The sequence below is a fragment of the Algoriphagus chordae genome, assembly GCF_003254055.1.
Lineage (GTDB): Bacteria > Bacteroidota > Bacteroidia > Cytophagales > Cyclobacteriaceae > Algoriphagus > Algoriphagus chordae.
Window position 1 is genome coordinate 326,424 of the sequence record NZ_QKZT01000003.1, and the last position, 57,671, is coordinate 384,094.

56 protein-coding genes (2 of these 56 cut by a window edge) are annotated in these 57,671 nt (G+C 40.5%); 19 read left to right on the top strand and 37 right to left on the bottom strand.

Annotation, left to right across the window (positions count from 1 at the left end; genetic code table 11):
• Nucleotides 1-661 carry the 3' portion of a glucose-1-phosphate thymidylyltransferase RfbA gene (rfbA, locus tag LV85_RS05070; RefSeq protein WP_111317095.1) on the top strand. The gene continues 200 nt to the left of window position 1, outside the view, so the window shows 661 of its 861 coding nt (coding positions 201-861); the start codon falls outside the window, past its left edge; its stop codon occupies nt 659-661.
• 130 nt (nt 662-791) lie between these two features.
• Here the strand turns inward: rfbA and LV85_RS05075 are convergent, their stop codons facing one another.
• The 7 genes from LV85_RS05075 to LV85_RS05105 form a co-directional block, all read right to left on the bottom strand.
• Nucleotides 792-1,079 (bottom strand): helix-turn-helix domain-containing protein, encoded by a 288-nt coding sequence (locus tag LV85_RS05075; RefSeq protein ID WP_111317096.1) that lies wholly within the window; start codon nt 1,077-1,079, stop codon nt 792-794.
• 2 nt (nt 1,080-1,081) lie between these two features.
• Complete coding sequence (locus LV85_RS05080) at nt 1,082-1,414, bottom strand: type II toxin-antitoxin system RelE/ParE family toxin (protein ID WP_111317097.1); 333 nt, start codon at nt 1,412-1,414, stop codon at nt 1,082-1,084.
• 274 nt (nt 1,415-1,688) lie between these two features.
• A complete protein-coding gene (locus tag LV85_RS05085) occupies nt 1,689-2,711 on the bottom strand; it encodes a hypothetical protein (RefSeq protein ID WP_111317098.1) in 1,023 nt (340 codons plus the stop codon).
• Nucleotides 2,712-2,714: 3 nt separating this feature from the next.
• Entirely contained in the window at nt 2,715-3,032 is a 318-nt protein-coding gene (locus LV85_RS05090) for a DUF3817 domain-containing protein (RefSeq protein WP_111317099.1), read from the bottom strand.
• The gene (locus LV85_RS05095; protein ID WP_146260433.1) at nt 3,032-3,598 is read right to left on the bottom strand and encodes a hypothetical protein; all 567 of its coding nucleotides are present in this window, start codon (nt 3,596-3,598) and stop codon (nt 3,032-3,034) included. The genes LV85_RS05090 and LV85_RS05095 overlap by 1 nt, the downstream gene beginning before the upstream one ends.
• Before the next feature lie 99 nt (nt 3,599-3,697).
• The gene (locus tag LV85_RS05100) at nt 3,698-4,216 is read right to left on the bottom strand and encodes an acyl-CoA thioesterase (RefSeq protein WP_111317101.1); all 519 of its coding nucleotides are present in this window, start codon (nt 4,214-4,216) and stop codon (nt 3,698-3,700) included.
• Between the two features lie 134 nt (nt 4,217-4,350).
• Nucleotides 4,351-5,013 carry a protein-L-isoaspartate(D-aspartate) O-methyltransferase gene (locus tag LV85_RS05105; RefSeq protein WP_111317102.1) on the bottom strand — a complete coding sequence of 221 codons (663 nt, stop codon included), beginning with the start codon at nt 5,011-5,013 and terminating at the stop codon, nt 4,351-4,353.
• 111 nt (nt 5,014-5,124) lie between these two features.
• Here LV85_RS05105 and LV85_RS05110 point away from each other — a divergent pair, with 111 nt between their 5' ends.
• Complete coding sequence (locus LV85_RS05110; RefSeq protein ID WP_111317103.1) at nt 5,125-5,721, top strand: riboflavin synthase; 597 nt, start codon at nt 5,125-5,127, stop codon at nt 5,719-5,721.
• Between the two features lie 201 nt (nt 5,722-5,922).
• On the opposite strand, the gene LV85_RS05115 is transcribed toward LV85_RS05110, so the two are convergent.
• From LV85_RS05115 to LV85_RS05130, 4 genes are all read right to left on the bottom strand, one after another.
• Nucleotides 5,923-7,020, bottom strand: a complete 1,098-nt coding sequence (locus LV85_RS05115) for a formylglycine-generating enzyme family protein (protein WP_111317104.1) — start codon at nt 7,018-7,020, stop codon at nt 5,923-5,925.
• 73 nt (nt 7,021-7,093) lie between these two features.
• Nucleotides 7,094-8,104, bottom strand: coding sequence for a hypothetical protein (locus LV85_RS05120; RefSeq protein WP_111317105.1), 1,011 nt, complete (start codon nt 8,102-8,104; stop codon nt 7,094-7,096).
• Nucleotides 8,105-8,304: 200 nt separating this feature from the next.
• Nucleotides 8,305-8,847: a ferritin gene (locus LV85_RS05125; protein WP_111317106.1), complete on the bottom strand. Its 543-nt coding sequence runs from the start codon at nt 8,845-8,847 to the stop codon at nt 8,305-8,307.
• A 99-nt stretch (nt 8,848-8,946) separates the two neighbouring features.
• On the bottom strand, nt 8,947-10,293 hold the full coding sequence (locus LV85_RS05130; RefSeq protein WP_111317107.1) for a M28 family metallopeptidase: 1,347 nt from the start codon (nt 10,291-10,293) through the stop codon (nt 8,947-8,949).
• A gap of 68 nt (nt 10,294-10,361) precedes the next feature.
• On the opposite strand from LV85_RS05130, the gene LV85_RS05135 reads away from it, so the two are divergent.
• The 4 genes from LV85_RS05135 to LV85_RS05150 all read left to right on the top strand — a co-directional run bounded on the left by LV85_RS05135 (nt 10,362) and on the right by LV85_RS05150 (nt 13,944).
• Entirely contained in the window at nt 10,362-10,877 is a 516-nt protein-coding gene (locus LV85_RS05135) for a DinB family protein (RefSeq protein WP_111317108.1), read from the top strand.
• A 2-nt stretch (nt 10,878-10,879) separates the two neighbouring features.
• Nucleotides 10,880-11,674 carry a PhzF family phenazine biosynthesis protein gene (locus LV85_RS05140; RefSeq protein ID WP_111317109.1) on the top strand — a complete coding sequence of 265 codons (795 nt, stop codon included), beginning with the start codon at nt 10,880-10,882 and terminating at the stop codon, nt 11,672-11,674.
• Nucleotides 11,675-12,376 carry a potassium channel family protein gene (locus LV85_RS05145; protein WP_111317110.1) on the top strand — a complete coding sequence of 234 codons (702 nt, stop codon included), beginning with the start codon at nt 11,675-11,677 and terminating at the stop codon, nt 12,374-12,376.
• A gap of 86 nt (nt 12,377-12,462) precedes the next feature.
• Nucleotides 12,463-13,944: a S10 family peptidase gene (locus LV85_RS05150; RefSeq protein ID WP_111317111.1), complete on the top strand. Its 1,482-nt coding sequence runs from the start codon at nt 12,463-12,465 to the stop codon at nt 13,942-13,944.
• A gap of 196 nt (nt 13,945-14,140) precedes the next feature.
• On the opposite strand, the gene LV85_RS05155 is transcribed toward LV85_RS05150, so the two are convergent.
• Nucleotides 14,141-15,019, bottom strand: coding sequence for a glutamate--tRNA ligase family protein (locus LV85_RS05155; protein WP_111317112.1), 879 nt, complete (start codon nt 15,017-15,019; stop codon nt 14,141-14,143).
• Nucleotides 15,020-15,055: 36 nt separating this feature from the next.
• On the opposite strand from LV85_RS05155, the gene LV85_RS05160 reads away from it, so the two are divergent.
• Together LV85_RS05160 and LV85_RS05165 are read left to right on the top strand one after the other, a co-directional pair.
• Nucleotides 15,056-15,733 (top strand): DUF6503 family protein, encoded by a 678-nt coding sequence (locus tag LV85_RS05160; protein WP_111317113.1) that lies wholly within the window; start codon nt 15,056-15,058, stop codon nt 15,731-15,733.
• 79 nt (nt 15,734-15,812) lie between these two features.
• Nucleotides 15,813-16,550, top strand: coding sequence for a carboxypeptidase-like regulatory domain-containing protein (locus LV85_RS05165; protein ID WP_111317114.1), 738 nt, complete (start codon nt 15,813-15,815; stop codon nt 16,548-16,550).
• Here the strand turns inward: LV85_RS05165 and LV85_RS05170 are convergent.
• Nucleotides 16,547-17,053 carry a DUF4442 domain-containing protein gene (locus LV85_RS05170; protein ID WP_111317115.1) on the bottom strand — a complete coding sequence of 169 codons (507 nt, stop codon included), beginning with the start codon at nt 17,051-17,053 and terminating at the stop codon, nt 16,547-16,549. The two genes, LV85_RS05165 and LV85_RS05170, sit on opposite strands and share 4 nt — an antisense overlap.
• Nucleotides 17,054-17,134: 81 nt before the next feature.
• On the opposite strand from LV85_RS05170, the gene LV85_RS05175 reads away from it, so the two are divergent.
• Complete coding sequence (locus LV85_RS05175; protein WP_111317116.1) at nt 17,135-17,929, top strand: M48 family metallopeptidase; 795 nt, start codon at nt 17,135-17,137, stop codon at nt 17,927-17,929.
• A gap of 122 nt (nt 17,930-18,051) precedes the next feature.
• On the opposite strand, the gene LV85_RS05180 is transcribed toward LV85_RS05175, so the two are convergent.
• On the bottom strand, nt 18,052-19,374 hold the full coding sequence (locus LV85_RS05180) for a purple acid phosphatase family protein (RefSeq protein ID WP_245942153.1): 1,323 nt from the start codon (nt 19,372-19,374) through the stop codon (nt 18,052-18,054).
• 126 nt (nt 19,375-19,500) lie between these two features.
• Here LV85_RS05180 and LV85_RS05185 point away from each other — a divergent pair, with 126 nt between their 5' ends.
• The gene (locus tag LV85_RS05185; protein WP_111317118.1) at nt 19,501-20,844 is read left to right on the top strand and encodes a PhoPQ-activated pathogenicity-related family protein; all 1,344 of its coding nucleotides are present in this window, start codon (nt 19,501-19,503) and stop codon (nt 20,842-20,844) included.
• Nucleotides 20,845-20,957: 113 nt separating this feature from the next.
• Here LV85_RS05185 and LV85_RS05190 read toward each other — a convergent pair whose 3' ends face one another.
• Both LV85_RS05190 and LV85_RS05195 read right to left on the bottom strand, forming a co-directional pair.
• A complete protein-coding gene (locus tag LV85_RS05190) occupies nt 20,958-21,761 on the bottom strand; it encodes a 3'-5' exonuclease (protein WP_111317119.1) in 804 nt (267 codons plus the stop codon).
• A 2-nt stretch (nt 21,762-21,763) separates the two neighbouring features.
• On the bottom strand, nt 21,764-23,119 hold the full coding sequence (locus tag LV85_RS05195; protein WP_111317120.1) for a UDP-N-acetylmuramate--L-alanine ligase: 1,356 nt from the start codon (nt 23,117-23,119) through the stop codon (nt 21,764-21,766).
• A 337-nt stretch (nt 23,120-23,456) separates the two neighbouring features.
• Between LV85_RS05195 and dnaB the strand changes: the two genes are divergently transcribed.
• Nucleotides 23,457-25,037 carry a replicative DNA helicase gene (gene dnaB / locus LV85_RS05200; RefSeq protein WP_111317121.1) on the top strand — a complete coding sequence of 527 codons (1,581 nt, stop codon included), beginning with the start codon at nt 23,457-23,459 and terminating at the stop codon, nt 25,035-25,037.
• A gap of 9 nt (nt 25,038-25,046) precedes the next feature.
• On the top strand, nt 25,047-26,045 hold the full coding sequence (locus LV85_RS05205; RefSeq protein WP_111317122.1) for a quinone oxidoreductase family protein: 999 nt from the start codon (nt 25,047-25,049) through the stop codon (nt 26,043-26,045).
• A gap of 6 nt (nt 26,046-26,051) precedes the next feature.
• On the opposite strand, the gene LV85_RS05210 is transcribed toward LV85_RS05205, so the two are convergent.
• The 3 genes from LV85_RS05210 to LV85_RS05220 form a co-directional block, all read right to left on the bottom strand.
• A complete protein-coding gene (locus LV85_RS05210; protein WP_111317123.1) occupies nt 26,052-26,537 on the bottom strand; it encodes a hypothetical protein in 486 nt (161 codons plus the stop codon).
• 132 nt (nt 26,538-26,669) lie between these two features.
• On the bottom strand, nt 26,670-27,806 hold the full coding sequence (locus LV85_RS05215) for a glycoside hydrolase family protein (RefSeq protein WP_111317124.1): 1,137 nt from the start codon (nt 27,804-27,806) through the stop codon (nt 26,670-26,672).
• A gap of 80 nt (nt 27,807-27,886) precedes the next feature.
• A complete protein-coding gene (locus tag LV85_RS05220; RefSeq protein ID WP_111317125.1) occupies nt 27,887-28,219 on the bottom strand; it encodes a tetratricopeptide repeat protein in 333 nt (110 codons plus the stop codon).
• Nucleotides 28,220-28,293: 74 nt separating this feature from the next.
• Here LV85_RS05220 and LV85_RS05225 point away from each other — a divergent pair, with 74 nt between their 5' ends.
• The 4 genes from LV85_RS05225 (at nt 28,294) to LV85_RS05240 (ending at nt 32,228) form a co-directional block, all read left to right on the top strand.
• Nucleotides 28,294-29,031 (top strand): electron transfer flavoprotein subunit beta/FixA family protein, encoded by a 738-nt coding sequence (locus tag LV85_RS05225; protein WP_111317126.1) that lies wholly within the window; start codon nt 28,294-28,296, stop codon nt 29,029-29,031.
• Between the two features lie 35 nt (nt 29,032-29,066).
• Nucleotides 29,067-30,035: an electron transfer flavoprotein subunit alpha/FixB family protein gene (locus tag LV85_RS05230; protein WP_111317127.1), complete on the top strand. Its 969-nt coding sequence runs from the start codon at nt 29,067-29,069 to the stop codon at nt 30,033-30,035.
• A 6-nt stretch (nt 30,036-30,041) separates the two neighbouring features.
• Nucleotides 30,042-30,638, top strand: a complete 597-nt coding sequence (locus LV85_RS05235) for a bifunctional nuclease family protein (protein ID WP_111317128.1) — start codon at nt 30,042-30,044, stop codon at nt 30,636-30,638.
• Nucleotides 30,639-30,941: 303 nt separating this feature from the next.
• Nucleotides 30,942-32,228: a NupC/NupG family nucleoside CNT transporter gene (locus LV85_RS05240; RefSeq protein WP_111317129.1), complete on the top strand. Its 1,287-nt coding sequence runs from the start codon at nt 30,942-30,944 to the stop codon at nt 32,226-32,228.
• 111 nt (nt 32,229-32,339) lie between these two features.
• On the opposite strand, the gene LV85_RS05245 is transcribed toward LV85_RS05240, so the two are convergent.
• Nucleotides 32,340-32,918 (bottom strand): hypothetical protein, encoded by a 579-nt coding sequence (locus LV85_RS05245; protein ID WP_111317130.1) that lies wholly within the window; start codon nt 32,916-32,918, stop codon nt 32,340-32,342.
• Between the two features lie 293 nt (nt 32,919-33,211).
• Between LV85_RS05245 and LV85_RS05250 the strand changes: the two genes are divergently transcribed.
• Nucleotides 33,212-38,563: a CHAT domain-containing protein gene (locus tag LV85_RS05250; RefSeq protein WP_111317131.1), complete on the top strand. Its 5,352-nt coding sequence runs from the start codon at nt 33,212-33,214 to the stop codon at nt 38,561-38,563.
• A 4-nt stretch (nt 38,564-38,567) separates the two neighbouring features.
• On the opposite strand, the gene LV85_RS05255 is transcribed toward LV85_RS05250, so the two are convergent.
• From LV85_RS05255 to LV85_RS05335, 17 genes are all read right to left on the bottom strand, one after another.
• On the bottom strand, nt 38,568-40,127 hold the full coding sequence (locus LV85_RS05255; RefSeq protein WP_111317132.1) for a glycoside hydrolase family 99-like domain-containing protein: 1,560 nt from the start codon (nt 40,125-40,127) through the stop codon (nt 38,568-38,570).
• A gap of 73 nt (nt 40,128-40,200) precedes the next feature.
• Entirely contained in the window at nt 40,201-40,740 is a 540-nt protein-coding gene (locus LV85_RS05260) for a GNAT family N-acetyltransferase (protein WP_111317133.1), read from the bottom strand.
• A gap of 172 nt (nt 40,741-40,912) precedes the next feature.
• The gene (locus tag LV85_RS05265; RefSeq protein WP_111317134.1) at nt 40,913-41,848 is read right to left on the bottom strand and encodes a hypothetical protein; all 936 of its coding nucleotides are present in this window, start codon (nt 41,846-41,848) and stop codon (nt 40,913-40,915) included.
• A gap of 2 nt (nt 41,849-41,850) precedes the next feature.
• Complete coding sequence (locus LV85_RS05270; protein ID WP_111317135.1) at nt 41,851-43,257, bottom strand: vWA domain-containing protein; 1,407 nt, start codon at nt 43,255-43,257, stop codon at nt 41,851-41,853.
• A 290-nt stretch (nt 43,258-43,547) separates the two neighbouring features.
• A complete protein-coding gene (locus tag LV85_RS05275) occupies nt 43,548-44,516 on the bottom strand; it encodes a transketolase family protein (protein ID WP_111317136.1) in 969 nt (322 codons plus the stop codon).
• A 37-nt stretch (nt 44,517-44,553) separates the two neighbouring features.
• The gene (locus LV85_RS05280) at nt 44,554-45,405 is read right to left on the bottom strand and encodes a transketolase (RefSeq protein WP_111317137.1); all 852 of its coding nucleotides are present in this window, start codon (nt 45,403-45,405) and stop codon (nt 44,554-44,556) included.
• 11 nt (nt 45,406-45,416) lie between these two features.
• Nucleotides 45,417-45,866, bottom strand: a complete 450-nt coding sequence (gene bcp, locus LV85_RS05285) for a thioredoxin-dependent thiol peroxidase (protein ID WP_111317138.1) — start codon at nt 45,864-45,866, stop codon at nt 45,417-45,419.
• A 24-nt stretch (nt 45,867-45,890) separates the two neighbouring features.
• Nucleotides 45,891-47,765 carry a M23 family metallopeptidase gene (locus tag LV85_RS05290; RefSeq protein WP_245942154.1) on the bottom strand — a complete coding sequence of 625 codons (1,875 nt, stop codon included), beginning with the start codon at nt 47,763-47,765 and terminating at the stop codon, nt 45,891-45,893.
• Nucleotides 47,752-48,363 carry a fumarylacetoacetate hydrolase family protein gene (locus LV85_RS05295; RefSeq protein ID WP_111317140.1) on the bottom strand — a complete coding sequence of 204 codons (612 nt, stop codon included), beginning with the start codon at nt 48,361-48,363 and terminating at the stop codon, nt 47,752-47,754. The genes LV85_RS05290 and LV85_RS05295 overlap by 14 nt, the downstream gene beginning before the upstream one ends.
• 9 nt (nt 48,364-48,372) lie before the next feature.
• On the bottom strand, nt 48,373-49,056 hold the full coding sequence (locus LV85_RS05300) for a DUF4377 domain-containing protein (RefSeq protein WP_111317141.1): 684 nt from the start codon (nt 49,054-49,056) through the stop codon (nt 48,373-48,375).
• A gap of 53 nt (nt 49,057-49,109) precedes the next feature.
• Nucleotides 49,110-49,829 (bottom strand): SGNH/GDSL hydrolase family protein, encoded by a 720-nt coding sequence (locus tag LV85_RS05305; protein WP_245942155.1) that lies wholly within the window; start codon nt 49,827-49,829, stop codon nt 49,110-49,112.
• Nucleotides 49,830-49,840: 11 nt separating this feature from the next.
• Entirely contained in the window at nt 49,841-50,881 is a 1,041-nt protein-coding gene (locus tag LV85_RS05310) for a S66 peptidase family protein (RefSeq protein WP_111317142.1), read from the bottom strand.
• Nucleotides 50,882-51,558: 677 nt separating this feature from the next.
• On the bottom strand, nt 51,559-51,864 hold the full coding sequence (locus LV85_RS05315; RefSeq protein WP_111317143.1) for a type II toxin-antitoxin system RelE/ParE family toxin: 306 nt from the start codon (nt 51,862-51,864) through the stop codon (nt 51,559-51,561).
• The gene (locus LV85_RS05320) at nt 51,849-52,085 is read right to left on the bottom strand and encodes a hypothetical protein (RefSeq protein ID WP_111317144.1); all 237 of its coding nucleotides are present in this window, start codon (nt 52,083-52,085) and stop codon (nt 51,849-51,851) included. Before LV85_RS05320 ends, LV85_RS05315 begins: the two co-directional genes overlap by 16 nt.
• A 245-nt stretch (nt 52,086-52,330) precedes the next feature.
• On the bottom strand, nt 52,331-53,623 hold the full coding sequence (locus LV85_RS05325) for a D-alanyl-D-alanine carboxypeptidase (RefSeq protein ID WP_245942157.1): 1,293 nt from the start codon (nt 53,621-53,623) through the stop codon (nt 52,331-52,333).
• A gap of 2 nt (nt 53,624-53,625) precedes the next feature.
• Complete coding sequence (locus LV85_RS05330; RefSeq protein WP_111317146.1) at nt 53,626-54,003, bottom strand: DUF423 domain-containing protein; 378 nt, start codon at nt 54,001-54,003, stop codon at nt 53,626-53,628.
• A 315-nt stretch (nt 54,004-54,318) separates the two neighbouring features.
• Entirely contained in the window at nt 54,319-55,257 is a 939-nt protein-coding gene (locus tag LV85_RS05335; RefSeq protein ID WP_111317147.1) for a GNAT family N-acetyltransferase, read from the bottom strand.
• Between the two features lie 198 nt (nt 55,258-55,455).
• Here LV85_RS05335 and LV85_RS05340 point away from each other — a divergent pair, with 198 nt between their 5' ends.
• Complete coding sequence (locus tag LV85_RS05340) at nt 55,456-56,271, top strand: polysaccharide biosynthesis/export family protein (RefSeq protein ID WP_111317148.1); 816 nt, start codon at nt 55,456-55,458, stop codon at nt 56,269-56,271.
• Nucleotides 56,272-56,276: 5 nt separating this feature from the next.
• Nucleotides 56,277-57,671: the 5' portion of a GumC family protein gene (locus tag LV85_RS05345; protein WP_111317149.1), read on the top strand. It continues 1,065 nt past the right edge of the window; 1,395 of the gene's 2,460 nt are visible here — the first part of the coding sequence; the start codon lies at nt 56,277-56,279; its stop codon lies beyond the right edge, outside the window.

A 57,671-nucleotide genomic window follows, 5' to 3' on the forward strand; every position in this document is an offset into this window, starting at 1 on the left:
TGGCACTCAAGTAGGCTGTTCTTTTGAATATGCGGTGCAGCCAAGTCCTGATGGTTTGGCGCAGGCTTTTATTATAGGGGAAAAATTCATCGGAAATGATAAAGTAGCCCTGATTCTTGGAGACAATATTTTCTATGGATCGGGATTGCATAAGACCTTACAGGCCTATACTGAAACCGATGGCGGAGTGGTATTTGCCTATCATGTGAAGGATCCTGAGCGATATGGTGTAGTGGAATTTGATGAGTCGAATAAGGCAATCAGTATTGAGGAGAAGCCAGAAAATCCTAAGTCAGATTTTGCTGTTCCGGGTTTGTACTTTTATGACAATAGGGTCGTTGAGATAGCTAAAAAAATAAAGCCTAGCCCAAGGGGAGAGCTGGAAATCACGGATATCAATAACGAATATTTGAAGCTAGGTGAATTGCAAGTAGCGATTCTGAATAGAGGTACTGCTTGGTTGGATACGGGTACTCACCAGTCCCTATTGCAAGCGGCACAGTTCGTGGAAGTAATCGAAGAGCGTCAAGGTTTGAAGATTGGCTGTATCGAAGAAATCGCCTATAGAGCTGGCTTCATCGGTGAAGAGAAATTGCTTGAAGCTGCTGATAAACTAGGTAAAAGTGGATATGGAGTCTATCTGAGGAGGTTGATTAAATAGATCTGAATTGCTCCTTTGTAATAGTAATAAAAAGTCATGAAAAAGGACTTCATTGATCAAAATGAAGTCCTTTTTTCTGCAATGCGCCTGGAATATTTTATTTTTTGGGAGTTAATTTGGGTCTCGAGATTTAACCAATAGAGACATTTAAGCGTCTACCTAGTCCTATTTCAATAAGCTTGTAATAAGTCGAAAATTGTATGTCACTTAATCCACGTTCAATACGTGAAATATAGCTTTTTTTTGTACCAGTTCGTACAGCCAGTTCTTCTTGCGTTAAATTTGCTTCTTTACGAGCCTCTTTCAACATTACTCCAAGTCTAAATGCAAGTGAGTCAGCATCATACTTATTTCTATTGGGAGTGCCCTTTGCACCATATTGCTGCTCTAATAAATCTTCAAATGTTATTGTTGTCATTTTTATTTATTTTCTAAGTATTCGGTCTTTAGTTTTTCAGCCAGTTTTATTTCATTCCTAGGCGTTTTTTGAGTTTTTTTTATGAAACCGTTGGTAAGCACTACTAGGTTTCCTTCATCTTGAAAGCATAAAATTCTCAAACTCTTTTGGGAGGTAATGATTCGGACTTCATAGATTCCGTCAGTATTCTCCAATTTCTTAAAGAATTTAATGGGTACACGTTGCTCAAAACGGATCAAATCAAAGACATAGTTTATTTTAAGCTTGGTCTTGTCGTCTTGTGACAAATAAAACTTTGAGATCTTATCACCAAAAAATATGATTTCCCTAATCATCTCCTAAAGTTGACTAATTAGTTTACTTTTTCCAAATGTTCAGTAGTGAATTCTTAGATTTTTTCATTATAGGCCTGATCTATCGACTGGGTGAAAAGTGGTAAAATTGATACCATATAAGATAGCAAACTAGCAAAGAGTTTTGATTTCATAAACGCAGAATTTGGTTCGTGGCTAGGTAAACTTCTGGTATAGAAGACACTATGTTTTGTGCAAACCTCTTTTATTCAGCTGACAAAAACTCAGGGTAACTTAGGAATGGCTTAGGCAGCGCTTACTTTTTAACCAACTCTTCAAGACTAGTTTTCATGATGTGTCCCATGTTCTTGCATTCCAGGAACTTATCATTCCTGTAATGCCTTGCTAATTCGGCCTTAAGCGAGGCAATATTTTCGGGAAGTGAGATCGTATCATGCTCCATGGATCGGAGAATATCAAGGATTCCCTGCCGTGAAGATTTGAGTCGGGTAGCGATTAGCGCCCGCTCTTCTTTCTGGTATTGCACCATAGATTCGGGAGTAATGTACTTCATCCCCAATTGAATCAGGACGTTGTTTTCTTTGAAGTATTGGGGTAAGTAAATTGACTTTTTACCCTCATAAGATTGCTGATCAAAGTCGATCGCTCTGATTCTATAATGCGTCTCCTCAAAGTCAGGAGTCACATCTATCACAAAATTGGAAGAGTGCATATCTCCCAGTAATCTCACGAAGCATCGCTCATTGAACTTGACAAATTCCTTTGCCAAGCGTATAGGATTCAGATGCGGATCCTGCATATGGGCACGCATAAATTTGTCACCTGGAATTCCTGCGATATGTTCCTCTATCAGTGTGTTTTGATGGACTAAGTAGGAGATTCTATTGGGAGAAAGTAAATGTTCGAATTCTAAGCCATATACGCGTGAAGCATCAGCATTTTTGACGTAGAAATAATCAAAGTTATCATTGATTCTATTTACAATTCTCACTCGGAAGGGCTGTGTATTTCCATAGACACAGAGATCAATTCGGTCCACGTAAAGATGTTCCATTACTGACATGTCGCCTCCAGCTTTGAGTAAAGCATAGATTTTTTTGACATTCAGATGGATTTCTTCACGATCGGATTGATTGTAGAAAACAGTCTCCCACAGCGTGTCTTGGTCTTTGGAATCGTAAAGTGCTATCGAACTTGAATAGCGTAGCAACTCATGGTAGTGAATAGGAATATCCACCTCACGAGAATATTTAATCAGGTAGCGCCTCAGTCCATGACTGATAGGATAAATGCGCTTCTTTTTACTGATTAATGCCATAGGTTATAATTCCACGTGCTGACTTTTCTTCAGATTCCTATCGAAAATAAATGGGCCAAATGGTATCACAGCAGCTATTAATGCAAAGAATGTTCTACTGAAAGTCCATTTTAACTTACGCGCAGTCGGAAAGACAGTAGCAATGTAAAGTAGGAAAAGACCTCCGTGTATCGAGCCTACATAAGTGACAGCCAGTGGATAGTCCCACATATACTTCAGAGGCATAGCAATAAAGAATAAAACCAAGGTGGAAATACCTTCGATAAGGGAAATCCAGCGAAAACGCTTTGCCCAGGAATGTTGTTGTGGAGTAAGGCTCATTATTTTTTTGCGATGTTAAATAGTATTTTAAGGGTGTTCCAAAGCTTGCCTTTAAGAACTTTATCTTCAGATATTGTCGTCAGTGCATCTGCAAATAGGTACTCTGTTTCCTTTTCCATGTGTATCTGATAGTCAGAAGCAGGAAGTGCGTTGATTGGATGTTTTAGACGGCCAAATTTGAGAACGATATGTGCATTCAAGTCGTAAAGATCTGCTAATGTCCTTCCTTCTAGTTCTTTGGAAGAAAGTAAACCAACTTCGTTCATAGAATGACCTACAGCATTGATCATTTTCACAAGCATGTCCATGACTTCTGGTTTTAGCTCCGGTTCTTCGTGCAGTACCAAAATCCCCTTTTCGAAGTTGCCACGAACAGACAGTGGCTCTGGTTTTATTTCTTCCTTTGGAGGTGTTGCAGCCTCAATATGAACAGTTTTTGGAAGAGAACGCGGTTTTTCTGATACTGTAGAGGCATTTACAGCCTCTTTTTCCACTTCCTTCTTCGGATCTTTTTCAAAGAAAAAAAGTTCTTCGGTGATGATATGCTGGAGCTCCTGAATGCTCATATTTTCCATGTCGGGAAATTGCTCATAATTCGCCTGAACACAAAAAAAGAGGGGCAATATCTCTAATGCCCCAGCCATTTTTAATGTCTTTTAATTCTATTAATCCAGATTGAATATTGATTTCAGTTCTACGGCGTCCTCTGGTTTCATTCTTTTGGCAAGCACTAAGCGCAACTGTCTTCTTCGAAGTGCTCCTTCGAAGTTTTCGATTTCCTCAGGAGTTTCAGGAATTAGTTCAGGAATTCTTGATGGTTTGTTGTTCTCATCCACCGCTACAAAGGTGAAAAATGCACGATGGGTCATGACTTTCTTCATAGCTGGAATGTCCTCTGCAGTTACCTCTATGAACACCTCCATAGAAGAATTGAATGCACGAGTCACTTGAGCTTTTAAAGTCACCACATTGCCTAGAGCGATAGGCTCCTGAAAAGATATATTATCCGCAGATGCCGTTACGACGATGCTATTGGAATGCTTCTGTGCAGCTATGGCAGCTACTACATCCATCCAGTGCATCAGTTTACCTCCCATGAGATTGTTTAGGGTGTTGGTATCATTGGGAAGGACCATTTCAGTCATGATCACGGCGGACTCTTTTGCGAATTTTTTACTGCTCATAAAATCTAAATTTTAACAAAAATAGAAATAAAATTCTGTACAAAAATTCTAAACAGAAATAGATCAGAATTTAATTTCGAAAACGAATGGATTTCAGAGGATTTAAAATTTTAAGTCTGAGATTTCAATTTATTTCATCCCCAACCATCTTTTCCCAAAAGTGGCACAAAGGCAAAACCTTCATATTCTTCTTGGACAGTCTTCGTATTTGTCTTTTTAGTGATTTTAAGCATGGCTTGTTTTCTCTTATCTCCTACGGGAATCACTAGAATACCACCAATTTTCAATTGCTGTATCAATGCTTCTGGCACCACCGGAGCCCCGGCAGTGACAATAATTTTATCATAAGGCGCATAAGCAGGAAGTCCACCTGTTCCATCACCATAAAAAAGATGCATGTTTATTCCCAGTCTAGTGAGGAATCTTTTAGTCCCTTCAAATAATTTCTTTTGATATTCAATAGTAAACACCTCTGCACCAAGTAGATGTAAGATGCTTCCTTGATATCCTGATCCTGTGCCGATTTCTAATACCCTATCACCTTCTTTAATGTCCAAAAGTTCAGTTTGAAAGGCAACAGTGTAAGGTTGTGAGATAGTCTGACCTTCGCCAATCGGGAAAGCCTTGTCTTCATAAGCATGAGAAATCAAAGCCGAATCAAAGAAATAATGCCTAGGTAAAGTATTGATAGCCTGAAGGACGCGTTCATTTTTTATTCCTTTTTCCCGAAGCAGGGTCACTAGTACTCTTCGTTTTCCTTTATGTAAATATGTGTCTTCGAGTTTGAGTAGGGGCATAGTTATTTTATGATTCTGCGGTCGAAGATAAAAGAATATTTGGCTTAATTTGAACTTGATTAGGGCATTTGTTGCTTAATCATTGAATCTTTGAAAGTTAAATTTACCTCCATGTTCACAGGAATTATAGAAGCATTTGGCACGATCCACAAAATCACTCAGGATGGTACCAATGTCCATTTTGATATTGACTCGACGCTTTCTTCTGAATTGAAGATCGATCAGTCCTTGGCTCATGATGGTGTTTGTCTGACTGTAGTGCAAACTACTCCTGATTCATATCGTGTGACAGCAATCGCCGAAACTATACAGAAAACGAACCTATCTCAATGGAAGGTAGCTAAGAAAGTGAATTTGGAACGCTGTATGCCTGCTAATGGCCGCTTTGATGGGCATATCGTACAGGGTCATGTAGATCAGGTCGGGACGGTCAAAAACATCAGAGATCAGGATGGCTCTTGGGTCTTTGATCTAGAGTTTGAGCATAATCTAGGAAATGTAACCGTGGAGAAAGGGTCAATTACAATCAACGGTACCAGTCTCACCTGCTTCAATTCTGGACCGGGGAGATTCTCGGTGGCTATTATTCCTTATACTTTTGAGCATACCAATTTTCATCAGTTGGTGCCCGGTGATCTGGTAAATCTCGAGTTTGATATTTTGGGTAAATACATTCAGAGAATTACAAAAGGCTACGATTTGCCATAGTTTTTTACCTTCAAAGTCTGGAGGGTTAGTAGCCTGTTATCCTGCTTCTCCATAAGCTGGACTTTTAAGTCAAGGCTTTGAGGCTTGTGAGATCCTAAGACAATTTATTCTATGGCCGTAAAGAAATAGAAGAGAAATTTGGTAATAAAAAAGGACGTTTCTAATTTAAGAAACGTCCTTTTTATATGCTCAACTGATTTTTTACTTCAAGCTGATTGTCTTGTCTTCGACATCTTTTACCAGTCTGAAACCTACATTGGAAGTACCACTATCGAAAGCCTGTCCTTGACGAGCAGATGGTCTGTAATTCACACAGTAATTATCAGCACATAGATAAGAACCTCCTTTGATCACTCGCTCCATGGCATAAGGATTGTCAGGGTTGTAGCAAGGGTTCATGCCTGCATCTAACTTAGGAGCTTCGCCAGCTATTCTTGCATATTTCAGGGCATCATACCAATCGTCTGTCAATTCCCAAACGTTTCCGATCATATCATATAGACCGAAGGTATTTGGAGCAAAAGACTTAACTGGGGAAGTACCATTGAAGCCATCTAGACTTTGGTTATCGTTAGGGAAATTTCCTTGAAAGGTATTCGCTAAATATTGACCATTTGGAGTCAGTTCATCGCCCCAAGCAAAGCGCTTTCCGTTTGCGCCGCCGCGTGCTGCGAATTCCCACTCATTTTCTGTAGGAAGCCTTTTTCCTGACCAATCTGCAAATGCTTTAGCATCTTCATAAGCGATATGAACTACCGGGTGATTTTCCCTTCCTTTCAAATCTGATTCTGGTCCTTCTGGGTTTTTCCAGCTAGCACCTTCTACCCAAATCCACCAAAGCGAGATATCTTGGGTAGGGACTGCGTATGGTGGAGGGCTGAAGACCATCGAGCCTGCAACCAACAGTGCTTCATCTGGTTTTGGAGTTCCTGGAGGTAATTGTTTCTTGAGATCTTCCCATTTCGGCTTCTTCTCTGCTACAGTTACATAGCCAGTTTCTTCCACGAATTTGGAAAACTCTGCATTGGTCACCTCATTTTTATCCATCCAAAAGCCATTCACTTTAAGGTCTACTGCAGGTTTTTCAGCAGCATAGGCATCTGCTTCGTTGGTTCCCATGACAAATTCTCCGCCGGGGATCCAGACCATGCCTTCTTGTTTGTTGGAAGGTTCAGGCAAATTGGCAACTACCATTTTTTCCTCATCGATCACTTGCTCAGTAGTTTTCTCCTGACAAGCGAATAATGAGCTGCTAACTAATACCAGGCTAGCAATACTATGTTTTATTGAATTGTTCATAATTGGTTTACTTCAGCCTTAAAATTAGCAGAATCTTTTCTTTAAGTGAAGGATTTCTACAAGTAAGGCGATATTACTCTTCTTCTACTGGAAGTGCATTGATGCGTTCTACTACCTTTTTGCGCAATTTATTAAAGAACTGCTTCCGTTCTTTTTCACCTACTAAGGAGATTTGAGTTGATTTTTTGATCAGATTTTCCAAATTACGGAACATGGCATCATTGAAGGATGGGTCCGAAGTGCCATGAAAATAAATAACGCTGTGATTTAGATAAGTGACCTTTTTCTCATCCATAGTTGCAAAAAAGGTGTTGTCCCCGATGATGAATTCATTAACAAAAAAGGTGTAATCTGCTCCTTCAACCTCAGGGTGAGAAGGAAGAATTTTTTTACCTTTTTCTGCCATTTTCTCCAAGTTATCGATGACTTCAAGCATGCAGTTGTACAGGAAAATAGTGTCTTCTGTGGAAGTCATGATGCCCATTTCATGGTACAACTCAATCTGCCGAAGGGTGATATTTACGCCTTCTATGTTCCAGATTTCTGTTGTTGGGATCTTGTGATATGCTTTGAGGATTTTCTGTGTTATTTCAGCAAACTGATCGTAAGAATTATCCTTAATAGAGTACTTAGTGTCCTTCAGGCTATCTGTGAATAGAATTGATTTTCTCCAGAAAAAGAACTTGAAAGCAGCCAGTTCCTTGTGATAGTAGTGGTGGAAAGGAGGCATGTCCTTGACCAACCAGTAAATGTGCTTTTTGGAAAAAGAGTTGACAAGATTAAGCTGCGCATACACATCTTCCATCCATTTCATGAAACTATTTTCCTGATAGTCATTTTGATTTCCTTGAAAGAGTATACTGTTGGAGTGGAGATTGAAAAAGGTATCTACGGATACATTAAAGCGATTGCATAGAATTTCCAATTCGGCGAAGTCCAGCAGTTTCTCTCCTCGGATTCGCCTATACGCACTATCAATGCTGATTTCTAAAATTTCTGCAATCTCATCAACCAATGAATTATAACTTGGTAGTGACGATTTAAGAGTTTGGAAAAATGCCGCTTGGTTCTTATTGAAGCTCATAGAATCAAGGATTTTTAGGGGATTGATTTAGTAAAATCATTATTAAGATATGGTAAAGTTGAGTAAGAAAAAATCTATCCAATAATAATAATCCTGAACTATAGTTTCCAAAATCATTATTCAATGGAAGAGAAGGTAAAAAAAACGAAATTTTAAAAGGCATTAGCATAAAAAAAGCGGCTAAAAAGCCGCTCTAAAATTTATTCCTGTGGATGGGCTGCATTATGCAGTTTTCCAAGTTCCTGATCGATTGTCCAGAGGCCAACTCCCTCTTCTCCGATAATATCGAAAAGCTCAAGTGCTCTTCTGGACATAGTTTCTTCTTCTCTTTGCTCAGTGACATACCATTGCATGAAACTGAAGGTTGCAAAGTCCTTCTTAGTGAAAGCGTGATCCACTATATTGTTGATGGATTTGGTCACGTTGATTTCATGCTCCAAGATCAGTTCAAAGATTTCTCTAAGTGAATTGAAATTGTGTCTGATATCAGTGATTTCTGGTTGAAATGCATGTCCACCAGCTTCATTGATGTATTGGAATATCTTCATCATATGCATTCTTTCTTCGTCTGCATGGGTATAGAGATATTTTGCGGCATTTTCATAGCCCATCATGTGACACCAGGAAGCCATGGACAAATAGTAGGCAGAAGAAGTACCTTCCATTTCGACCTGCTTGTTAAGTAATTTCTCTGTATCGACAAGTAATGAACGCTGTAGCGTTACGATTTCTTTAGCTTTCATAGTTATAGTGTTTGAAATAGTTAACTAAATATAATCATTGAGGTTCCATCTTACACGGCTTTTCGTTGAATTTGGAATTGATTTAATTAAGAACTGGACTTATCTAGAAAGTGGAGTAGGGAATACAGGTAGGCTTTCAGCTCCTGATTCAGATACTGCTTGCACAGCAAAGAAGTAGTTGTCCTTGGAATAAGGGATAGTAAGTGTAGTCTCTGTCGTCCAAAACTTCTTTTCCCACATTGCAGATGAAGTTTCTCTCATCATTACAAAATAGCCTTTTACTTTTCCGATCGTAGGAGCATCCCATAATAAGGTAGATTTATTACTTAGGCCACGGACATCTATTTTGACTTCCTGAGGTTGATCTGGAGAATTGGCCAAAGAGGCTAAGGAAGCAAGATTAACCGCGGATACTTTTCTCAAATATTCGAAGTCCATGAATTCTGGGAGATCACCATATTGAATGCCGTCCTCTACTCGCACATTTTCATGCTGATGGAGGAAGTTCTCATTCATTTCGGACATCCTTACAGCTGTAAAGGCATTTCTTGCAAAAGGCGTTTGATCGCCACCTCTTAAGAATCGATCTGAACGGTATATCAACTTTACTTCAAATTGATCTACATAGCGTTCCCCAAGTTCTTTGATGTAGCGTGCCAGTTGTCGAGATTTGCTATCATTATCCGCATTGGTGTATCGGCGAATACTTCCTTCACGCTCTGTTTCTGCTACTGGGATAGTTTCGGAAAATACGCGCATTTTTAGATTGTCTTTGATCAGTGTTTCAGAAGAACTGCTATTTCCCACAATATCGTTATTCAGTACTGCCGCGATATTCCATTCTTCTGTTTTGGCTTTATCAGCTAGGTATGTTGCTCCTTTCAAGCCCTGCTCTTCACCTGTAAATGCAACAAATAGAATCGTCGCCGAAAACTCATGTGAAGCCATTATTCTAGCCAGTTCAATCACTGCTGCAGTCCCACTGCCATCATCATTTGCCCCAGGTGCATAGCCTTCTGCATCCATGATATCCTTATTTCGGGAATCCATGTGAGCAGAAATAATGAAAATACGATCATCATCAGGGTTAGTACCTTTCATGCGCGCAACTACATTTGCGCCAGGAGAATCTTCGGGGATTCTACGCTGATCTCCAGCTATGGTGAATTTCTCAATTTCCGCAGTCATTCTTCCGCCAGATTGCTTGGCAAAATGATTGAACTTAGAAAGCACGTAGGTCTGTGCCGCAGGCATTCCTTTTTCTTCATCGGCGCTTAGTGTATGTCTAGAATTGAAAGAGGCCAAGGTTCGCACATGATGCTCCAAAGAATCCGCTGAAATTTCTGAAACCATTTCTGCTATTTCCGGATTTCGGATGACAGTAGTTTGTGAAATGGCTGCCTGAGAGCTAAGAGCTATGAAGAGAATGAATAAATTTTTACGCATGATATAGGGCTGGTTTATACAGATGACTTAAATTTATCTCATTAATTTTCTTGCCAAAGCATTTTTACATGAAAACCTTAGAACAACCGAAAAAAGGTGATTACTCGGCTTTTTTCTCAACCTACTTAAAGTTAGTTTCTGGAAATAACTATGAAGAACAGATTCTTAAACAAGCTGATTTGCTATTAAGCCTATTTAAAGAAAGGGGTGAAAAATGGGCTGAGACAGCTTATGCAGAAGGAAAATGGACTCCAAAAGAAGTGCTTGGACATGTGATCGATACTGAGCGAATAATGACTTTTAGGGCACTCTGCTTTGCTAGGGGAGAGAAATCGTCCTTGCCGGGATTTGATCAGGATCCCTATGTGTTGAATGCGAGATTTGGGCAGGTGCCTATTCAGTGGTTACTGGATGATTTTATTTCACAGCGTATTGCCTTGTTGTCAATGATCCGAACTTTACCTGAAGGTTCACTCGATTTGGTTGGGAGCGCCAGTGGAAATCCAATCACTCCTAGAGCTTTGTTTTGGATTATCCCTGGGCATTTCACGCATCATTTGAATATACTAACGGATCGTTACTAAGTATGAAATTAGCTATAGCCACCGTTGATGCTTTTACTGCAAAGGCATTTTCAGGAAATCCCGCTGCTGTTTGTCTGTTGGATCAGGAGCTTTCAACAGTTCAGATGCAGACTATAGCTATGGAAATGAATCTGAGTGAAACTGCCTTTGTGGAACGAACTTCAGAGCCTGATTCTTTCAGATTGCGCTGGTTTACGCCAGTACTAGAAATAGATCTTTGCGGGCATGCCACACTGGCTTCTGCATTTTGGATGGTAAAAGCGGGCTGGGTACAAGCAGGTAAAATCATTCGATTCCAGACATTAAGCGGTGAACTTCTGGTGAAAAGTGATGGCGAATGGATTGAAATGGATTTCCCCTTGATTTCCACATTAGAAGCTAAGCATCCATTTTTTGGAGATGATTTCTTTGGTTCGAAGATCACAAATTCTGCTAAATTGAAGAAGAATTGGATTTTTGAGTTGGAGAATGCTGATGCTATCATTTCCAGTAACCCAGATTTCTCAATTATCAAAAAGCATAGTGAAGAGGGAATAATCATCACTGCAGCTGGGAATGGGGCGTTTGATATTTATAGTCGTTTCTTTGGTCCCAATGTTGGGATTGATGAAGACCCAGTTACAGGATTTGCTCATTGTGCACTCATGGATTTCTGGTTTAGAAGATTAGGGAAAAGTAAGTTTAAGGCATTTCAGGCTAGCAAACGAGGGGGAGAGCTTCACTTAGAGAAAAGGGAAAATAGAGTGATTATTAGAGGTCAGGCCGTCAAAGTCCTAACTGGTGAAATAGAATTTTAGATGAATCAATTCGTAAAAAGAAGGGGCAGACAAGTAAAATACGCTTTTAATTCCTTCACTAATTATTGGCTGACGGATGCGAGTTTTGTGGTGTTATTATTGATTTTGTTGTTCACAGTATTTGTCCTTCCTATCCTAATAGAGTATGGGCATGTGCAAGCACTTTTTGTAAATACAGTCTTTCTGTTTCTATTCTTTACTGGTATCTGGTCGTCTAGGAATAGAATATTGGTGGTGTTGACCACCGTGCTTTTCATGACACAATTAGGGCTAAGAATCCTTCGTTTTTCAGATTACGATTTTGAATTTTATTTGGCTGAGCGGATCGTGGGTGTTTTGAATATGATCGTATTTATTATATTGAATATCAGGTTGTTATTTAGAAATCATGAAGTAAATATTTACAGGATTATTGGAGCTATCAATGTGTATTTACTAGTAGCGATTTTAGGCTCATTTCTATTTGAAATCATCTACTTGACTACCGGATCAGGGATAGGAGGAGAGGTAAAGCTAGAAGGTTTGGATAAGGATTTTGCACTTTATATTTACTTTAGCCTAGTCTCGCTCACGACTGTCGGTTTTGGAGATTTGTACCCTATTCAGGTGATGGCAAAGATGCTCTCGGTATTTCTTTCCACTATCGGAATTCTCTACCCAGCGGTGGTAATAGCAAGGCTTGTCTCTGCGAGTAATAGCTAAAGAATTAGCTCCATTTATGTAAAACTTCAACAGAATCACTTTACAATTAGTAGTTTCAAACTCGAATTATTATACCCCATACCTTTATGAGAAAACTAAGTTTAACATTACTCTTTGCGCTTTGTCTTTCGGCTGTAATGGCTCAAACAGAAAGACAAATTGAAGTAGAATCTGCGGTAGTAACCACACACGAAACTACCATAAAGGGCAAAAAAGTCCCTTACAAAGCAACTGCTGGAACTCAACCTGTTTGGGACGAAAAAGGAAAGCCAATTGCTTCTTTGTTTTACACCTATTATGAGCGAACTGATATCTCTGACAAGACGACCCGTCCATTGGTGATTTCGTTCAATGGTGGTCCTGGTTCGGCGTCTATCTGGATGCATATAGCCTACACTGGTCCTGTGGTACTCAATATTGATGACGAAGGCTACCCACTTCAGCCTTATGGCACCAAAGCAAATCCATACTCCATTTTGGATGTGGCTGATATCGTTTACGTAGATCCTGTGAATACTGGATTTTCTCGTATCGTGGATGAAGAAGTAGACCGTTCTACTTTCTTTGGGATCAATTCTGACATTAAATATCTGGCAGATTGGGTAAATACCTTTGTGACTCGTCAGAATCGTTGGGCTTCGCCAAAATACCTGATTGGAGAGAGCTATGGTACTACTCGAGTAGCAGGATTGGTAGCACAACTTCAAAATTCACACTGGATGTATTTCAATGGTGTGATCATGGTTTCTCCTACCGAATTGGGCATTGACCGTGGTGCTCCTATTCACACTTCAAATTATCTTCCATATTACGCAGCAACAGCTTGGTATCACAAAGCCTTGGATCCATCTCTGCAGAATCAAGATCTTGATGATTTCTTGCCAGAAGTGGAAGCTTTTACCATCAATGAATTAATTCCAGCGGTAATAAAAGGCGGAACACTAACAGCAGCTGAGCGTGATGCAATTGCCTCTAAATACGCTTTGTATTCTGGCCTAAGCAAAGATGTTATCCTTGAGCATAACCTGTTGATCCCAACCAATTTCTTCTGGAAAGAATTGCTAAGAGACAAGGGGATGACCATCGGTAGATTGGATAGTAGATACAAAGGTTTTGACAATTCAGGAACTGGTTCTAGACCTGATTTTGATCCGGCTTTATCTTCTTGGAATCATGCGTTTGCGCCATCTTTTCAGATATATGTAAGAGAGAATCTGAATTTCAAGACTGATCTTACTTACAATCTATTTGGGCCAGTACACCCATGGAATCGATCTAATGAGCGTACAGGATATGATCTAGGAGATGCAATGCGTCAAAACCCATATCTACATCTGATGGTGCAGTCTGGATACTATGATGGAGGTACAGATTTCTTCAATGCTAAGTATAACCTTTGGCAGATAGACGCGGCTGGAAGAATGGCTGATAGAATTTCTTGGAAAGGCTACAGATCAGGTCACATGATGTATTTGAGAGCTGAAGACCTAGAGACTTCCAATGAAGATATCCGTGAGTTTATCAAGAACTCCATGGTGGCTCCTGATATGCCAGCTAAGTATGATTAATAGAAAAATCAGAAGTGATTAAAAAAGCCAGAGAGAAATCTCTGGTTTTTTTCATTTATGGTATACCTACTTGATAAGAACTTCACACAGGGTTTGAGAGATTGAAAAACCAATATAATAAGCAGGATTTTTCAGTCCTTATTCAATAGGGAATAGGTGAAGTCAAAATCAATCAAGTTGATCCTTAGGTTTTCGTTTAAAGCCCAAGCTGTTTCTTAAATGAGTCAAAATCCGATATGGTTTCCTTCACCCCAAGAATTTCAGCCAAGAGCTGATAAATATCAGCAGGCTTCTTTCCTTCTTTTCTGAGATATTGAATAGAAGTAGCTCCTTCAGATTTAGATAATTTTTTGTTTTTGGGGCCTTTCAGCACTGGATGATGGTGAAAGGTTGCTTCTTGGAATGAGTGGAGGCCAAGCTCGTTTGCTACAATTTGTTGGTCCAAGGTTGATCCTAACAAATCATTACCCCTTACGATGAGATCTACCCCATATTGCACATCGTCGATCACTGAGGTCAATTGATATGCTGGTAGTTTGTCTTTTTTCCTAACAATAAAAAAGGCAGAGTCTTCAGGCAGTGTATACGATTTTTTGCCTTCTGAATAAGTATTTAGATGGATGAAGTCTGTGTCAAAAGTGTCCATACGCCAGCAAGTCTCATTTCTTTCCAAAGGAATGTTTCTGACTTGGCAATGCCCCAAATAATAACCAGAAGAGTCTAATTGCTGGATTTTCTTCCTCGTACAATCGCAAGCAAAGACTAGGTTTTTCTCACGAATTTGTTCCAAAGCTTCCAAGTATGCATTCATTCTATGAATCTGAGACCATTCTTGTTCAAATTCCTGAACTGATTTTGGGCCTTGATCATAGCTGATTTCCATAAAATCCAAGGTGTCAAAAATATCCTGCACATATTCCTGTCGGTATCGATCTCGATCCAAATCATCGATCCTGAGAAGAATCTTGGCGCCTGACTTTTCAGCCAAGGCTTTTGTAACTAAAAAAGAGTAGAGATTTCCCAAGTGTAAAAACCCACTGGGAGTAGGGGCAAATCGTGTAAGCTTGAAATCCATTGGGCGAAATTAACCAGATTCAGCTAACTTAAAGTCATGAAACTCTCAGCATTCTTCTCTATTCTACTTCTAATGATCAGTTCATGTGCCTCAGACAAGTTCTCGATGGAACTCACTGGACAGGAATTGATCGAGAAATCTATCGACTATCATGATCCAAATGGTAATTGGAACAGCCTTAAAGCTACTTTTGTACTTGAGGATAGTTTGCCTGCACCGAGATCATCTAGGAGCTATAGTTTTAGCTTGGATAATTCTCAGTCTATCATGTCTTACAAAATAGATGGTACCAGCTATGTAGTTCACCACGATTCTTTGCAGGTGCAAATGGGGGACATTACCCTAGATCGAGCACTTAGAAGTAGGAACTATTATACTTTTTTGTGGGGTTTGCCGATGAAGCTGCAGGACTCAGGCACAACTATAGAGACTCTGGCTACGATGGAAGAGCTCGATGGGAAAGACTATCATGTAGTTCGCGTTCCCTATGAAAAAGACGTTTGGTACTTTTACCTGGAGCCAGAAACTTATAGAATGGCCGCCTATAAATTCTATCAAGATGAGCCAAACCAAAAAGGCGAAATCATTTATTTGAAGGGAATGGCAGAATTTGAAGGAATGAAAATTCCAGCAAATCGAAGTTGGTACAGAACGGAAAAGCCAGAGTTTTTGGGGACTGATAAACTTATTCGGGTTGAACCTTTGAGGAATTAGACCCTTTTCGAGCTGGCTTAAGTTTCTTTAACTCAATAAATTTTAATAGCTGAGCAATGCCTTGTTATTTTTGAGCTTTATGAAATTTAGGTTACTACTCTTTATTTATTTTGCCTTTCTACCTGCACTGGTGGCTCAGAGATCCTATTCAGGAAATGTGCTGGATGCCAATGATAAGAACTATCTCGAAGGGGTGACGGTGGAGGTAGTAGGAACTGACCAGGTAAAAACGACCAATACCAGAGGATACTTTTCTGTCAAAGCAAATGTGGGCGATACCTTACGTTTGTCGTATATCGGTTTTATAGAGCAAAAGATAGTCTTGGCTGAAGAGACTTTTCTGATGCTTCAGATACAGGATAAAGCGAGATTACTTCCCACTTTTGAGGTGAAATCCGAACCCTATGCCTTTCGATTCAAAGATGGCAAGCTGACTCTAATAGACCCAGACGAAGAGAAATCCCCGTCTACTAAAGGCGGTATCAGTGCTGGATATCTTGATTCCCCTAATCAAACTGGAGGAGTTGCCATAGCTGGAGTGCTTTCCTCTCTAACTAAGAGAGCTAGGCAAGAGCGTGAATACCAGAAAAAACAAGAGTGGCTGAGAAGGAGAGCTGGGTATTATGAGATTATTGAGTCGGATTCTATTCGCCAAAATTTTATGGTGAAATACCAGCTGGAGCGCTCAGATTGGGACAAAATAATTATTCGTTTCAACGAGGGTAATAATTATCATGAATTTCTGGATTGGAGCAAAGATCGTGTTTATGCTACTTTGAGTGAGTTTGTCCAACGGGAGAGTCAGTGGATTAATTAGGCCTTCCGCTTGAATGACCAAGTCACATAAAATTTAGCTACGGCCTCACCTTGAGGATTTTTACCAGTAGAAACCATCATCAACTTTGAAGTGTCATTCGGCTGCAAAGTTCCAAGTAGTGCAAGTAATTCTTGTCCCTGATCGCAGGTAAAAGTGATTTTCTGATTGGCTTTTTTGTAATACTCTGCCCTGAAATCCACAACTAACATGGAGTGTTTTCCTAAATCAGCGATTGCCAACTGGCACAAAGCCCCTGTGCTCAATTCAGCTGCGCCAGCCATCGCTGCAAAGTATATAGACTTAAAAGGATTCTGAGTTCTCCAAGAATAGGGGATGGTGACGATGCACTTTTCAGCATCAAGTGTTTTGATTCGAAATTTCCAAAAAATAGCCGAGGGAAGCTTGATCAACATGCCAAACCAAAAATAGAGCGGATTGCTCATTTTTTTTTGATAGGCTAAAGCTCCTGATTTTAAAGCAATTCGGGTTTCTTTGGCTTCCATATTTCCTCTGATTGAAATCTTAAAGTAATGAAAAATGTATTCTGGTATCTAATTTGGAACAATTGAAGAAAAAAAACCACCATGAAAAAGATAGCATTTTTGTTTTGTACCGGGTTAATCCTCTATTCATGCGCTACAGTACCGCTTACAGGAAGAAGTCAGCTTGCATTGGTTCCATCAGAGGAGATTCAGCCGATGGTAGATCAACAATATGATGAAGTATTGAAAGAAAAAAAAGTAGTAACAAATACAGCAGATGGGCAAAAAATTCTCAATGTGGGCAATCGCATGGCAAAAGCAGTGGAGAGCTATTTGGCCTCCCAGGGCTATCAGGAACTTGCAGATTCATTTGAGTGGGAATTCAATTTGCTTCAGAGTGAGGATGTGAATGCCTGGTGTATGCCAGGAGGAAAGGTAGCGTTCTATACAGGAATTATGCCTCTCACTCAGTCAGAAACCGGCATAGCCGTAGTAATGGGACATGAGATTGCGCATGCAGTAGCTTCGCACTCAAGAGAACGAATGTCGAATGGGATGTTAGCGAATATGGGTGTAAGTGTTTTGTCTACAGCGATTGGTCAAAATCCAACACTGACCCAAGCTATTTTCTTACAATCTGTAGGAATGGGGAGTGAGTTGGGGATGTTGAGTTTCTCAAGAAAACATGAGCTTGAGGCTGATGAGATGGGATTGACCTTTATGGCTATAGCTGGCTATGATCCGCGCGAGGCGCCAATCTTCTGGAAGAGAATGCTTGATAAAGAAAATGGGCAAGCACCACCTGAGTTTCTTTCTACTCACCCAGCATCTCAAACTAGAATCGATAAGCTGAATAAACATATGCCTAAGGCTTTGACCTTTTATGAAGGGCAGTAAGTTATAGGCAGAGAGCTAAACCAAAAGAGTCTTGCAAATTTGCAGGACTCTTTTGGTTTATAGCTCAGCTCACATCTTCGCGCAATTTCTGGTACCTTTTTATTGCCTGTATTAATCTTTGTTCATTGAGTTTGAAGTCTTTCTGGGGTGTTGGGAATATGATTCAGAATTCTGTTTTGACCGCTGGGTCCTTTCCTGATTTCGAAGGAATCGTAAAGTGTCCCTAAGGCGGTGTAGGTTTTAAAGGTCAGCACATCATCTTTAACCTTGATCCACTGGTAAGTTTGCGTGCCATAGGCCTTACGGTCCATCCACTCATCAGTCTTTACCTCGTACATTTTGGGACCAGCAATAGAGACCACATACATAGTGCCTTTATCATAATCCATAATACCATTCTCTTCGAATGCCTGTCCTCTTGCATAGGCATGATCATGCCCTTGGATGGCTAGATCGACTTTGAATTCCTGAAGGATAGGTCGTATGTGATCAATCATCTTATCGTGATACCGATCTGGGTGCGTCGCATAAACGGGGTAGTGGAAGGTGATTACTGTCCATTTTCGAGGGTTATTTGTCAAAATACCCCGCAACCAATCCATCTGCGCTTGGCGATAAGTAGGGGATTCGTCTATCTGCTCCCCATCCAAAGAAATGATCTTTAGCTCTGGGTAATTTACTTCATAGGTAGTTTCTTCTAGGCCTATTGGGCCATTAGTAGGAAGGTTGAATTGGGCATTCCAATGTGGTGTAAGCGTTGCGGGATTTTTGGAAAACTCATGATTGCCTGGGGTCATCATGGAAGGGATCGTCGCATGAATCCATTGGCCAGCATCAAACCAGCCTCCCCACTCGAAGTCAGCACTTTCGTGATTGATCAAATCTCCCGCATAAACAGTGAAATCCATCTTGGGTAAGTTGATGATCGCTTCACGAAAAACTCTGCTGAACATAGCTAGTACTTCGTTTTGGGTATCTCCGAAGTAAAGGAAGTTCACTTCCTTGCTATCCTCTGGGATCGCAAATTGAAACCATTCCGACCAATTTTCACCTTCTCCCACACGGTAAATATATTGGCCTCCAGCTTTCAATCCAGACAATTTTACCTGATGATAATTGGCGTGAATAGTTGGCTCATCATCCTGCTGAGATACTAGTGTCTCTGTTTTGGCTTCAATAAATTGTGTTGATTCTCTGAACTCTGGCCCTGGTGTAGCTACAGCAAATTCTAGTTTGGACACATGTTGAGTGCTGTCTGTCCTCCAATTTACCCCAATTTCTTCTAGCGGATTCTCTGAAATATTAAGTATTATCCGATCAGGTTGTGAACTGGGAAGCTGATGGGTGCTTGCCTGGTTAGGACTAAGACCTTGTGAAAAAGCACAAATTGGCATTACTCCGGTAAAAGCTAAAATCAATTGTGCTAGCACACTTATTTTACTCATTATCATAGATTTAATGACTAGTTTATAAGTTTTCCTTAGATTAGGGAATAGATTGTTTTCCCGGTCATAGTTGAGACTTCTATACTCTGTATTCGGGCTATTATTAACGACTAACTTTATTAGAAGATGAAAAGAATCTTTCTCAATGCAGTTACGCTTTTAGCGTTTAGCTTTTTTATTAACTACCAAGTCACTGCTCAAACGACCAAAACTGCTTTAGCGGATTATTTGGCTAAGCCTAATCCTCAGTTTCAATTTACAGTAAAAGATTCTTTAAACCATGCTGGGCTGACTCAGTATGAATTGGAACTCACTTCTCAGGAATGGAAGGGAATGGTTTGGAAGCATAGGCTGGTGATTTTGAAGCCTTCGAAAATCAATTCTGATAAAGCTCTATTGTACATAGGTGGGGGGAAAAGTGAAAATGGTAGTCCAGTGTATAGAGATCGGGATGATGAGATCGTACGGAACATGGGCAAAATTGCGCTGCAAAATCAAAGCTTGGTTGCCTTGGTATTTCAAGTGCCTAATCAGCCGATTTTCGGCGGAATGACTGAGGATGAAATCATTTCTTATACACTTCATCAGTTTCAGGAAACTGGTGATCTAGAATGGCCAGCATTATTTCCAATGGTGAAATCTGCAAGTACTGCAATGGATGCGATAGTTGGATTTAGTGAGAAAAGCCTAGCTACTCCGATTCAATCATTTGTGCTCACAGGAGCATCCAAAAGAGGCTGGACAACTTGGTTGACAGGTTCGCAAGACGCAAGGGTAACTGGGATTGCTCCTATGGTGATCGATGTGCTCAATATGCCTACTAGTCTTCAGTATCAGATCGAAGCATGGGCAGATTACTCTGTGGAGATTCAGGATTACGTGGACCTAGGTATACCGCAGCAGGCGAGTTCTGAACTTGGTTTGGCGACGATGGATCTGGTGGATCCTTATTCCTATCGTGCGAAGCTGCATATGCCGAAGTTGATTTTTATCGGGACGAATGATCCGTACTGGCCAGTGGATGCTGTGAAGAATTATATCGACAGTATTCCTGGGCAGAATAACCTGATTTACATTCCCAATGTAGGCCACGACTTAGGAGATGGCAGGGTCGCTTTACAAGCTTTGGAAGCTTTTGTAGCGTATCAAAATGCCGGTGAATCTCTTCCTGAGCTGCTGACTACTATTTCTAAAGGGGATTGGGGCTTGCTCATTATTGACTTAAAAGCTTCAGGACAGGAGCCTTCGAAAATTGAACTTTGGGAAGCTGAGTCAGTGGAGGACAAGGATTTCCGTGATGAGAAATTTACGTCCAAGAAGCTTAAATATGGAGGGGCTAATGTGATTTCCTTGCCTTCTGAAGGACAAAAAGCATTTTATCTTGCTTACTATTTCAAATCCCCAACGGGCAAGGAATTCTATGTCAGCAGTCGAATGTACAGAGCTGATAAGAATGGTTTGGTGAAGTAGGATTGTTGTTCCTTAGTGTCTCTGTTTTTTGAATACCCAAAAGTTTCAATATTAAATCCTATTCAATTTATTGGTCTATTATAGAAAAACCCGAAGCTTCCTCCGGGTTTTTCTTACTGATTAAATCCTCTTAGTTTGATCTGCGTAAGTTTTCGCTTGGTGTCCAAAGGGAAATCACTCCTCATCATCCAGTCGTAATAGCCAGGTTCTTCCTTGAGTACCTGTGTGACAGGTGTACCTTTTTGCTTTCCGAAGTTGAATACCTCTACGCCTTCGTTATTGAATACAAATCTGCCAGCTAGATCCACCATTTTTTCATTGAGTAGATCATGGAGTTTCTTCATGTCATTTTCGAATATTCCGATTTTATTTCCTTGAAGATCTTCCATTTCCTCTCCTAGGTAACGCTCTACCTGCGCTTTGAAAACGTCCAGCGTAGCAAGTGTATCAGCTTCAGCAGAGTGTGCATTTTCCAGTTTTTGTCCACAGTAGAATTTATAAGCGGAGGTTAGATTTCGCTTTTCCATCATGAAAAAGATCTTCTGTGCATCCAGTAAGTTTCGTTTTTCAATATCAAATTCGATCCCTGCTCTAAGAAATTCTTCTACTAATAAGGGTATGTCATATTTCAAAATATTGAATCCCGCCAAGTCTGACTGACCGATAAACTGGAATATTTCTTTCGCTAATTCCTTAAAGGTTTTCTCTTCCTTCACGTCCTTATCGTAGATCCCATGGATAAGGGAAGATTCCAAAGGAATTGGAATAGTAGGATTGATTTTTTTGGTGTAGATCTCCTGTCCGCCATCTGGCATCACTTTTACGATGGATATCTCTACGATGCGATCTGTGGAAATATTGATTCCGGTTGCTTCCAAATCAAAAAATGAAACGGAATTCTTCAAGTTTAACTGCATGGTTATTTGAATTTAGCTTTAATCGGTTCCAGATCCATTTTGTCGTAGGATCCCGAACTCATCAAAAGTAGGTTGGAATTTGTATAGTCTTGAGCCAAAAGGAATTCCTTTAAACTCTTGCTATCCGTAAATAATTTTAAATCAGGTCTTTGGAAGCCAGTTCTCAAGGTGTCCTCATCCATCAGCTCTAGTTTCTTCAGTGCTACAGCATGAGGATCAAGATACACAATTGCTAGGTCTGCCGCTTCCATTGATTTGGCATAATTAGGCAAAAACTCCTTATTCAAAGAGGAATAGGTGTGAAGTTCCTGTACTGCTATCAATTTTCTTTCAGGAAATTGAGTTTTTACCGCAGAAACGGTCGCTTTCAATTTGGATGGAGCATGAGCAAAATCTCTGAAGAGAGATGAATTGTCAGTTTCCACCAAAAGTTCTTGACGTTTTGCAGCGCCTTTGAAGGTCTGAATGCTTTGGTAGAATTGTTCTTTGCTTAATCCTAAGGCTAGGCAAATGTCTAGCGCACCTTGTAGGTTTTGAAGATTATGCTCTCCGAAAATATAAATTGGAACAAGTCCATTTTCTGTTTCTAGAAAGGTCTTTCCCTCTTTAATAATAGCTGGATGAGCTTTATAGGCAGTTTTCTTTGCGGTAATCTTACTTTTCTCTGCAGCTTCTTTCACTAGAGGATCAGCTTCGCAATAGATCAATTCCCCTGAAGTAGGAGTCAAGTCCATCAATTTGCTAAACTGCTCTTTATATTCCTCAAAATCTGGAAAGACATTGTAGTGATCCCAGGCGATCCCACTTACCAATGCAATGTCATGCTTGTAATGGAAGAACTTTGGGGTTCTATCAAGCGGAGAAGTGAGGTATTCGTCACCCTCGATGATGATTACTGGAGCATTCGAGAGTTTCACCATCAGGTTGAAGCCTTCGATCTGAGCACCTACTAGATAGTCAAAGTCTACGTTCTGATCTTTCAGTACGTGAAGAATCACCGAAGTGATAGAAGTCTTCCCATGTGAACCTGCTACAATCACTCGTTTTTTGTGCTGACTTTGATTGAAGATGAATTCTGGAAAGGAGAAAACAGGAATCCCAAGTTCCTGGGCTTTGACTAGCTCAGGATTATCGATTCTTGCATGCATTCCCAGGATTATCCCATCCAAATCGGCTGATATTTTCTCTGGAAACCAACCATATTCTGCAGGCAAAATCCCCGCTTTTTCTAATCTTGTCCGGGATGGCTCATAGATTTCATCGTCCGAACCAGTCACCTGATAGCCTTTTTCTACAAGTGCTAAGGCTAGATTGTGCATCACGGCTCCACCGACAGCTATAAAGTGATATTTATTCATTGGGTTAAATAATGAGTGGGAATTCTATTCCAAACTTAAAAATAATTATTGGCTGCTCAGGAGTCTAGCAATTCTAATTCAAAACATTTTCTCTGAATGGTAGACGCACTGGATTTTCTACCTAAGATAAGTAAGGTTTCAAAATCCAAATTAAGAACTGTTTGAGATTTACGGATGCTTTCCCAAAATTTGCTTTTTTAGCAAAAAGCAGGTTAACAACTTAAGTATAAAGATGCCTATTTTCTCCTTCGAGGCTTGATTATTGAGGCGACACATTGTTGATAACTTTGGCAAAAAATGTTCAAAACTCTTGCCTTTTTCCCAATACATTTGTTCTATGACCGAGAAAAGTAGCAATCCCCGTATCACCCGAAATAAGCCTGTTCACCATAATACCAATATGCTTGGCAAAGTTCCTCCGCAAGCCATTGATCTTGAGGAAGCTGTGCTGGGTGCCTTGATGCTGGAGAAGGATGCGCTTACGAATGTGATTGATATTCTCAAGGTCGAGAGTTTTTACAAGGATGCTCATCAGGTTATTTTTCAGGCTATTCTTGATCTCTTTACAGAAAGTCAGCCGATTGATTTGCTCACAGTGACATCTCAGCTTCGCAAAAGTGGAGCTTTGGAGACTGCTGGTGGTGCTTTCTACGTAACCGAACTTACTTCCAAAGTAGCTTCGGCTGCTAATATTGAATATCATGCTAGGATAATCACCGAGCAATCCATCAAGCGTGAGATGATCATGATTGCTTCGGAGATCCAAAAGGATGCTTACGAGGAGACTACAGACGTTTTTGAGTTGCTGGATAAAATGGAACAGAATCTTTTTGAGATATCTGAGAAAAATATCCGAAAAAATTACTCTGACATGAAGTCGATCATGCGAGAAGCAATTATTGAACTGGAAGCCAGAAAAGGACAAAAGGATGGTTTAACTGGAGTTCCTTCTGGTTTGACCGCTTTGGATCGAGTGACTTCAGGTTGGCAAAAATCGGATTTGGTAATTATTGCGGCGCGTCCTGCGATGGGAAAAACTGCTTTCGTGCTTTCTGTGTTGAGAAATGCTGCCGTAGATCACAATCGTCCAGTGGCCATTTTCTCTCTGGAGATGTCCTCTATTCAGTTGGTAAATCGTCTGATTTCCTCTGAAGCTGAGCTTGATTCTGAGAAAATTAAAAAGGGATCCTTAGCAGAGCATGAGTGGGCGCAGCTGGTTCATAAGACTGCCAAACTCTCAAAAGCCCCACTTTTCGTAGATGATACTCCTGCACTTTCTATCCTTGAGCTTCGCGCAAAATGTAGAAAACTAAAAGCTCAACATGATATTCAGATGATTGTAGTCGATTATTTGCAGCTGATGTCTGGAGATTCCAAAAGTGGAGGTGGGGGAAATCGAGAGCAGGAAATTGCAAGTATTTCCCGAGCACTGAAAAAGATCGCGAAGGAACTTGAGGTTCCTGTAATTGCACTTTCCCAGCTTTCCAGAGCGGTGGAAACTAGGGGTGGGGATAAGCGACCACAACTTTCGGATTTGAGGGAATCAGGAGCCATTGAGCAAGATGCAGATATGGTGATGTTCCTGTATCGACCAGAGTATTATGGAATCACGGAAGATGAAGATGGGCACTCAACGCAAGGAGTAGGGGAAGTGATCATTGCCAAGCACAGAAATGGTTCTTTGGATAATGTGAAACTTCGCTTTATTGGTAGATATACTAAGTTTCAGGATTTGGATGGTTTCGGAGAAATGCAGGATCCGCAAGGAGGAAATGCTGTATATAGACCGACTTTCGCAGCTCAGTCGAGCGGAGTTTCTGAGTTTGACTCTGGAAATACGATCAAACTTCAAAGTAAGGCCAACAGTGACGATGGAGATGATCTATTGAATAGAAATAATTCTGAAGACGCATTTTAAATTTTTGACATGAAGGCAATCACCTTAGCCAGCCAACAGGAGTCCAAATTGCTATTTACAGATGTCAAGTCTCGAGAATTGCTGCCTGGAGAAGTTAGAGTAAATATAAAAGCAGCAGCACTCAATCATCGTGATGAATGGTGTCGCAAAGGACTATATCCAAATATTCAAGACGGGATAGTGTTGGGTTCTGATGGGGCAGGAATTGTAGCCGAAATAGGAGCGGAGGTTGATGCCGATTGGTTGCAAAAGGAAGTGATTATTAATCCTGCTTTGAACTGGGGTGAAAACCAACAAGTACAATCTGCTTCTTTCGAGATTCTAGGAATGCCTAGAAATGGAACCTTGGCAGAATCTGTGATAATTCCTGCAGATAGACTTCATGAGAAACCAGCTCATATGACTTGGGAAGAAGCTGGAGCATTACCTCTTGCAGGTTTGACGGCATTTCGAGCGCTTACTTACCATGGCGATATTCAAGCAGGTCAGAACTTATTAGTCACTGGTTTCGGTGGTGGTGTTGCGCAATTTGCGGTTCAATTCGGTTTGGCTCTTGGAGCAAATGTATCCACAAGCAGCAGTCGTCCAGAGAAATTGGAACGTGCTAAAGTATTGGGTGTTTCCAATACGTTTAACTATTTGGATGATAAGTGGCTGTCTGATGCTATTGAAGCTATAGGAGGCTTTGATTTGATCATAGATTCCGCAGTTGGAAATTCGTTGAATCAGTTGATTCAAGTGGTGAAACCGGGTGGGAAAATTGTGTTCTATGGAGCTACTCGTGGAAATCCAACTGAGTTGGATGCAAGGAAAATTTTTTGGAATCAGTTGAAAATCATGGGGACCACGATGGGTTCAGATCTGGACTTCAAAAACATGATTTCATTGGTCTGCGAAAAGAAAATACAGCCAATCATAGATCAAGTTTTCAAATTTGATCAAGCGAAAGAAGCCTTTGATAGAATGCGTGATGGGAAGCAAACAGGTAAAATCGTATTGGTTCCCTAAGCCAGTTTAAATCTCTACGTAAGTTTCGCCAAACTCCTTTTTTGCTACTCTATAGATCTCATCCTTTTCGGTTGGAACAACCAACATGTCTCCAGGTTTTACGATCATACTGTCTTTCCATGGGGCTTGAAATTCCAAAACTTTAGTGGCTCCTAACGCCTCCAGATGAGCTTCTGACACTTTTAGTCCTAAGATTTCACCTTTCGGCTGGTAAGAACCCCAGCCTTTTTCCAACGATTGCACTAGTGAGTATTTTTTCTTGAAGGTTTCTGCCTTTATTAGATAGAGTTCATTTGTACTCGTCTGGTTCTCAACCAGCCAATCTCCTGCTTCAGCCGTATTTTTCGTCTCCTCACCATCTGAAGTTTTTGTGACAACCAATAGTCCTGCTTGGGCTTTTTTAGCGCGAACCATAGATTTCTTTTTATAGCGCTTGCCACTTTTTTCTAGATATGGAAGAAAGTGAGCTAGCATTTCTTTTTGGCTGATCATTGGCAATTAAGTTGGAGAGGTGAATTGAAAGATCAAGATATGAAAATGGCTATGATTCTAATTGCCTTTGGTGGAAGTTCGTAGAAGAAATTTTGAATCTGTCGGAGCAATAATTGTTAAATGGGTTTTAACTTATTTGTCAACTTTAAGTTTATAGAAAGTGACTTTCTCTTCTTCCCCGAAGTACTCCTGATTTTTCAGGACTATGATTTCGTCTTTATTATTGTAAACTCCATTGAAAAGTAATCCTTTTGGAAGTTCAATGTCTTTTTGAATCAGAGAATCATTTTTGTCTAAAATCGCTGCATACCGTGGAATTCCATTGATGAAGTCCATCCATTCTTCCATCTTCTCAGGATTGTATTGAGCAGAAATTTCCTTTTCAACCCCTTTGGTATAAATCACTACTATATGATTAGACAAGGGATATAGCCCTTCAATTCTCCCAAAAATATTGGGTTCTTGCTGTTGATTGATGAGTTCTGGAGTTTCTATTGGTACACCGATCATGTCCACTGCATCAGAAATAGTTAGATCCACTGTTTTTGAGTAAAGCAGTTCATTTCCTTTTTCCTCATATACATAATATTTCCTTTCGGCCAAGAAATAGAGATACCATTTCCCATACCTTTTCTCGACTGTAGGAAACATCCAACGATAATAATTTCCATCCTGATAAATTGTGTTTGGAGGAAAACTCATTGTGTTGGTTTTTTCTCCTGTTTCAGGATTATAGGTCTCCAAAATAGGACTTGTATAGATTCTCTGGTAAAATGCAGTCGTATTTGAGTAGTCACTGAGATCTCTCTCTGGGCGTATGTAGGCATAAGTATCGCCTAGTGAATAGGCAGAAAAATTTAATCCATTGAGGTGTAGATATTCCAAAGGCATTTCGATTCTTCGGCTTATTTCACCGTTGTTTCCGAATTGAATCAAGCCCTTTTGGGAATCCATAATTGTGACCTTTCCTTCCAAAAAACTTTTTCCCTGAAGCCAAGAAATCGCGTTAGGCCCATCTTTTTGCAGAACATATTGATGCTGGGATTTTCCATTTTCATCAAAAAGCAAAATAGAATTCACATCGTGATCTATTCCTAAGTAGAGTCCTGATTCTGGATCGAAATCAAAAACGTTGAGGTTTCCTAAATAATCAACCCGTATGGAATCCTTGATTTCAAGGGTAATAGGCTTGGAAGAATTATCAATTGAATCACCAGACCTGCAACTGAAAAGTGCTGCCAATATAAAAATCAGATATAGTTGTTTCATGAATTCAAGAACGGATATTTTCTTAATCCTAAAAAGTTAAAAAATTCAAAATACTACCCTGGGATCAAGCACTTTATTTCTTAATCCAGATCATTTTCAAAAAGGAAATTCTGGTAGGCATTCTGGAGCTCCTGAAGCGCTTTCGTATTCTTTTCCTCCCGAGCCAGCGAAATTCCTTTTTCAAAAATCACTTTAGACTCCTCTATATCACCTATTTCGGCATATAGATGGGCGGCAGGAAAGTAGGTGGCAAGGTAAGTTGGATGTTCAGCAAGTAATTTTGCGAATAGATCCTGAGCTTGATTTTGATCAGTTTCTCGGTACTCTATAGCCAAGGCATACCAATTGAAGGGATTCTCTGGTTCTTCCTCGGTAAATTGTCTTAGTATCTGTATCCTGTCCAGATTGGTCATCAATAGTTTTTTTAATTAAGTCCTTACTGTTATTTTCACGATAAATAAATCTAAACTAATCTAATCCTAAACCAATGAAGATTCTTGTTTGTATCACCCACGTACCCGATACTACCTCCAAGATTCAGTTTACGGCCGACAATACCAAGTTTGATTCTACAGGAGTTCAATATATTATTGGCCCTTACGATGATTATGCTTTGGCTCGTGCTGTTGAATTGAGAGATCAAGCGAGTGGAAAGTTAACTGTTTTGAATGTAGGAGAAGCGGATTCCGATCCGACACTTAGAAAAGCTTTGGCAATAGGCGCTGACGATGCTGTCCGAGTGAATTCTACTCCAAAGGATTCTTATTTCGTTGCTAAGCAAATAGCACATTATGCCAAAGAAGGAGCCTACGATTTGATTTTGATGGGAAGAGAATCCATTGATTTCAATGGAGGAATGGTTCATGGCATGGTAGGAGAGTTGTTGGGAATACCTTCATTTTCGCCTGTGATGAAACTAGATGTAGAAGGGTCTACTGTGAAAATGGCTAGAGAGATCGAAGGAGGCAAGGAAATGCTAGAAGCAAATCTTCCGCTGATAGCTGGTTGCCAAGAGCCAATTGCAGAATGGAAAATTCCAAATATGCGTGGAATCATGTCCGCACGTACTAAGCCACTTACTGTAGTAGAACCTGTTTCTCAGGATACACAAGCTGAGGCGAGCAAGTATGAACTTCCTCCAGCTAAAGGAGCTGTGAAATTAGTAGATAAGGACAACGTAGCGGAGCTAGTAAGGCTTTTGAAAAACGAAGCAAAAGTACTTTAGTATAAACCCAATAACTTATTATAAATTAAGATATTATGTCAATTTTAGTATATATAGAACAAGCCGAAGGAAAGGTGAAAAAGACCAGTTTAGAGGCTGTCTCTTTTGCAAATGCTTTAGCTGGGCAAACTGGTGAGGGAGATGTGGTGGCTGTAGCACTTGGTACTATTGGTAATGATGAGTTGGCTGCAATCGGTAAGGCTGGTGCAGCGAAAGTGCTTCATGGTGCAGATAGTAAATTAGACGCAGGTCTTATCCAGGCGCATGCTTCGGCAGTAGCTCAGGCTTACAAGCAGATTGGGGCTAAGACCTTGGTGTTGGCCAAATCTTCCTTAGGAGATGCAGTTGCTGCAAGACTTGCGATCAAGCTGAATGCTGGATTGGTATCCAATGTGGTAGAATTGCCAAAAACGGATGCTGGTTATATCGTGAAGAGAAGCATTTACACAGGAAAGGCTTTTGCAGAAACTACTGTAACTACAGATGATAAAATCCTTGCGATCAAGAAGAATGCAATTGATTTGAAACTTGATGGTGCTGATGCCCAAGTGGAGAGTTTCGATGTAACTATTAAAGATGCGGATTTTGCATCCAAAATTACCTCTACCGAACGTGCTACTGGAGACGTATTGCTTCCAGAGGCCGATATAGTAGTTTCCGGTGGTAGAGGCTTGAAAGGCCCAGAAAACTGGGGGATGCTAGAAGAAATGGCAAAAATCCTTGGGGCTGCTACGGCATGTTCTAAGCCTGTTTCGGATCTAGGCTGGAGACCACATCATGAGCACGTAGGTCAAACAGGAGTGAAAGTAGCTCCAACTTTATACATTGCGATAGGAATTTCAGGCGCTATTCAACATCTTGCAGGCGTCAACTCTTCAAAGTGTATCGTTGTGATCAATAAAGATCCAGATGCTCCTTTTTTCAAAGCGGCGGATTACGGAATCGTAGGAGATGCTTTTGAGGTTGTACCCAAACTAAATGAAGCATTTAAAGCTGAATTATAAATTCTTGTGGAAAAACTCATAGAACTTGAGATTTTTGGATTATCGTCCAACCATTCGCAATCAGGGTCATTTACTTTGGCCTTAGGTGAGGTTGGTGGTGCTAGACGTTTACCGATAGTGATCGGAATGTTTGAAGCCCAAGCAATAGCTCTGGAAATTGAAAAGATTGTACCTAATCGTCCCATGACGCATGACTTGTTTAAATCGTTTGCCACTGGGTTTAATTTTGACATCGAACGGATTATTATTACAGACATGAAGGAAGGAGTCTTTTATGCCAAAATCCACTGTAAGGGTGCTAAAATCGAAACGGATATAGATGCAAGGCCATCAGATGCGATAGCGATTGCAATACGATTTGGTAGTCCTATTTATTGTACTGAAAGAGCTATGTCAGAAGGGGAAGTTCAATATGATGAGTTAGAAAAAACGGATGATAAAAAGGTGCCAAAAGCGCCAACTCAAAAATTCACTACTAAAAAAGAGCCTTCTTTAAAAGATTTCTCTTTGGACAAGCTTAATCAAATGCTTGACAAAGCGATCAATAATGAGGATTATGAGCGTGCAGCTCGGATTCGCGATGAAATAAATAAGAGAAACTGATACGATTTAAGGCCCGAGTTATCTCGGGCTTTTTTTATGATTTTTTTGAGCCGGTTCACAGAGAATAACACAGAGAATGTAGTTGTCCCGCTTCTCCAGATGCTGGACTTTAAGCCAAGTGAATTAATCATAATAAGTTGTTTTTAGAAAAAGAATGGACGGGAGGGCTTCACTGTCATTAATCATTGAACACTCATCATTTTTCAACTCCTATCTCTCATTTTTATAAGCAAGCATTTAATTCAAGATTGTTTTATGACTATGCGTTCCTTATTTTTAGGACATATCTGCAATAATTACTGAATGGATTACTTAAGAGGAGTCTTTGGTCTAGCCGTCATCGTTTTGGTGGCTTTTGTTTTTTCAAGCAATAAGAAGAGGATAGACTGGAGATTAGTTGGTATCGGGATTTTGTTACAGCTAGTATTTGGCTTTTTGATCACCCAAGTTCCTATTGTAGAATCTGGATTTGCGATGGTTAGTCGGGGATTTGTGAAATTCCTAAGTTTTAGCCGTGATGGCGCAGCGTTTATTTTTGGTGATCTGGCTGGAGACAGTTATGGTTTCATTTTCGCTTTCCAAGTGCTTCCTACGATCATCTTCTTCTCTACCGTATCGGCAGGATTATATTATTTGGGTGTTTTACAAAAAGTAGTTTTTGGAATCGCCTGGGTAATGTCTAGAACCATGAGACTTTCAGGTCCAGAGAGTTTATCCGCTGCAGGAAATATATTTTTGGGACAAACAGAAGCCCCGCTTTTAGTTCGTCCTTTCATTCCAAACATGAGTAAGTCAGAACTAATGTGCCTGATGACTGGGGGAATGGCGACCATAGCAGGAGGAGTTTTGGCTGGTTATGTGGCTTTTTTAGGAGGCGATAGCCTGGAGGAGCAAAGTCGATTTGCAGCTTATTTATTGGGGGCAAGTATTATGAATGCTCCTGCGGCGATAGTGATGTCGAAGATGTTTATTCCTGAGGTGGAAAAAGAGCGAGTCCAGGATAAGCTTGAAGTGAACGAAGAAGCGATGGGGGTGAACCTGATCGATGCCATGTCGATAGGAGCTTCTGAGGGTCTTAAACTTGCATTGAATGTAGGAGCAATGCTTTTGGCATTTATAGCTGTGATAGCAGCGGTCAATTACCTCTTGATGGGAATCTTAGGAGACGTTACCGGACTCAATGAATTTGTGGTAAGAACCACTGGAGGCCAGTTTCAGGGCTTTTCTTTGGAATATCTTTTTGGACAGATCTTCCGGGTATTTGCCTGGGTGATCGGAGTTGAGTGGGCAGATACATTGCAAGTGGGTAGTTTGCTGGGGCAGAAAACTGTCATCAATGAGTTTGTGGCGTACTTGAGCCTTTCGGAAATGAAGGAATTGGGAAGTCTAAGCCCTAAGTCAATTGTGATTGCTACCTATGCACTTTGCGGTTTTTCTAACTTCAGCTCTATAGCTATTCAGTTGGGCGGAATTGCCATAATAGCTCCTAACCAACAAGCAAATATTAGTCGCTTAGGACTTAAATCGCTGCTTGCTGCTTCGCTAGCTTGTTTGATGACTGCGACGATTGCTGGGATGTTGTTTGGGTAGTTTTTTTTAAGTAGCTAGTAACTAGATGTCATTATCAAGATAGACTTAAGACAATGATCGGATAGGATTGCGATATGAAGACTACTTGTATTTTCTACAATTGGAATAAGTCTAGCTGGTTTTCTGCTTAGTGCATTCGATTTTCCAGGTTGGGAATTTCACAGATTCATCCATACTTACCCATTGTCCAAGCCAATTGAAGCCAGCTGCTGAAATTTCTGAAAATGTGATTTTAAACATGCCATCGGTACCATTAGGGGCTTTCTGTGGTTTGTAGAGTACAATTTCATCTCCTTCCATACCACCTTTCCAGGTGCCTAGTGAAGGACTAGGAGCTGCTGATGAAAAGTAGTGGACATACCATGCACTGCTATCTGAGGAGTATTGGCGTATGCTTCCAGAGTGCTTACCATCTACTTTTAAGGTTTGATCTTGTACAGCCATTCCATTCATGATGTACTTGAATTCCCAGGTCATGGCTACGGCTTCAGCCCAGCTTCCATCTTGATTTCTGCTAAAGGATTTACAATCACATATCCCGATCAAAGGCTGATAATCTTTCAATTCTGGAGGAGCTAGAGGATTTGCCAGGCCAAAAGGATTTGCTGCCGATGGTTCGTATTCATTTTGAGCAAAAAGCAAATTGGAGCTGAGTAGAAGTAGTAGTAAAAGCGATAATATAGGTTTCATAATGATCAGGATTTTATCTTTATCAATGTCACAACTAGTGATAGTAATTTAGCTTAACTGTCAGATTATTTGGGCTTAATGACATTTTTTAAGCAATATATTTTAATTTGTAGATAGTTTTCAGATTGAATAGAGCGGCAGATTGCCACAGGCATTCAATTGATTTTAGAAAACTCAGAGATGACTTTTTTTCATCTCCTGATTTCAGATTGGGCAAAATGCTAGACTAATAGTAACTCTTGCCTTCCATTGTTGAACCGGTATTATACCATTACTCTAACTAATTTTTACCTATGGCTACTTTGAAAATTAAGCTTAAAGGACAAGATCATTCTTCTTTTCATTCAGGAGAAGATAGCGGGTTCGAACTCTATCAGTTTGATCAGGCCTACACTGTAGAAAGTCCCACCAGAGGGGATGTGCCGGAGCAGATCCTCGAACTCGGAGATGACCACATCATTGAATTTGATTTTGAAGATGATACGGTCTGGATGGGTGACAGCGATACAGTTACTACACTTTTTCCACAGGAGATCAAGCGCTCAGCAGATGGGAATGAACTCTATCTACCGGATGAAATAGAATCTGACGAGCAGGAAAGAGGCGTATTCAAAAAGATTGGTATTAAGCTGTTGAAGGTCTTTGTGAAAAAGAAAATCATCAAGCCTAAGATGAAGGAGATGGCCAGAAAGCTGGAAAATAAGCAACTGGAATTTACAGGAGAAAACTTCCAAAAAGTAGAATATGGTGTCTTGGCAGCTTGTTCATCTGAGCTAGAGCTAAGAAGTCTCAAATTCGATAAAACCAGCAAAGAGGCTGAACTGGATGTGAAAAAGGGCTTTCTACTTTTACTGCATGGCACAGGCTCATCGACTATGGGGTCCTTTGGTGAGTTGAAGGAATCTGAGGAATGGAAGGCATTGGTGAAAAGCTTCGGTGAGGATCACTTGCTATCCTTTCAGCATCGGACACTTACCGCAAGCCCTCTAGAAAACATATTGGAATTAGTCCAATCTCTTCCTTCAGAGATTGAATTGAACCTATTAAGCCATTCACGTGGTGGTTTGCTGGCAGATTTGATCGCAAGGTTTGCTACTTCAGGGAAAGGTTTCGATGATGTAGAAATGTCACTTTTAGAAAAGCATGATAGAGATGCAGATCTGAGGGCGATTATGGAGATTCGGACTCTACTTAAAACCAAAAAGATAAAGGTCAGGTCAATGGTGCGGGTAGCATGTCCTGCCAATGGTACTACACTAGCTTCCAACCGACTGAATATTTATCTAAATGTCACCTTCAATCTGATTGGCTTGGCAGTAGGTCATGTGGGAAATCCTATTTATGTGCTCTTCAAGGAGTTTATCATGGAGGCAGTCGCCAGCAAGGATGATGTAGATGTTTTACCAGGTTTGGAAGCGATGAATCCAAAGTCGCCATTTATCAAGGCGATGAATTATCAGGCTTCGGATATTGAGATCAAATTTCCACTTTTTGTAGTAGGAGGAAGTAGTGAGCTAAGTTTGAGCTTTAAGAGCCTAGCTGTGATTTTGGGTAAGTTTTTCTTTCGCAGAAAAAATGACTTGGTGGTGGATACCGAGAGCATGAAATGGGGAGCCAGACGTGCCACTGGTACCGTTGCAGTTTTTATAGAGAAAAGCGGTACGATCAATCACTTCAAATACTTTTCAAATCCCGATACGCAAATAGCCGTAATTTCTGGCCTTGCAGCTGAGGTAGGGGATGTCCCTGATAGTTTTGATTTGAAATTAACGGATGCGGATAGAGGGATAGCAGGAATTGAATCGGGTTCCTACAAGCGTGATAAAGTTTCTGGAGATCGCCCAATAGCGATTTTGATACCAGGGATCATGGGGTCCAATATCGGCGAAAGCGAAAAATTGCTATGGATAAACTATTGGCGCTTCCTTAAGGGTGAACTGAGTGGACTAGCTTACGATTCTGATAAGCCGGGGGATCTTTCGGCTCAATCCTTGATCAAAACCTCCTATGGCAAACTGGGTGATCAGCTAGAACAGACATACGATATAGTCACTTTCCAATTTGATTGGAGAATTCCATTGAAGCAAAGTGCCGCCGATTTCAAGAGCAAAGTGGAAGAATTGCTGGGCTATAATCAGCCTATCAAAATTGTTGCTCACAGTATGGGAGGAGTTTTGGTACGGGACTTTATTGTATATCATCCAGAAACTTGGCAAAAACTCAACAGTTCAATAGGATTTAGAACAGTGCTTTTGGGCTCACCACTCGGAGGTTCTTATAGGATTCCTTATGTGCTTTTTGGTAAGGATAGTGTAATCAAGCTTCTGGGTAAGATAGATATCAAGCATTCGACTAAGGAGCTTCTGGAAGTCTTCTGTAATTTTCCAGGTATTCTCAATCTTTTGCCTATGAGCAAGGATGGGAGGCATGATTTCTCTGACAGAAGTCTGTGGGAACGAATGCGCGCAGCCTCAGGGGATGATTCTTGGCCAATACCTTCAGCGAAAGTTTTAGATGAATTTGCGGAGCATCAGCAACAGGTTTTGGCAAATGTAGATAGTATAGATTACTCCAATTTCACTTATATCGCAGGGCAAAGCGGGAAAGATAGTTTTACCATTTCCAATCTTGCAATAGAAGAAGGGGAATTGGTATTCTACGCGACCAATGCCGGAGATTCGAGTGTTACCTGGGCATCAGGAATTCCTGCTGATATTCATGTTAAAAAACAACTTTATTATGCGAATGTATCCCATGGAGGGCTTTCTAAAGATAAAAATCTCTTTGCAGCTATAGAGGATTTATTGATTTTTGGAAGTACCAAAAGGCTGCAAAATAGCCTGCCAAAGTCACGTGGAGAGGAAAAGGATTTTGCTCCTACGGAAGTGGAGATTTTTGATATCAGCGAGGAGAATGTTCTGAATACCATTTTGGGAGCTGAAGAAAGAGAGGATAAATGGAAAGAAGAAAAGCCTGTTTTGGTCGCCGTAAGTCATGGAGATTTGAAATATGCTAAATACCCAGTACTTGCTGGACATTTTGAGTTTGATGCTATTCTCACCACTGAGCTGGCGATTGATCGCCAACTTGGTGGGGAATTGGCTAGGCTTCATGGATTAGGGTTGTACCCAGGTGCAATTGGTACCAATCAGATTGTGCTTAATGAAGATTATTCTAAATCCCCTTTCAAAGGAGGTGTGATTGTAGGCTTGGGAGTTCCAGGAGAATTATCGGGTTTTGCACTGATGAATTCGGTGGAAAAAGGAGTGGCTCGGTACCTGACCATCAAAAAAGAGAATAGCAATTCCCAAGAAAATGAGGCTAGTACAGCTATTAATGGTATTTCGGTGATAGCTATTGCTAATGCCTATGGTGGACTATCTACTGAGAGTTCTATACGCGCTATTATTTTGGGGATTCAGCAGGCAAATAGAAATATCCAATCTGTTTATAAAGGAAAGATAAGAGGGATAGAGGAAATTGAAATCGTGGAGATTTTCAATGATAAAGCGTTGTCTATTTTGAAAACCATCCAGCGATTGGAAGTGGATGATAGCAGGGAATTCAATGTGGTATTCAACGAGAAAGGACTGAATTACAAACTGGGACGACGTTGGAGAATTCCATATGACAATTCCAATGACTGGTGGACAAGACTGAGTGTGTCTCATGAACTGAAATTGAGAGCCACAGATGAGTTTGAAGAGGCTATAAGAATGTCCATTGCTTCCAATGGAGCTAGTGAGAAGGTGGCTTATATGCCAGCCAATGACAAAACTTTGGAGGTTTTGTTGAAACGGATGACTTTGCAAAACCAGTATTCTCCAGAAATAGCTAAAACCATGTTTGAACTGCTGATACCGTACCAGTTCAAGGAAGAGGTTAAGCGACTCAACAATGTCTCCTGGATATTAGATTTGGCATCTGCAGAATATCCTTGGGAAATGATCCAGGAGGATGTGGATGCTGTTCCGCTGTGTGTGCATACGGGGATGGTTCGTCAGTTGACTACCATGCAATTTCGAGAAAAAATCGCCCGTGTAAGGGCTAAGTCTGCTTTGGTGGTAGGTGATCCAATGCTGGATAAGTTTATGCCACAGCTGGCAGGTGCCAAAAATGAAGCAGAGGCCGTAGTAAACATTCTCAAGAAGTATGAGTACGAGGTTCAAAGTTTAATTAGTAGCACAGCAGACGTTATTATAACAAAGCTATTTTCCAGAAATCATAAAATCATCCACCTAGCGGGACATGGAGTATTCAAGCATGGACCTAATAAGGCAACAGGAATGGTGATAGGAAATGATACTTTTTTAACTCCTGGGCAGATAGCAGGTATGAGCTCTTCGGCGGAATTGGTTTTCGTAAACTGCTGCTACCTAGGTTTAATGGACAAGGAATCCGAGGAGAGAAGTCAGTATAGGAATAAATTCGCCGCAAATATTGGCACCCAATTGATCAATAATGGGGCAAGGGCAGTGATTGTCGCGGGTTGGGCAGTAGATGATGCCGCTGCGCTACAGTTTTCTAAGCAATTCTACGAGAATATGTTTTCAGGACTAGGATTTGGTGAGGCTGTCAAACGTGCTAGGAAGGATATCTATATAGAGTTTGGACGGAGGACAAATACTTGGGGAGCCTTCCAATGCTATGGTGATCCCTTTTACAAATTGACAGGCGATGGGATATGGAGCGGAAATGAAGATGAGCTATTGATCTGTGAGGAAGTGGAGATTGAATTGCAAAACACCTTTGAATCCATGGCTGCCAATGAATATGAGCATGAAGCGATCCTGAAAAGAATCGATGAGATCCTTTCGAAAATGCAAAGTAGGAATATGCTCACTGACAAAATCCAGGAGCTAGCTGCAGGGATATATGCTGGTTTGCAAGAATATGAGAAATCATGTGGATGTTTTGAGAAATTACTGAAGTCCAAAAAATCAGAATATACTATTAAGAGTTACGAGAGGCATTGTAATATCCAGACCAAACTTGCTTTGCAGAAATTTGCTACTGATCCAAATGAATTGGATGCAGCTATTAAAATCACCAACAAGGTGATAGGGGATTTGGAAGGTCTTGCTAGACATTTTGGAGAGAGTGCAGAAAGGTGGTCTCTAATAGGGTCTGCCTATAAGCGCAAAATGCATCTATTGAGTAGCGCGCCTAAAAAAGAGGTCATGGCTGCGCTTAGTTCTTCTATAAATGCCTACAAAGAAGCTAGTTTATTTTCGGAACATAGAGATGCCTATCCGCTTACCAATTGGCTTACCCTTACCCAACTTCAACTTTTACTTGAAGAGAAGAAAGGCCTCAAATTCATTGATTTGGATGCCAGAAAGGCAATGCAGAAGATTTATGATGAATTAAAGGCAAGTGATTTGAAGTCAGATGATTTTTGGAAAATGGCCCATTATGCTAATATCATGTTGACACAATTCTTGATGGGAATATCAAAGGCCAGCAAGGAAGAAATCACCACTGAGTACTTGAAGCTCTGGGGTCTTGCAGGCAACAAAGGTCAGAAAGTAGCTGAACTAGAGCATTTCGAAATAATAGGAGCCGTCCTGAAACGGATGAAAAAAGAAGAGACTTTGCTATCGGATTTTAATGAGATTATGAAGAAGCTGGAAGATGCTCTTTAATGGTTTAATTCCCGAATACAGATTTTATAGCTTCTAGATAATCGAAACCATGTGACTCAGTAGGTTCGATGAAGTTCCCTTCCAGATACTCGTTCCAGCAGCAAACCATTACCGTGTTTCCGTTGCTGGAACGGTATTTTTTTGAGGTTTGCTTCGCATCTTTGAGCATAGCGGTAAAACTGTTCTTGTCACTGTGGACACGGTCTTTCTGTGGTTCACTTGGAAAGCCTGATGGCTGAGGCCAAGTGCCTCCAGCAGGGCGCATATCCCATCCCATAGCGGTAGGGACTTGATATTCGAAGTTTGGATCGCTCTTAAACTTTTCAGACCACATATTCCAATGACCCTTATACGTTTCCCGCATATCGGCAAAGGACTTGTTATCCTTATTCATGAAGTTATGATACACATAGGCGGTCATGCCTTCGAAACCCATTCCTTTCAGCCTTGGGACATATTCCTGCAATAATTGCTTGTTTTGGTAGCTGCCTCCTTCCCAAGGTTTTTGAGGGTTATTTGCTTTCCATAATGTTGGAAGCCCATAAACTCGTTCATTTTCTAACATTGGTCCGGCAGTTACCGCGATAAATTTAATTCCGGGTAAACCTGCTTTTTTGGCGGTTTTCTGAGAAAGGTCAAGTAGGTCTTTTAGCTTCAACCCATAGAATGCTGCTCTGGACTCCGCATCCTGAGGAAAGTAAAAATAGACAATTGGACGTCCGTCTTCTCCCTTCAAATAATCTCCTCTACCAAAATACTCATCAATCCATAGTTGAGTAATTTTCTCGTGCACTTTCAGGTATAATTCCTTATCAGGTTTTTCACCTTGGTAGTTTGCTTTACGGGCAAGCTCATCTGGTGATCCTACCTTCAGCCAGAGCATCCAGCGCTCATTGCTGTCATCACACCAGTTCAAAGCCCATTTCATTTGCTTTTCCTTGGGAAGACTTTCGTTTACCTCAAGCATTACTTTGAGCTGATCACCCCATTCTACTAGGCCAGGCACCTCCACACGGCCGGCATTACTCTTATCTGTTTTCCAGCCTTTTGGATAATAGATGTTTGACTGGGGAGCAAAGTCTAGATGGTAGTAATAGTTTCTACCAAAAAACCAATCATAGGCAAAGAAGTCAATCCCAAAGCTCTTCATGTACTCGAGTTGCTTTTTGATGACTTCGGGATCATCTCGTTTATAAAATCCTTTTAGTTCTTTGATAGGCTTGTGACCTAAATATGGGCCTTCGTAAGGGTATTTTGCATTGTAAATACGTCCTTTTGGGCCCCAAATACCTGGGTTGTGTAAGCTGGAACAGTCTTCTTTTCCCATAAGACAGGACCAAAAACTATCGCGATCCACAGCTGGGTCTGGAGAAGTATTCCATGAAGGCATAAAAAAAACACCTACCATTTCATCATCCTCTGCGGTGACGAGATCACTGTTTGTGTTGAAGTTAACGAAGCTTGCTGCTTGAATGGAACTTGTTTCTTTGCTTCCTATGGAAAAGTAAAACAGAAGAGAAACGACTGCTACTGCTGAAAGAGAATAGAGTACAGATTTGAGCATAGATGCTTTTTTTTAAAATAATGAATTCAAGCCTGATTCGCTAATAGCCAAGCCTCAGTTCCTCTGAAAAATATCATTTCAAGCTTTTCCTCAAAATCTGAATACCACGATATTTTGGAAGCAATTTTTTGTAATCTAAGTGGTAAGTAAAAAGCCACTCGAAGCCCATTTTTCGATAGAAGCTTTGCGCTTGCAATTGCGTATCCATTACCTCCAGCCAGATGAAATTCATATTTCTTTCTCTTGCTATAGACTCGACTCTTTTCATTAGCTGAGCAGCAATTCCTTTGCCTTGATATTCTTTGCTGATATAAATCCTATGAAGGTGCAGTGAATTTGGGAAATCGATTAAAGCAGGAGATTCGGGGTAGCTGTACTTCAAAATGCCAATTTTCCAACCTTCAAAAAGGACAAAGAAGTAATGGCTTTTTGGGTTCTCTAGATCCTTTTTAAAAGCATCAGGATTATACATTTGTTTTAGATACCATTCCCCTGAATCAGACCAAATATGTTGGTAGGAGGGAATGTAAATTTCTCGCATCAACTCGATAAGCTCTGGTTGATCGTCCAGCGTGAGTTTTTGGATACTTAAGTCTTGCGAAAGATTAATCATTGTGGCTGGCGAGTTAGAATGAACGACAATTTTGGGTGTGTAATCTTTGTTAATTCTTATTCAAAGAAATGTATTTTGATTGTCTTGCCAAAATAAAAGTGAATAGATTTTCAATAAATAAAATGCAAGTTTTTTGCAGTGCTCTTAGCCTTTGGGTTAGTGTGTAAAATAGTTAAGAAAGTAAGGAATACTGTATTAGCAATTGGGACTCATCTCTCCATTTGATCCAGCCAGTGTCGATTTTATTCCATTGATCGTCTAGTACTTCTACTTCTACCCAGAAATCTTGAATAGATATGGCTCGCATCAAATGGGAAGAGTTTTGGATACTTGATGCATTCTCGACTGGTTTGATTCTTATAGCTTGAGTTTTTCCTTCTGGAAATTCTAACATGAATGTATTCAAGATGAATTCTGGCCATAAAATTATGTCTCCAGACCATCTGGAAACGAAATAGGTTTGCTCTGTAGTGCTGTTGCCTTCTAACTGAATATAGTCCTTTCCAATGCGGATAATCTTGAAAAAGAGAATGCCATAATCAAGCTTCAAATGTTCAGGTTGTAACCATGGTGGGGCTGTTGTAATTGTATATTTACCGAGCTCGGTTTTCGCAAATGTGATGCTATCTAGCTTTGGATTGTCTTCAATGGGTCTGTCGAAATTCTGTACCGCATAAAAATACAAAACCTCGTTTTCAAAGAAGTTTGGAGAAAATAGACCCAAACCTATTCTTTCAGCAGTAGAGTTGTTAGTGAAATTGACTGGGATTGTAACTGTTTTGGGCTGTGGTCGCTTTGGAGAAAAGGTTGCTCCCTCAGTGGATGTGGAGCGGAATCCCAAGAAGGCCAAAGTCAAAAGTACGATCAGCAGAATAACCCAGTTTGCTTTTTTGATATTGCTTGTACTAGTCTTTGAAATGAGGAATATAGCAAGGGCTAATCCTCCAAATGATGCCATTATCCCATATTCGAGAACAATAGCGCCGCCAGCTAGTCCTTGGTTCTTAGCTACTCCTGATAACCCGGCTGTTGCTGCGCCTATTATGAAAAACACTATGAAGAGCAAAATATAGCATGCTATGCTTGAAGGTTTAAGGTATTTGTTCATAGCTAGAATTTGATGGTTTTTTCGAATGTATCACCTGCTAGGATTTTCATAATGAATACTTCTTTTTTACCAGCATGTTCTTTGGGAACAGCAGTGACTGTGACTTCATATTCCCCTGGGGTAAGGATGAATTCTCGAGGATTACTGCTTTCAGAAGTGTAGGTTCTCATTCCAGATACATTTTCTTTTGTACTGGCGATTTTGATTACTACTGTAGCATCAAGTAGGTCAGAACTGTGGGATGCTCCGATTTTGGCGATACCGGTTTTATAGTCGTGTGTGAGTTCTAATTTTTCTCCAGCTTTGATTTCTATTTTTTCTTTTCGAATTGATTTTTCTCCAGAGATCACAAATGCCAATAGCTCAACATCATAGAGGCCAGGATTTAACTCGAATTCTTCTTCTTCTCCGTAGCTTCTTCCAGCTGCTACTTGTTTTTTCGTCCCAGCTTCAAATATTCTAATTAGCGTATCCCATGGTTTTCCATTGTTGGTGATAGTCCAAGCCATTTTGCCTCCGTCAAAACTTATTTCTTGATAAACTATCTCACTTGGATCAGCCGAAACCCCAGAGATTTGAATAGGCTGTAAGTCTGTGTTCTCAAGGGCTGTTATTATAAGATCATGTTTTCCTTCAGGAAGTGTGATTAGTACAGTATCTCTATAGGTTCTTTTTAGCGAGACTTTATTCTTCGTTCCCGGTTCAAGAACTTGAATTATTGCGTCTATCATTTGTCCATTCAACTTGACAGATATTCCATAATTCCCAACTGGCATGTCTACGGTGGCAGAGGTAGCTTCTGCGAGTGAGCCTAGTAAGCCGGCAGAATCTTTGGCATCAAAATATTGTCCTTCTCCAGCAGCAGCGGCACATTTAAGTTGTGCTGTTTCTTCATCTTTTAGCCCAAAACCAATAATATGAAGTTTGAAATCTACACCTGCATCTTTTGCATGTTGGATTACTTCGCAAATATTTCCATCACATGACTCTATTCCATCAGTCACCAATATGATGGTGGCTTTTTGATTGGATTTCTTCAAGTCCTCGATTGCCAAATTAGCGGAATAGGCGAGGGGAGTCATTCCCAAGGGTTTAATTTGTTGGATTTCACCAGTTACTTTTGATTTATCGGTATTGGACAGACCTACAAGGTATTCCACATCCACACAGTCTCCTTTTTTTCTATGACCATATGCTATTAGCCCAATTTTTTGCGCATCTGGTAGCTGGTTGATCGAAGTGGAAAGGACATCCCGCGCTATCTCAACTCTTGTTTTACCTTCCATCGCCGCCCACATCGAGCCACTGGCATCATAAATAAATAAGATAGGGGAAGTCTCACTCTCTTCTTGTGCAAAGCTAGAAGTGGAAATAAATAATAATAAAGTAAATGCGAGAAGAGCTTTCATAGTCTGCTGTGTTTTATAGAGAAAAAGCCTGTGATGAATCGATTCTAATTCAAAATATGGAGAATATTTTGGGCTTAAAGTGATTATTCTCTTAGCGAATCAGTTTATAAGATCGTTAAAATCAGCATATTAATGAAATTTGAATAGGTCAAATTGATCTTTTTGATTTAGTTTGAAGCAAAAATTGCTAGACTGATTTCTCTTTGAAAAAGGGTATAAACCTAAAAAAACCACAGTCTCTTTCGAAACTGTGGTTATGCTGCTTCTTCAGAAGCTGCATGGAAATTAACTTATTTTCTTGCCAATACTTTCTTAGCGGCAGCTACAATATTTGCTGCATTCAAGCCGTATTTCTCAAGCAACTGAGTAGGAGTACCTGACTCGCCAAAGCTGTCGTTTACACCTACATATTCCATTGGAGCAGGATTGTTTCTTGCAAGAGTTTGTGCTACGCTATCAGCTAAGCCACCGTTGTATTGATGTTCTTCAGCGGCTACAGCACAACCTGTTTTGGCTACAGAGTCTAGAATCGCTTCCTCGTCTAGTGGCTTGATTGTATGAATGTTGATCACTTCGGCAGAGATGCCTTCAGATCTCAAGATTGCTTCAGCTACTACTGCTTCCCATACCAGATGGCCAGTAGCGAAGATAGTTACATCTGTACCCTCGATCATTTTCCAAGCTTTTCCTATCTCAAATTTTTGAGCTGGATCAGTGAAAATAGGCCAAGATGGACGACCAAATCTTAGGTAAACAGGTCCTTCATATTCAGCGATAGCAATCGTTGCCGCTTTCGTCTGATTGTAATCGCAAGGATTGATCACTGTCATATGAGGAAGCATTTTCATCATGCCTAGGTCTTCCAAAATCTGATGCGTAGCACCGTCTTCTCCTAGTGTCAATCCTGCGTGAGATGCACAGATCTTCACATTCTTGCCTGAATAGGCGATAGATTGACGAATCTGATCATATACGCGGCCAGTAGAGAAGTTGGCAAAAGTACCTGTAAAAGGGATTTTGCCATTGATAGTCATGCCTGCAGCGATGCCCATCATGTTTGCTTCTGCGATTCCTACTTGGAAGAAGCGCTCAGGAAATTCCTTCTGGAATGCTCCCATTTTCAATGAACCGATCAAATCGGCACAAAGTCCTACCACGTTTGGGTTATTGCGACCAGCTTCTAATAAGCCATCACCAAAGCCAGAACGTGTATCTTTTTTTTCTGTATAGTTGAATTTTAAATCCAATGTCTTTTCCATGTTTTCTTTTGAGTAAATGGTCTAAAAATTTGTGGATTTAATAATCCCCGATTGTTTCTGGAAGTTGTCCCAAAGCGTCTGCAAGCTGCTCGTCGCTCGGTGCGATACCATGCCACTTGTGTGTACCAACCATAAAGTCCACGCCAAAGCCCATTTCAGTATGAAGCAAGTTCATTACTGGCTTTCCTTTGCCACTTAGGCTTTTCGCCTTTTCCAGTCCTTCTACTACAGACTTCATGTCATTTCCCTTGAGCGTGTCGATAACTTCCCATCCAAAAGACTCATATTTTGCTCTTAGGTCGATCAGATTCATGATTTTCTCTGTAGGACCATCGATTTGCTGTCTATTCAAGTCAATAGTAGCGATCAAGTTGTCCACTTTCCAGTGAGCGGCATACATAGCAGCTTCCCATACTTGACCTTCTTCTTGTTCGCCATCACCCATAAGGACATATACCGTACTGTCATCACCGTCGATTTTTTTAGCCTGAGCTGCGCCGATTGCTACGGACATGCCTTGGCCGAGAGAACCTGATGCGATCCTGATTCCAGGAAGTCCTTCCTCAGTTGCCGGGTGACCCTGCAATCTTGAATTTAGCTTTCTGAAGGTGGTCATTTCCTCAGGAGAAAAGTATCCTGATCTAGCAAGTACGGAGTACCACACTGGTGAAATATGCCCATTAGAAAGGAAAAATAGGTCTTCACCTTTTCCTTCCATTTTGAAGTTTGAGTCGTGATTCAACTGGTCAAAGTACAGTGCTACGAAGAATTCTGTACAACCTAGTGAAGCGCCAGGGTGTCCTGACTGTACCGCATGAACCATTCTAAGAATGTCCCTACGAACCTGTGATGCAACGCTTTCGAGTTGTTCGATTGATTTTTTTTCCATTTCGGATAGGTCTATTTAAGGATTTGAGAGGTATGCTCTTTTGTATTTACTTTTTCTATTATTTCAGCGATTTTGCCTTCTTCTTCGATGACAAAGGTCGTTCTGACAGTTCCCATGTAGGTTTTGCCGAAGGTGTTCTTTTCTTGCCAAGTGCCGTAAGCTTCGTGTACTTTTAGGTCTGTGTCAGCGATCAGAGAAAATGGAAGTGCCTGCTTTTCTTTGAATTTCACATGGGATTTTTCCGCATCTGAACTGATTCCAAAGACTACATAACCTGCTTTTTGTAAGGCATCGTAGTTGTCTCTTAGGTTACATGCCTGAGCAGTACATCCTGGAGTAGCGTCTTTTGGATAAAAATAGAGGACAACCTTTTTCCCTCGATAGTTAGAAAGCTTGATCGTTTCTCCTGTTTCAATTTTCGCTTCAAAATCTGGGGCCATTTGGCCTTCTTCTAGTTTCATATGCTATTGTTTAGGGCGCCTAATTTAACCAATCGTTCCTTTCCATTCAGCAGTATTGCCAGCTTTATCGGTAACTTTTAGCAAAACTTCTCCTTTGAAGGCTTCATTCGTAAGTTTTTCGGACCAAATCACCGCCTGCTTGTACTCGTATCGCATCAACACCCACTTGCCATTTACATAGGCTTCGTAGCTGTCGATACCAGACAAATCATCCCGAATCACAAAACGTAAATCAGATGAATTGACACGAATCACTTTGATCGTAGGCTTGGTGTTGTCCTGTAAAATGGAGATTTCTCCTAAATACCTAGAACCAAAATTTAAGGTGTCACCATTCCAGGTTCCGCCCAAGAATGACTTGGAATTTCCCGAAGTATAATAGGCATGTGAGCGATCCTTGTTTCCAGTATAACTTGGTACGGTCCAGAGTATGTTTATCGCATTCCAAAGATAGTCTTGGCTATCATTTATCAGCAATTTTGGTGAACTGGAAGATCTAGCTTGAGAAAGCCTCAAAAATAAATCGTCCAATACAGTTTCCTGCTTGAAATTCAGCTGAACATTCTCTTCAGAATAGGAAATTTCTTTTCCTACTGGGATCAAGGCATTGATACCTGGAGTAAGAATTTCAGTGCAAATGTCAATCTCATCAGGAATGCCAAAATTCATGTCCCAGAGGTAGGTTCGGCTATTTTCATCCTGATAAGCAGGAAGCATTTCAAAGGAATTTGATCCAACTGAGAACTTTGCTAAGCCGCCTTGGGAAGAAATAGGAGCTTTGATTTTTAGGATATTATTGAGGTATTCTAATGAAGCTTTGGAAGGAGCAGAGTCGTCGTTGATATTCGTTTCCAAATCTTGGCCTTGTAGCGTAAAACTTACCTCTCGCTCATTACCATAGGTGTCACGAAGTTTTAGCTTATAATTCTTTTTCACACCAGGTTCCAGGGCCAAATGACCAGTGTTCTCTTCCAAGGGAGATAGAAATTCAAACTTTAGGTTCTTTTGAAAATATAGTTTGGTGTAGCGATTTTGGTAGGTGTACAGTAGAAATTGCCTTGTGTAATTGAAGTCAACCTTGTCTACAGTCAAGTTAAACAGAGTCCCATTTTCATCCGCCAACTCAAAAATAGGGTAGCCATTTCTGTTGCTCGCTCCGTCGAGTTGATCATAACTACGGATTTCAATGCCTACTTTTCCAGTGATCTTGATATCCGATGGGAGGCGATAATTTGCTCCGTTTGCAACTGGTGTTACCTGAAGTCTTTGGAACTCACCATTCACTCGGGAATCTATGTCCAGCGGAACTATGGCGATGCTTTGAGGTACTGGTGCTATATTATCCAGGATTTCGGGGAAACCAAAAAGGAGTGGATCCATCGCTCGATCCAAGCTATCACGGATCTCAAAATGCAAATGAGGGCCGCCCGAACCTCCTGTATTTCCACTATCTGCTATTCGCTGACCTTGCTTCACTGGCAATTCTCCGGGCTCAGGACGAATTTCCAGATCAATAGCTTTTTCCTCATACATTTTGTTGCGCATGTACTCGCTCAGCTCTTGGTTAAAATTTCGAAGGTGTCCGTAGAGCGTGATTTTACCATTGGGATGCTTGAGGTATATGACATTCCCATAGCCAAAAGATGAAATCTTGATTCTATGTACCCAGCCATCTGCAGCCGCCAAAACAGGAATACCCTGCTGACCGCCTGTTTTCAAATCCAATCCTGTGTGGAAATGATTGGGTCTTAGCTCGGCAAAATTACCAGAAAGGTAATTTCTGACTCCAGGCTTTATAGGATTCATAAAATAGCCTTTATCCACCTCCTGAGCATTTAGCTCCGGCGTAGCAAACAAACCAAGAAAAAGGAGGGTGCAGCCTAACTTACTTAACTTCAAAATCCAATAACTTTTCGGTACCAATAAATCCTTCCAACTTATCTCCAATCTGCACTGGGCCAACTCCCGCAGGTGTACCAGTATAGATAAGATCTCCTTTTTTTAGCATAAAAAATTGTGACACGTATTCGATGATAGTTCCAAAATCAAATAGCATTAGCGAGGTATTACCTTTTTGGCGAGTTTCCCCATTGATACTGAGATGAAAATCTATGTTTTTTTGATCGTCAATTTCATCTACGGATTTAAATCCTCCTATTGGTGCAGCACCATTGAATCCTTTGGCGATTTCCCAGGGTAAACCCTTGGCTTTGCATTGATCCTGTAGATCTCGGGCAGTGAAGTCAATCCCAAAACCTATTTCGTTAAAGTATCTATGAGAAAATTTCTTCTGAATGTATTTTCCCTGCTTGGATATCTTCAGCACCAACTCAGCTTCGTGATGGATGTTTTTGGAGAAATCAGGATAGAAAAACGGAGCTCCGTCTTTCAAAATCGCTGTGTCTGGCTTCAAGAAAACGACAGGGTTTCCAGGCGTTTCATTTTTCAGCTCTTCAATATGTGCCGCATAATTTCGGCCAATGCAAATAATCTTCATACCTGATAATTAATCTACAGCTTGTAAAGTCATCAAGGTGTCCCCTGATTCATTGATAAGGTAAAGTTGGTTTTTTTCCAGTTTATATCCGCGCGTATTGATAAGAGCTTTTGAGATAGCATTTTCCACGCTCATATCAGGGCAAGCCATCATCGTGGCAGCACCAGGGCCAAAGCTCAATGTTTCTCCATCATTCTCTATAATTGCTCCGCGTACAGAATTACAGCCCATGCTTCCTACATAAGTTTTTTTGGATGCATTAAATTCGAAAGTCAAAGCTTCTTTGCTTTTAAAACCTGTAGGGTTCTCGATGTCTCCGACTTGAGTTACTTTCCAAATATTGGAAATCCTTAAGGATGGGTCTGATTCTTTGCTCATAATCTCTACAAGTTCGTAGTTTTTGGATGAAGCATCCGCAGGAACTGGACTATCTTTGTCTGTCACTTTTACTTTGATCTGGTAAATATTCCCAGGCTCATAATCAAATCCTTCGATACTAATATAGAAAAACTCCCAAGCGGAAGGGTCAATTTCAGCTCCCTTTTGTATCTGGAAACAAGACATAGGAGCCACGCCTACACAATCCATTTTTGCAGAATTTACCCACCAAGTTTCTGTGTTTTGCTCAGATTGCTTTTCGCAGGCTACTGCTCCCAGGACGCTGCTGATAAGTAGAAATAATATGGTTTTCATAGATTGATATTTTCTCTAGAGAGGATTTGCTAAAATGAATTCGCTATTCATTCTTAGAAATTGATAGTCTTAATATGGTCAAATAGCTTTTTAGTCCAGATTTCATACATTTCTGCACTTGGGTGCAAGCCATCCGCAGCAAGCATTTCCGGGGCTTGTCCAGCATCCTTGTATTCTTTGCTGATGTCAACGAAGCTGATTCCTTTTTGTTTGCAGATAGCTTTCTGGGTCTGGTTGTAGGCTTTGATCTCTGTCTCCACCTTGTTTTTATCTGCATTTCTAGCTTCCGCAAAGGGTGTAATTCCCCAGTCTGGGATGGCGATTACGACTACATGATTTGTTTTTCCAGCAGCGAAAGCAATAGCTCTATCCAGCATTTTCTCAAATTCGACACGATAAGAATCAACAGAATGGCCTCTGTACTGATCATTTACGCCTATTAGCAAAGTGACCAAATCATAGCTGGTTCCGTTAATTTGTTCTTTTAGAATGCCTTGTTCCAGTTCATCTACAGTCCAACCTGTCTGAGCAATCACTTTTGGCGCAGCCCAAGATTTTGAAGTTTCAGCGTTCAATTTTACGATCAACTGACTAGGAAATCTGCCCGCATCTTTCACACCCTCGCCGATGGTGTAACTGTCGCCAAGTGCCAAATAAGTAAGTTGTGGGTTGTTGTCAGTCATAGTGGAATCGGAATCATCAGGAAGCATATTTTTGGAACTGTTGCAGGATAGCATTCCAAAAAGGATGAGTGGCAAAAGAAGGATTTTCATAATTGTTTTTACTACTGAAATACGGACTCAAGTAGTGAAATGGTTCCATTGTCCGCATCCATCGCAACTTTCGCCCCCACAGGAATGATAAATTGCTTAGAAATATGCCCAATCATCGCGCCAGAGTAGGCTGGGATTTTCAGTGGTAAAATATAATCATCTAAGACCTGATCCAAGGTCAAGGAACCATAGCCTCCCCCTGGCTCGCAATCGGAGCATTGACCGAAAACAAAACCTGAGATTTTGTCTAATGTCCCATTGAGCTTGAGCGTGCTCATCATACGGTCAATCTTATAGGGATCTTCTCCAATGTCCTCAATAAATAGAATGGCGTCTTTGAAATCGGGATAGTATGGAGAACCTGATATCGCTGTCAAAACCGTTAGGTTTCCACCTAATATTATGCCTTCAGCCTTTCCGCTTTTCAAGGTTTGAATTCGGTTGGATTTGACAACGAGTTCATCACTTTCAGCATGTACATTTTCAAAAGTGACTAAGTCTTTATCAAAAAAGATCCTTTCAAATTGATCCACATTGAAGCTATTCCAACTGCCAGAACCCATAGGTCCATGGAAGGTGATCAAGCCAGTTTGAGCATGTATCGCGCAATGCAAAGCTGTGATGTCGGAATATCCCAATAAGGGCTTTGGATTTTTGGAGATAATCTTGTAATCAATCAAGGGCAGAATCCTAGCCGCTCCCGAACCGCCACGTATGCTCACGATGGCTTTCACCTCTTTATCATCAAACATGTCATTCAAATCACCTGCTCGTTCGGCATCTGTGCCAGCGAGATGTCCTCGACGGTTCATTAGGTTTTTTCCCATTTTCACTTGAAAACCTAAAGCTTCCAGAGCTTCTTTGGCATAAGTGAACTGCATCCTTTCGGCCGTAGCAGCAGAAGGAGATATCAGTCCTACGGTATCGCCTTTTTTGATTGCCTTTGGCAAAAGTGTTTTTGGATCGTAAGCTGAATGAGCTGTATCCCAAGATACTAATGGGAGGGAAGCTGAAAGTAGTCCTAGGGATTTGAGGAAGGCGCGTTTTTGCATCTGGAAGGGGGTTGTAATTCTGAAACGTGAAAATAAGGCTTTTTTATTTTGCGCAATATGTCTCCCGCGAGGCGCGAGGCGCAAAGGATTCTCTTTAGTGATTTAATTCTTTTGAACCTTGATTTTTTAAACAGAACGAACCTAGGAGAGACAAATCTTTCGCACATTAGAATTAAACAATCTGGTATTTTCACTTCAGGTAAAAAGGACTAACACCTACTAATTATTTCAAAAGATACGTTGCTCTCGTAAATCACAAATCAAATCATTCCAGCTAGGCAGGTACCTTGATAGACGATTGGCTACAGACCTTAACGAGCCGCCGGCTCGATGCATGGTCATGATTCTGCTCTTCGTGATTTGGAATGCCGAACCTCAAAGAGGTGATCGGATTATAGGAAATGGGGATCAAAAAATTATTAAAAAACCCTGTAAGGGTGATATCGCATGGGGATTTGGAATCCTGAAGTTCTATTGTAGGATTTGAAATCCTAAAAATAATTCCTATTGAGCTTTACTAGATCGCGAGAGCTTTCAGGACTGAATCTGCTTAAGCCAAGGGCTATTAATCGTAAAACGGTCTGGGGACAGTATTTGTAATGGTTTAAACTAAATATTCCTCTGACTTTACGAGAGATTAGTGTCACAATTTGTGACTTAATCAGGTAATAGTGTTTTTAAAAACTAGAAATATATTCTTGGTTTTTGGGGTTTCGTCTATTGTCCCAAATCGCTAGTATCACAAGTTCTTCTGGGAATTCTTCATAAAACATCAAGTAATCCTTTACGATTTTTGATCGCACATTCCCTGAGTTTGTGAGTTTGCCGATATGTGGATTTGATTGGATAATTTTAACAGCCTCCTTAAAAAGTCCATTAAGTTTAATAGAGTATGTATTTGATTTATTCCTTTTCTTCCAATAGGATAAAATTTCCTTTCGGTCTTGTTCCGCTCTTAAGGTCCATACTACTTTCTTAACCACTCCTCAATTTCCCCGTCTAACTGATCATTACTTTTGATTTGAGCGGAAAAGTATTGTGCTCTTCCTTCTTCTACTGCCTTGAGTTGATCATTTGATAAAACCATTTTCTCTGATGAATCCAGATCAAATTCCAATAAACGATTTACCTCATCAAGAATCTTTGGATCATTGATTTGCTCTATTTTCTGTATAAGCATTCTCTTAACTTCTATCGTTTTCATAGCCTCAAAGTTTAATCTAAAAATATGGCTTTATTTTCAGATATCCTTACGTTGCAAGTAAATCCATACTCTCAAGTTCATCGTGATTTGTAAGCCGAAGTCCTATCGTAGGATTTGTATTCCAAAAAGATAATTTTCAGTGAGCTGTACTTTATCGTTCTCGTTTTCAAGTCTGACCTGATGCAGTTTGTTGAGCTAGATTCTACCCCATTTAGAGATTCAGTTAGTAAATCAAAAATCCCAAATCAAATCATTTCTCTCAGCATTAGCATTACCTTCTCCATTTCCCTTCTGACTTCTGAAGCTTTCCAAGGGTAATTCGAATTCATGAATGCAAAACAGTAATACCTGCCAGATTTGCCTTTGATTAGTCCAACGAGACTGTGATTGTTGCTCATCGTGCCAGTCTTTGCGAAAATGTAAGGCTGATCGGCTTTATAACTGTTTTCTAAGGTTCCTACTTTTCCACCTGCTGGCAATAGTTCGAACAATTGCTGATCTGGTACCATGCGATAGATCTTTTCAAAAAGTGCCACCATTGTCCTCGGAGTAAATAAATCATGTCTGCTCAAGCCAGATCCATCCACCCATTGGGGCTCGTCTGGCAAATCATACAAATATGTTTTAAGCATGTATTCAATCGCTCGTTCTGTATCCAGACGCTGAAAAAGCCGATCCGAAACCATCAGCATCAGTTGCTCTGCAAGGAAGTTGTCACTTTCCAGCATCATCTCTTTCAAGATTGGAAAGAGTGGAGCACCTCGCCATTCCTGATGAATAGCTGGCAAAGAGTCTGACTGATAAGCCCAATTTTTTCCGGTGGCATCTGAAGCTAGTTTGATAAAAAGCTCAGGCGAGCTGATGAAAGGGATGAATTCCTCTCTTCCTCGGAAATTGTTTGGATTGTAGTAGAATTTATTGCTATGAAAATCCCGCTCCACTTCACGAATTGTGCGATTAGTGGGGAACACATCAGCTTGAAAACTAGGAGGAAATACCGTGGGCGCATTACCAACTTTTTTGACATGAACCAGATTTCCATAGATCGGCAATGAGCTACGCTCTGCGGAATAGTTATAGTAATAATCATCCCATTGCCAACCATAGCCAAAGGCCGGAGACATCATGTTTGCATCAGAAAAGATGACCTGCTCATAAGGAGCAATTAGGGCTTCGATAGCTGGCTGATAGAAATCCTTGTATTTCCAACTTGGATCACCTGAACCCCAAATCTTTATCCTGTTTCCTTCCGTGACATAGCGTAATGTTTGGGTACTGTCATTCAGAACAATAAGCGAGGAGAAGAGCGTGAATAGCTTGGTAGTAGAAGCAGGTATAAATCTTTGATGGCTATTTTTCTCATAGAGTACTGTCTGTGAATCCAAATCGTACAACATGAATCCTGAGAGATGGCCATTGAAAAAACTTCCTTCACCTAGAGCCGATTCCAGTTTGAGATATTGATCTCGGTTGAGTTGGGCAAAAAGGCTGGTGCTAACAAAAAGAGTAAAGAGAAAGAGGCTGAGCAGTTTACGCATACTTATTTTTTAGAAGCGGCAAGAAATACCAAAATCCAGCCGGCGATGAAAGCCAGACCACCAAAGGGAGTAATTGCTCCAAGCCAGGTAATTCCTGTAAGGGATAGGACATATAGAGAACCGGAGAAAATCAGAACCCCTACAAGCATCAAGATTGCTGCTGTACTGAGTTTTGTCCAATTGGGTTTTACCAAAGCTAAAATGCCAATCAAGAAAATGGCAAGTGAATGGTAGAAGTGATATTTGACAGCAGTTTCAAAAGTTTCTGCTCTGCCCGTTTCAGCAAGTATTTCCTTTAATCCATGCGCTCCGAATGCGCCTATTCCCACAGCACATGCGCCAAGTATAGCTGCTGTTTGTATAATTTGTTTTCCTTTCATTTATAGTTTTTGTTTCCCGCAGATATTCGCAGATAATTCCCGCGATCAACCATTGCCCCCCAATCGTATCTGTACCTGTCCCGTTCGTATTGTGCCTGCAACAGTTTGTGCCTAAATCTACTGCCTTTCGTTTTTGTGCCTGCCACCGTTTGTGTCTAATTCTGCCACTGTTCGTTTTAGTGCCTGCCACCGTTCGTGTCTCACGAACGGTCACACTTCAACATTCATCTTTCAACAGTCAATTTCGAATAATGAACTTCGAATGATGAATAGCGAAGTTAATGAGGACTAGTGCGAAATTTGACTTGCGTAAAGTTAAAAAACCTCCAAATCTCCCAAGCTCCAGCCCCAGTCTTTCTCCAATAAGTTATCAGTAGCAGCTACTTTGCGGAGCGTCACTTCTGGGCCGATTGACATCACTGGCATAATTCCCATTTCAATAGGTAAATCATTCGTGAACTTCAAACCTGAATACGAGGTAAATCTAACGCTCTCATTTTTTTGAATGGTTTTTAACCGAGTATTCAATTGTTTTTTTTCATTTTTTCCAAAATCAGCGAGTTGGAAGAAATCAACAATCCTAAGTTCTCTACCTATTTTCCCCTCTTTGATCCTATATATTAATAGGTAGCTTTCACCATCGCTGACGAAATCATAAGGGAAAAGTGGGCAAGAAACGTATCTCCAGTGAAGGTAGCCTGACACAAGGTTTGTCTGGATCTGTTCAGAATCAAATTCAGTTTTTTCTATTTTCTGAATAAGCCCTGTGATGCTTGACCAATCACTCGATTGAGACAGATTTTTACTTTTGCCTAAGTTGAGATTGAAGTGCATTTTCAGCGGTAGCTTTCCCCATTTTTCCCAACCCATTTTCAAATATCCACTTGAACTTTGAGCATTAGGAGTGTTGTAAATCATTTCCACTCCTTCCTCCTTAAGTTCCTCAATAAGTGAAAGTGTAAGATTCTTGAAAAGTCCTTTGCCTTGATAATCAGGATGTATTGCAGTATCTACAGCTCGGCAGGCTTTGATGAGTTGATCGCCTTGGCGAAACTCCCAACGTAGAAACACACGTACGCCACAGATGAGTCCGGCATCTTCAGCAATCAACAGAGGCGAGGCCCCAAAAGGGTTTGCTACATGTTTCCAATTCCAGAGTTCCTCTGATTTGGGGATCAAACTTTCGCCTAATGAGGCTTTCAATAAGCTGATTATTTCGGGTAAATCACTGGAATTGGCCTTTCTGATTTGCATGGCTTGAAGATATGAAGATTTTTGAACTTAGGAATTAACAGCAAAGTCCAGGTAAAAATCAGGAGAATTGACCATTGAAAATTGATTATTGAATTTTGAACATTGTCTGTTGCTTATTTCCTGTTTCTAATCTCAAACATGCTCCTTGTCCTCAACTATTTTTATATATTTGGGCCAAGCTAAATTTATGCTTTTCGAATGAAGAAAATCCTGTTTTTTGCATGTTTGGTGGTTTTTGCGACTAGTTGTATCTCTAATAAGCGGATCACTTACCTGCAAAATCTGCCTGATAATACGCCGATAGAACTTAATGAATTTATCCCTTTTGCTGAGGTAGATTATGAATATGTCTTGCAGCCTTTCGATATTGTTGAGATTGATTTTGCTACTTCGGATCCGGAATTGATTGAAGCATTTTCCTTTCAAAATTCTCAGAGTATGGGAGGAGTTGGTGGTAATAGTGGTGGAGGTGGAGGCTCCGATCCTTTGTATTTTAGAGGTTACTCTATAGATAAAAATGGCGATGTAGAAGTGCCTAAGCTTGGGAAAATTAGAATCGCTGGACTGACTGAGGAAGAGGCTAAGGAAAAGGTTCAGGAAGATATAAATCAGTTTTTTAAGGAAGAGATATACGTCAAATTGAGAATAGCAGGCATCAGATACACTACCCTGGGAGAGTTCAATTCTGTAGGAGTTTCTGTGATCTATAAAAATAGAGCTACTATTTTTGATGCCTTAGCCAATTCAGGAGAGACCACGATTCTTGGTAAGAAAAACAAGCTTTTTATCATCAGGCAATACGATGGTGGTACTAAAATCCACCAGATCAATCTGAATGATCGGAGCTTATTGGCTAGTCCGTTCTACTTTATTCAGCCCAATGACATCCTATATATTGAGCCGATGAATATCAGGCAGTTTGGAAATGCTGACAATTTAACGGCCTCACTTGCGCTTATTGCTGGTTTACTAGCTTCCACGCTTTTAATTATTAATTTGGTGACGGGTAACTAGTTGATATGGAGAAGTTAGATTTAAGCCAGTTAGATAACGAGGAGAAGGCACTGGAGATCAGGTATGTGATCGCTAAGTACATTCGCTATTGGCCATGGTATTTACTTTTTATCTTGTTGTTTCTGATCGGCACCTTTCTATTTCACCGATACACGGTAGATCGTTACGAGGTGTCTGGATCTATGATGATCAAGACTAATACCTCTCCTGAAGCACGTATTCTGGATAGATCGAATATTTTTTCCACAGGTCTTAATCTAGAAAATGACATTCTGAGACTAAAGTCTAAAGGTCTTGCTCATGAGGCTTTGAAGAAACTGCACTTCGATGTGGAGTACTATGCCAAAACTAACATTAAGGCTATAGAACTCTATGATAGATCGCCTATTCGTATCGAGGTAGACTGGGATCATTTTCAGATTACCGATGTGCCTATCCAATTGGAAATACTCTCTGAGAATACCTTTAAACTCAGCCCTGAGGAATCCAGTTTTATGGATTTTAATTCTGCTATGGCAGCGGGGGATGAGTCCATTTATGATAGGACTTACAGATTTGGTGAGAAAATAGAAACAAGTAAATCGAAGTTTATCGTGCATCTGGTGAATCCCGGAAGAACTAATGAGGCTCTGATATTCAAGTTGAGAAGCCCTGGTTCATTGGAAGATGCTTACGCCAAATCTGTGCAGGTGACCTTGCAGAATGAATACAGCTCGGTCCTTCGACTTTCGACTACCACCAAAGTTGTTGAAAAAGGAAGAGATTACATCAATGCTTTGATGGAGTCATATATTGATTTTGACCTGAGCGAAAAGAATAAAATTCAAGAAAACACTTTAGCTTTTATTGAAGAGCAGCTTGGGCTATTGCAAGATTCCCTTCAGCAGAAAGAGCGGGAATTGCAAGACTTCAAAGTTGAGAATAAGTTGCTCGATGTCTCGGCAGAATTTACCAGCATATTGGGGAAAATGAATTCGCTCGACGAGATGAATGCTGAGATTGATTATCAGTTGGAATACTTCGAGCAAATCCGTGCATACATGGAGCAGAAGAGCAAGGATTTTTCTGATGTAGTTGCACCTTCTGTCATTGGTGTACCGGATCCCTTGCTAAATGGCCTTATACAAACACTGGTTACTCTTTCTCAAGAACGAAGAAAATTACTTGCTACTGTCAACGAGAATCATCCTGAGGTGCTGAAAATAGATGTTCAGATGGAGAAAGTGCAGGATGCGCTTTTTGAGAATGTGGTTAATCTGATAGAAAACACAAAGCAGAAAAAGACTAGTATTCAGCGTGATATTGGAGTTTATGATGCAGAGTTCTCCACCCTTCCTGAGTCAGAATCTGAGTATTCAGGGATTTTCAGAGAATTCAAACTTAGGGAATCACTTTATACC

Bases quoted from the DNA above. Each gene is read 5' to 3' on its own strand.
- LV85_RS05300 (WP_111317141.1), bottom strand. From the start codon at position 49,056: ATGAAAACCATATTATTTCTACTTATCAGCAGCGTCCTGGGAGCAGTA.
- LV85_RS05250 (WP_111317131.1), top strand. From the start codon at position 33,212: ATGGCTACTTTGAAAATTAAGCTTAAAGGACAAGATCATTCTTCTTTT.
- LV85_RS05130 (WP_111317107.1), bottom strand. From the start codon at position 10,293: ATGCGTAAAAATTTATTCATTCTCTTCATAGCTCTTAGCTCTCAGGCA.
- LV85_RS05310 (WP_111317142.1), bottom strand. From the start codon at position 50,881: ATGCAAAAACGCGCCTTCCTCAAATCCCTAGGACTACTTTCAGCTTCC.
- bcp (WP_111317138.1), bottom strand. From the start codon at position 45,866: ATGAAACTAGAAGAAGGCCAAATGGCCCCAGATTTTGAAGCGAAAATT.
- LV85_RS05245 (WP_111317130.1), bottom strand. From the start codon at position 32,918: ATGAAACCTATATTATCGCTTTTACTACTACTTCTACTCAGCTCCAAT.
- LV85_RS05145 (WP_111317110.1), top strand. From the start codon at position 11,675: ATGAATCAATTCGTAAAAAGAAGGGGCAGACAAGTAAAATACGCTTTT.
- LV85_RS05150 (WP_111317111.1), top strand. From the start codon at position 12,463: ATGAGAAAACTAAGTTTAACATTACTCTTTGCGCTTTGTCTTTCGGCT.
- LV85_RS05095 (WP_146260433.1), bottom strand. From the start codon at position 3,598: ATGAGCATTCAGGAGCTCCAGCATATCATCACCGAAGAACTTTTTTTC.
- LV85_RS05115 (WP_111317104.1), bottom strand. From the start codon at position 7,020: ATGAACAATTCAATAAAACATAGTATTGCTAGCCTGGTATTAGTTAGC.
- LV85_RS05220 (WP_111317125.1), bottom strand. From the start codon at position 28,219: ATGACCAATCTGGACAGGATACAGATACTAAGACAATTTACCGAGGAA.
- LV85_RS05275 (WP_111317136.1), bottom strand. From the start codon at position 44,516: ATGGAAAAGACATTGGATTTAAAATTCAACTATACAGAAAAAAAAGAT.
- LV85_RS05185 (WP_111317118.1), top strand. From the start codon at position 19,501: ATGAAAAGAATCTTTCTCAATGCAGTTACGCTTTTAGCGTTTAGCTTT.
- LV85_RS05225 (WP_111317126.1), top strand. From the start codon at position 28,294: ATGAAGATTCTTGTTTGTATCACCCACGTACCCGATACTACCTCCAAG.
- LV85_RS05110 (WP_111317103.1), top strand. From the start codon at position 5,125: ATGTTCACAGGAATTATAGAAGCATTTGGCACGATCCACAAAATCACT.
- LV85_RS05100 (WP_111317101.1), bottom strand. From the start codon at position 4,216: ATGAGCAGTAAAAAATTCGCAAAAGAGTCCGCCGTGATCATGACTGAA.
- LV85_RS05105 (WP_111317102.1), bottom strand. From the start codon at position 5,013: ATGCCCCTACTCAAACTCGAAGACACATATTTACATAAAGGAAAACGA.
- LV85_RS05080 (WP_111317097.1), bottom strand. From the start codon at position 1,414: ATGATTAGGGAAATCATATTTTTTGGTGATAAGATCTCAAAGTTTTAT.
- LV85_RS05075 (WP_111317096.1), bottom strand. From the start codon at position 1,079: ATGACAACAATAACATTTGAAGATTTATTAGAGCAGCAATATGGTGCA.
- LV85_RS05330 (WP_111317146.1), bottom strand. From the start codon at position 54,003: ATGAAAGGAAAACAAATTATACAAACAGCAGCTATACTTGGCGCATGT.
- LV85_RS05155 (WP_111317112.1), bottom strand. From the start codon at position 15,019: ATGGATTTCAAGCTTACACGATTTGCCCCTACTCCCAGTGGGTTTTTA.
- LV85_RS05175 (WP_111317116.1), top strand. From the start codon at position 17,135: ATGAAAAAGATAGCATTTTTGTTTTGTACCGGGTTAATCCTCTATTCA.
- LV85_RS05265 (WP_111317134.1), bottom strand. From the start codon at position 41,848: ATGAACAAATACCTTAAACCTTCAAGCATAGCATGCTATATTTTGCTC.
- LV85_RS05195 (WP_111317120.1), bottom strand. From the start codon at position 23,119: ATGAATAAATATCACTTTATAGCTGTCGGTGGAGCCGTGATGCACAAT.
- dnaB (WP_111317121.1), top strand. From the start codon at position 23,457: ATGACCGAGAAAAGTAGCAATCCCCGTATCACCCGAAATAAGCCTGTT.
- LV85_RS05135 (WP_111317108.1), top strand. From the start codon at position 10,362: ATGAAAACCTTAGAACAACCGAAAAAAGGTGATTACTCGGCTTTTTTC.
- LV85_RS05335 (WP_111317147.1), bottom strand. From the start codon at position 55,257: ATGCAAATCAGAAAGGCCAATTCCAGTGATTTACCCGAAATAATCAGC.
- LV85_RS05320 (WP_111317144.1), bottom strand. From the start codon at position 52,085: ATGAAAACGATAGAAGTTAAGAGAATGCTTATACAGAAAATAGAGCAA.
- LV85_RS05280 (WP_111317137.1), bottom strand. From the start codon at position 45,405: ATGGAAAAAAAATCAATCGAACAACTCGAAAGCGTTGCATCACAGGTT.
- LV85_RS05160 (WP_111317113.1), top strand. From the start codon at position 15,056: ATGAAACTCTCAGCATTCTTCTCTATTCTACTTCTAATGATCAGTTCA.
- LV85_RS05190 (WP_111317119.1), bottom strand. From the start codon at position 21,761: ATGCAGTTAAACTTGAAGAATTCCGTTTCATTTTTTGATTTGGAAGCA.
- LV85_RS05210 (WP_111317123.1), bottom strand. From the start codon at position 26,537: ATGATCAGCCAAAAAGAAATGCTAGCTCACTTTCTTCCATATCTAGAA.
- LV85_RS05325 (WP_245942157.1), bottom strand. From the start codon at position 53,623: ATGCGTAAACTGCTCAGCCTCTTTCTCTTTACTCTTTTTGTTAGCACC.
- LV85_RS05255 (WP_111317132.1), bottom strand. From the start codon at position 40,127: ATGCTCAAATCTGTACTCTATTCTCTTTCAGCAGTAGCAGTCGTTTCT.
- LV85_RS05260 (WP_111317133.1), bottom strand. From the start codon at position 40,740: ATGATTAATCTTTCGCAAGACTTAAGTATCCAAAAACTCACGCTGGAC.
- LV85_RS05125 (WP_111317106.1), bottom strand. From the start codon at position 8,847: ATGAAAGCTAAAGAAATCGTAACGCTACAGCGTTCATTACTTGTCGAT.
- LV85_RS05120 (WP_111317105.1), bottom strand. From the start codon at position 8,104: ATGAGCTTCAATAAGAACCAAGCGGCATTTTTCCAAACTCTTAAATCG.
- LV85_RS05270 (WP_111317135.1), bottom strand. From the start codon at position 43,257: ATGAAAGCTCTTCTCGCATTTACTTTATTATTATTTATTTCCACTTCT.
- LV85_RS05230 (WP_111317127.1), top strand. From the start codon at position 29,067: ATGTCAATTTTAGTATATATAGAACAAGCCGAAGGAAAGGTGAAAAAG.
- LV85_RS05295 (WP_111317140.1), bottom strand. From the start codon at position 48,363: ATGAAGATTATTTGCATTGGCCGAAATTATGCGGCACATATTGAAGAG.
- LV85_RS05165 (WP_111317114.1), top strand. From the start codon at position 15,813: ATGAAATTTAGGTTACTACTCTTTATTTATTTTGCCTTTCTACCTGCA.
- LV85_RS05085 (WP_111317098.1), bottom strand. From the start codon at position 2,711: ATGGCATTAATCAGTAAAAAGAAGCGCATTTATCCTATCAGTCATGGA.
- LV85_RS05205 (WP_111317122.1), top strand. From the start codon at position 25,047: ATGAAGGCAATCACCTTAGCCAGCCAACAGGAGTCCAAATTGCTATTT.
- LV85_RS05180 (WP_245942153.1), bottom strand. From the start codon at position 19,374: ATGAGTAAAATAAGTGTGCTAGCACAATTGATTTTAGCTTTTACCGGA.
- LV85_RS05170 (WP_111317115.1), bottom strand. From the start codon at position 17,053: ATGGAAGCCAAAGAAACCCGAATTGCTTTAAAATCAGGAGCTTTAGCC.
- LV85_RS05305 (WP_245942155.1), bottom strand. From the start codon at position 49,829: ATGAAAATCCTTCTTTTGCCACTCATCCTTTTTGGAATGCTATCCTGC.
- LV85_RS05240 (WP_111317129.1), top strand. From the start codon at position 30,942: ATGGATTACTTAAGAGGAGTCTTTGGTCTAGCCGTCATCGTTTTGGTG.
- LV85_RS05215 (WP_111317124.1), bottom strand. From the start codon at position 27,806: ATGAAACAACTATATCTGATTTTTATATTGGCAGCACTTTTCAGTTGC.
- LV85_RS05090 (WP_111317099.1), bottom strand. From the start codon at position 3,032: ATGAGCCTTACTCCACAACAACATTCCTGGGCAAAGCGTTTTCGCTGG.
- LV85_RS05140 (WP_111317109.1), top strand. From the start codon at position 10,880: ATGAAATTAGCTATAGCCACCGTTGATGCTTTTACTGCAAAGGCATTT.
- LV85_RS05340 (WP_111317148.1), top strand. From the start codon at position 55,456: ATGAAGAAAATCCTGTTTTTTGCATGTTTGGTGGTTTTTGCGACTAGT.